Source organism: Amycolatopsis sp. N2S4-7 (assembly GCF_058119595.1).
Genome location: NZ_CP172299.1, coordinates 8408256 through 8465926, shown reverse-complemented (window position 1 = coordinate 8465926; position 57671 = coordinate 8408256). Strand labels below are relative to the sequence as shown.

6 protein-coding genes and 1 pseudogene (2 of these 7 cut by a window edge) are annotated in these 57671 nt (G+C 75.0%); all 7 read right to left on the bottom strand.

What is annotated here, in order from left to right; all coding sequences use genetic code 11:
• Positions 1-920: the 5' portion of a cytochrome P450 gene (locus ACH54P_RS39915; RefSeq protein ID WP_489908462.1), read on the bottom strand. It extends 301 nt beyond the left edge of the window; only the first 920 of its 1221 coding nucleotides appear in the window; it begins with the start codon at positions 918-920; the stop codon falls past the left edge of the window.
• Positions 921-940: 20 nt separating this feature from the next.
• Positions 941-11899, bottom strand: coding sequence for an SDR family NAD(P)-dependent oxidoreductase (locus ACH54P_RS39910; protein WP_489908461.1), 10959 nt, complete (start codon positions 11897-11899; stop codon positions 941-943).
• 46 nt (positions 11900-11945) lie between these two features.
• A complete protein-coding gene (locus tag ACH54P_RS39905; RefSeq protein ID WP_489908460.1) occupies positions 11946-20135 on the bottom strand; it encodes an SDR family NAD(P)-dependent oxidoreductase in 8190 nt (2729 codons plus the stop codon).
• A 46-nt stretch (positions 20136-20181) separates the two neighbouring features.
• Positions 20182-25428: a type I polyketide synthase gene (locus tag ACH54P_RS39900; protein ID WP_489908459.1), complete on the bottom strand. Its 5247-nt coding sequence runs from the start codon at positions 25426-25428 to the stop codon at positions 20182-20184.
• Between the two features lie 25 nt (positions 25429-25453).
• Positions 25454-39538: pseudogene (locus ACH54P_RS39895) on the bottom strand (type I polyketide synthase); the annotation flags it as partial.
• Between the two features lie 35 nt (positions 39539-39573).
• Entirely contained in the window at positions 39574-54345 is a 14772-nt protein-coding gene (locus tag ACH54P_RS39890; protein ID WP_489908458.1) for an SDR family NAD(P)-dependent oxidoreductase, read from the bottom strand.
• Between the two features lie 2 nt (positions 54346-54347).
• Positions 54348-57671 carry the end of an SDR family NAD(P)-dependent oxidoreductase gene (locus ACH54P_RS39885; RefSeq protein ID WP_489908457.1) on the bottom strand. 7017 nt of this gene lie beyond the right edge of the window, so 3324 of the gene's 10341 nt are visible here — the last part of the coding sequence; the start codon falls outside the window, past its right edge — the gene reads right to left on this strand; the stop codon is at positions 54348-54350.

Genomic DNA, 57671 nt, shown 5'->3' with positions numbered 1-57671 from the left:
ACGCCGCCGAGCTCGGTGTCGGTGGTGGTGAACCGCTGCAGGCGGGGCACCGGCGGGATGAACCGCAGGACCTCGTCGACGGCGGCCGGGATCAGCGCGGGGTCGTTGCGCAGCCGGGCCTCGATCTCCGGGTGCTCCGACAGCTTGAGCACGGAGTTCGCCAGCAGCGACGCCGAGGTGATGTGCCCGGCCTGCAGCAGCTGGATGGCGAGGTTGACGGCTTCGTGGTCGGCGAGCCGCTCACCGTCCACTTCGGCCTGGAGCAGGTCGCTGATGAAGCCGTCCCGCGGGTTCGCGCGCAGTTCGGCGCAGAGGCCGGCCATGTACTGCTGCATCTGGACGAGCGGGCCGAACATGGCCGCCTGCATGGCGGCGTCCATCTCGGCGGCGTCGTTGGGGTTGGGCACGGTGACCTGGAGGAGCTGCTCGGTCCAGGCGAGGAACTGCGGCAGGTCGGTCCGCGGGATGCCGAGCAGCTCGGACACCACGACCAGCGGCAGGTACTGCGAGAACGCCGTGACGAAGTCGAACTCGTCACCCGGTGCCGCGTCGAGGAGCTCCTCGGCGATCGATTCGATGCGGTCGTTGAGGTCCTTGACGCGCTTCGGCGTGAAGGCCGCGCTCGCGATCCGGCGGACCTTGGTGTGCGCCGGCGGGTCCATCACCGCGAGCATGCCGGCGGACAGCTCCGCGGCGGCCTGCGGCATCACGTGCGACGGGTCGCTGGAGAACGTGCCGGGGTCGGCCAGCGCCTGCTGGACCTCGGCGTGGGTGAACACGTGGTGCATGCCGAACGGGTCGCGCAGCACCGGGTTCGCAGCGCGCATCCGGCCGAGCCACGGCAGCGTGTCCGCCAGTCCGAACCGGACGGACGGCGGCAGCAGCGCCGGGTCGATCTGCGGCATGACGAAGTCGGTCATCTTGTTCCTTTTCGTTGGTTTCAGAGGTTTTCGAGCCAGGTGCGGACGGCGTCGGCGGTCGTGGCGGCGTGGTTTTCCATCATCGACCAGTGGTTGCCGGGGACGTCGGCGCCGACGTGGTCCGGGGCCCAGGTGGGGCGCCAGGCGTCGCCTTCGGTTCCTTCCCCGCCGACCGACTGGAGGGATTCGGTGGCGCGCACGAACAACGTCGGCACCGCCGTGTCCTCCGGCGTCCAGTCGGCGAACACGCGGAAGTAGCAGCCCATGCCGGTCAGCCGCAGGTTGTCGATGCCGCCGACGGCTTCTTCGCGGTCCTGGGCGCTGGTCACGAAGGTGCTCTTGAACCGGTCGATCTGCCCGCTCTGCGGCACGTAGGTGTCCATCAGCACGATGCCCTCCGGCGGCGAGCCGAGCCCCTCCAGGTAGGTGGCGGCCGCGTGGGCCAGCCAGCCGCCGGACGAGTGGCCGAGCAGCACGAACGGCGTGCCGCCGGCGGCCTTCCAGACCAGCTCCGCCTGCAGTTCGACGGTCGCTTCGACCGACGACGGCAGCCGCTCGCCGGGCCGGAACCCGGGTGCGGGGATCATGGTCAGCTCCCGTTCGCCGCGGAACCCGGCGGCGAACCGCGCGTACTGCTGGGCCCCGGTGATCGCGACCGGCGCGGCGAAGCAGAGCAGCCCCGGCGTCGCGTCACCCCGGGCGAGCCGGACCGGTTCGGGCAGTTTCTTCAGCTCGGTGACGCTGGCGAAGGACGGCCGCAGCCGGGACGCCGCCTTGATGAACTCGACGGCTTCGGCGATCTTGCCTTCGTCGCAGGCCTTCCGGTAGAGGAGCTGGATGGAGCCGGTTTCTTCTTCGGCGACAGTGTCCTCTGTGGACTCCTCGGCTTTCGTGGCCGGGACGAGTTCGCCGCTCAGGTACTCGACGAGCGCGTCCGGGGTGGGGTGGTCGAACACCAGCGTCGCGGGCAGCCGCAGGCCGGTGAGCCCGATCAGGCGGTTGCGCAGTTCGACGGCGGTGAGCGAGTCGAAGCCCATCTCCGGGAAGCCGACGCCGGCCGGGATCGCGTCCGGCCCGGTGAAGCCGAGCACCCCCGCCACCTGCGTCAGGACCACTTCCCGCAAGGTGTCCCCGGTGATCGCCACGGCTTCCCCGGCGGCCGCCCGCTTGGCGGCGGGCCGGACGAGCCCCCGCAGCAGCGGCGGCACCCCGCCGGTGCCGAACTGCCGCCGGAGCGCGGCGACGTCGAGGTGCATCGGGACCAGGACCGGCTCCGGCGTCGCCCGGGCGGTGTCGAAGAGCCGCAGGCCCTCTTCGGTGGAGAGCGGCCGCAGGCCGGCCCGGCTCACCTTCTCGCGGCCTTCGGCGCCGAGCTGGCGGGTCAGGTCGCTGGCTTCGTCCCACAGGCCCCAGGCGAGGGACTTCGCCGGGAGGCCCTGGACGTGCCGGTGGGTGGCGAGGGCGTCGAGGTAGGCGTTGGCCGCGGCGTAACCGGCCTGGCCCGCGTTGCCGAGGATGCCGGCGGCCGAGGAGAAGAGGACGAAGTCGGTCAGGTCGTGGTCGCGGGTGAGCTCGTGGAGGTTCGCCGCGGCGTCGGCCTTGGGCTTCAGGACCGTGGCGAGCCGGTCGGGGGTGAGGCCGGCGAGCATGCCGTCGTCGAGGACACCGGCGGCGTGGATCACTGCTTTTAAGGGGAAGTCGGCCGGGATGGCTTGGAGGACGGCGGCGAGGGCCTCGCGGTCGGCAGCGTCGCACTCGGCGATGGTGACGCGGGCGCCGGTCGCGGTCAGGTCGGCGACGAGGTTGTCGGCGCCTTCGGCCGCGCGGCCGCTGCGGCTGGTGAGGAGGATGTGGCCTGCTCCGGCGCGCGCCGCGTGGCGGGCGATGAGGCCGCCGAGGAGGCCGGTACCGCCGGTGACGAGGACGGTGGCGGCCGGGTCGAAGGCGGGTGCCGCCGCGCCCGAGCCAGCCGGATCCCAGGCGGGCGCCGCCGCGCCCGGACCGACCGGCGCGGCCTCAGCCGAGGCCACCGCTGCCGCGCCCGAGCCAGCCGGGCCGGTCTCCGCCGAGACTGCCGCCGGGGCGATCCCGGCCGCGGCCGCTTCGGGAGACTCCAGCACCAGGCGGGCCAGGCGCGGTGCGAGGACCTGCCCGTCCCGCACCGCGACCTGGGGCTCCTCACCCGCGGCGAGCCGCTCGAGCAGACCGCCCTCTGTCCCCGGCTGGGCGTCGATCAGCACGAACCGGCCCGGGTGCTCCGTCTGGGCGGAACGCACCAGGCCCCACACCGCGGCCGCCGCCAGGTCCGGGATGTCTTCGCCCCGGCGGGCCGCCACCGCTCCGTGCGTGATGATCGCCAGGCGGGGCGCGTCCCCCTGCAAGCGGGCGAGGACCGAAGCCGTCACCTCGTGGACCTCGCCCGCCGGGACCTCGAACAGCTCCGCGGTCCCCGACGAGGCCGGCGCCCCGACCGGGGTCCACTGGACGTGGAACAGCGGGTCGCGGGCGGGCGTCACCGCCGAGACCGGGCGCGTGGCCAGCGAACCGATCGTCGCCACCGGGGCTCCGGTCGCGTCGGCGATGTCGAGCCTCGGTCCGGCCAGCCGGACGCGGATCGCCGAGGCGCCCACCGCGTGCAGAACCACGTCCGTCCACGCGAACGGCATCTGCGCGCCACCCTCGGCGTCGCCCGTCACCATGCCCGCGTGCAGGGCCGCGTCGAGCAACGCCGGGTGCAGGCCGAAGCGGTCCGCGTCGGCCGCGTCGACGGCGACCTCCGCGAAGATCTCCTCGCGGCGGCGCCAGACCGCCCGCAGGCCCTGGAACGCCGGGCCGTAGCCGAATCCGCGTTCGGCCAGCGCCGCGTACGCGCCGTCCAGCTCGACGGCGGTCGCCCCCGCGGGTGGCCACTCGGTCAGCGACATCCCGGTCTCCCCGGACGTCCCGAGCGCGCCGGAAGCGTTGCGGATCCACGGCTCTTCGGAACCCGAGGGACGCGAGTGGATGGTGACCGCGCCCGCCGCGTCCACCACGACCTGGACCTGGACGCCGCCCTGCGCGGGCAGCGCGATCGGCGCTTCCAGCGTCAGCTCTTCGAGCACCGGCCGGTCCACGTGCGCCCCGGCCTGCAGGGCGAGCTCGACGAGCGCGGTGCCGGGCACCAGGACGGTGCCGAGCAGCGCGTGGTCGCCCAGCCAGGGGTGGGTGCGCAACGACAGCGCCCCCGTGCAGACCAGCCCACCGGACTCCGGCAGCGGGACGACCGCGCCGAGCAGCGGGTGGTCCGCCGCCGCCAGGCCGGCCGCGCCGACGTCCCCGGCGCCCGCGGGGGATTCGAGCCAGTAGCGGTCGCGCTGGAAGGCGTAGGTCGGCAGGTCGACGCGCCGGCCGCCGGGCAGGGCCTCGGTCCAGTCGACCCGCACCCCCCGGACGTACGCCTCGGCCAGCGAGGCCAGCAGCCGCGCGGGGCCGCCGTCGTCGCGCCGGAGCGTGCCGACGGCGACGACCGCCTGCTCGGCCGTCTCTTCGACGGCCATGGTGAGCACCGGGTGCGGGCTGCATTCGACGAAGACACCGTGCCCCGCGGCCAGCAGTTTCGCCGTGGCGCCCGCGAAGTCGACGGTCTGCCGCAGGTTCCGGGCCCAGTAGGCCGCGTCGAGCTCGCTGGTGTCGAGGAAGTCCCCGGTCACCGTCGAGCAGAACGGGATGTCCGCCGCCCGCGGGGTGACCGGCGCCAGCACCTCCAGGAGCCGGTCGTGGATGCGGTCGACGTGCGCGGAGTGCGAGGCGTAGTCGACCGGGACCAGCTTGGCGCGGACGCCGTCGGCCGCGCAGCCGGCGACGAACTCGGCCAGCAGGCCGGCGTCGCCGGACACGACGACCGACGACGGCCCGTTGACCGCGGCGAGCGACAGCTCCCCGCCCCAGTCCGCCAGCCGCTTGCCCGCGACCTCGGCCGACAGGGCCACGGAAGCCATTCCGCCGTCGCCGCCCAGCGACAGGATCTCCTTGCTGCGCAACGCAACCACCCGAGCACCGTCCTCAAGAGACAGTGCACCCGCGACGACCGCCGCGGCGATCTCGCCCTGGCTGTGCCCGACGACGGCCGCCGGCTCGACCCCGTGGGCGCGCCAGACGGCGGCCAGCGAGACGAGCACCGCGAACAGCACGGGCTGGACGACGTCGACGCGGTCGAGGTCACGGCCTTCGCGCAGCACCTCCACCACGGAGAAGTCCACAAAGGACGACAGAGCGGCGGCGCACTCGGCCAGCCGTCCGGCGAAGACCGGGGAGGAGTCCAGGAGGTCCACCGCCATCCCGGGCCACTGCGAACCCTGGCCGGGGAAGACGAAGACGACCTTGCCGGGCCGGGTCGCGGTGCCGCAGACCAGCTGCGCGTGCGGGACGTCCTTCGCGAGCGCATCGAGCCCGGCGGCGAAGTCAGGGCCGAGCACGACGGCCCGGTGGTCGAACGTCGCCCGCGTGGTGGCCAGCGACCAGCCGACGTCCACCGGATCGGCGGACACGGACGCGAGCGCCTCGGCCTGCCCCCGCAACGCGGCCGCACTCCGCGCCGAGAGCACCCACGGCACGACCGCGGCCGAGCGGCTTTCGGCGGTGCCGGTCTCGTCCGGCGCCTGTTCGAGCACCACGTGCGCGTTGGTGCCGCTGACCCCGAACGACGAGACCGCCGCGCGGCGCGGACGGCCGGTCTCCGGCCACGGCCGCGCCTCGGTGAGCAGCTCGACGGCACCCGCGGACCAGTCGACGTGCGGCGAAGGGGCATCGACGTGCAGGGTCGCCGGGAGCACGCCGTGGCGCATGGCCTGCACCATCTTGATCACGCCCGCGACCCCCGCCGCGGCCTGCGTGTGGCCGATGTTCGACTTCACCGAACCGAGCCACAGCGGCTCGGACCGCTCCTGGCCGTACGTCGCCAGCAGGGCCTGCGCCTCGATCGGGTCGCCCAGCGAAGTACCGGTGCCGTGCGCCTCGACGGCGTCCACTTCGGACGGCTGGAGCCGCGCACCGGCCAGCGCCGCGCGGATCACGCGCTGCTGGGCCGGGCCGTTGGGCGCGGTGAGGCCGTTGGACGCGCCGTCCTGGTTGACCGCCGTGCCGCGGACCACCGCCAGCACGCGGTGCCCGAGCCGTCGCGCGTCGGACAGCCGTTCCACCAGCAGCATCCCGGCGCCTTCGGCCCAGCCGGTGCCGTCGGCGGACGCGGCGAAGGACTTGCACCGCCCGTTGCCGGACAGCCCGCCCTGGCGGCTGAACTCGAGGAACGCGGTCGGCGTGAACATCACCGTCACGCCGCCGACCAGCGCCATCGTGCACTCGCCGGAGCGCAGCGACTGCGCGGCCAGGTGCAGGGCGACCAGCGAAGACGAGCACGCCGTGTCGATCGTGACCGCGGGCCCTTCCAGCCCGAACGTGTAGGCCACGCGCCCCGAGGCGACGCTGCCCGCACTGCCGTTGCCGAGGTAGCCCGCCAGGTCGTCCGGCACGGCGGTGAGCCGCGAGACGTAGTCGTGGTACATCAGGCCGGCGAACACCCCGGTCCGACTGCCCTTGAGCGAGCCGGGGTCGATGCCGGCGCGCTCGAACGACTCCCACGCCGTCTCCAGCAGCAGGCGGTGCTGCGGGTCGATGGCCATGGCCTCGCGCGGCGAGATGCCGAAGAACTCGGGGTCGAAGCGGTCGGCGTCGTAGAGGAACCCGCCTTCGGGCACGAAGTCGCCCGTGTCGGGGATGTCCCAGCCGCGGTCGGCGGGGAATCCCGAAATGCCGTCGCGGCCTTCCGTGAGCAGCTCCCAGAACTCCTCCGGCGAGCTGACGCCGCCGGGGTAGCGGCAGCTCATGCCGATGATGGCCAGGGGCTCGTCGGCCGGGACCGCGGCGGAAACCGGGGCCACCGGCGACGCCGCGCCGCCCAGTTCGGTGACGAGGTGGTCGATGAGCGCGGCCGGGCTCGGGTAGTCGAAGATCAGCGTCGCGGGCAGCCGCAGGCCGGTCGCGCCGCCGAGGCGGTTGCGCAGCTCCACCGCGGTCAGCGAGTCGAAGCCGAGGTCCTTGAACGCGCCTTCGAGGTCGACCGCGGCCGTCGAGCCGTGGCCGAGCACCGCCGCGACGTGCGTGTTGACGACGTCGGCGAGCACCTCACGGCGTTCCGGCTCGGCCAGCCCGGCCAGCCGCTGGGCGAGACCGGTGTCGATCGCGTCGCCGGCCCGCCGCATCGGCGTCCGGACCAGGCCGCGCAGCAGCCACGGCAGCATCCCGGCGGACGCCTGCTTGCCGAGCACGGCGAGATCGAGCCTGCTCAGCAGCTGCACCGGCGCCGCGGAGGCGAGCGCGGCGTCGAACAGCGCCAGTCCATCCACAGTGGACAGCGGAATCATGCCGCCGCGGCTCATCCGGCGCAGGTCGGCGTCGGCGAGGTCCGCGGCCATGCCCTGGGCCCACGCACCCCAGGCCATCGCGGTGCCGGGCAGGCCGGCGGCCCGGCGGCGGGTCATCAGCGCGTCGAGGAAGGCGTTGGCCGCGGCGTAGTTGCCCTGGCCCGCGCCACCCATCACGCCCGCGGCGGAGGAGAACACGACGAACGCCGACAGCGGGCGGTCCGCCGTCAGTTCGTGCAACGCCCAGGCGGCGTCGACCTTGGGCCGGAAGACCGCCTCGAACCGTTCCGGGGTCAGGGATTCCACGACGCCGTCGTCGAGCACCCCTGCCGCGTGCACTACCGCGCACAGGTCCGGGATGCCATCGAGAACGGCGGCCAACGCGTCCCGGTCGGCGACGTCGCACGCCACCACCGAGGCCTCAGCGCCCACCGAAGCGAGGTCCGAGACCAGGTCCGCGGCGCCGGGGGTGTCCGGTCCGCGACGGCCGGTCAGGACCAGACGCCGGACGCCCTGCCCGGCGAGGTGCCGCGCGGTCAGCGCGCCGATGCTCCCGAGGCCGCCGGTGATCAGCACCGTGCCGTCGAAGGCCGGAACGTCCACCTCGGACGCAGGGGGGCGGACCAGGCGCAGCATCCGCAGTTCGCCGTCGCGGAGGACGAGCTGGGGTTCGCCGGTGGCGGCGGCCGCGGCGAGGACCTCGTCGGCCAGTTCTTCGGTATCGAGGTCGAGCAGCACGAACCGGCCGGGGTTCTCCGACTGCGCGGCCCGCACGAGCCCCCACGCGGCGGCCGCGGCGAGGTCGGGCTTCTCGGCCACCGCGCCGCGCGTCACGAGCACGAGCCGGGCTTCCTGGGAGCCCGCGAGCCAGTCCTGCAGCAACGCCAGGGTGGCGGCGGTCGTCTCGCGCACCTGCTCGGGCACCGCAGCGGTACCGGAAGGCAGGTACGCGACCTCGACCGGTCCCTCGAAGTCCCCGGCCGGAGCCGGTGGCCAGTCCAAGGTGAAGAGGGCGTCACGCAGGCTGCGCCCGGCGTCGAGGCCGTCGGCCGACACGGGCCTCGAGACCAGCGAGCCGATGGTGGCGACCGGCTTCCCGGCCGGGTCGGCCAGCGTCAGCGACACGGCACCGGGACCCGCCGGGACCAGACGGACCCGGACCGCGGACGCGCCGGCGGCGAACAGCGAAACGTCGGTCCAGGCGAACGGCAGCCGTCCTTCGGGAGCCGCGTCCGGGGTGGCCAGGCCCGCCGCGTGCAGGGTCGCGTCCAGCAGGGCCGGGTGCACGCCGAACCGTTCGGCGTCTCCCGCGTGGTCGTCGTCGAGCGCGACCTCGGCGAACACCTCCTCGCCGCGGCGCCAGGCCGCGCGCAGCCCGCGGAACGCCGGTCCGTAGTGGAATCCGGCCGACTCGACGGCGTCGTAGATCCCGTCGACGGGTACGGGTTCGGCGCCCGGTGGCGGCCATTCGCGCAGGTCCGGCCCCGGCGACGCCGTCCCGGGGGCCAGAAATCCGGTGGCGTGCCGGACCCACGGCTCGTCGAAGGCGGCGCCGTCCGGCCGCGAGTGCAGGCCGACGCTCCGGCGGCCCGCGGCGTCCGGGGCCCCGACCGAAAGCTGCACCTGCACGCCGTCGTCGCCGAGGACGAGCGGCGCTTCGAGCGTCAGTTCCTCGACGCTTCCGCAGCCCGCCTGCTCCCCCGCGCGCAGCGCCAGCTCCAGCATCGCGGTCCCGGGCAGCAGCACCGTCCCGAGCACGGCGTGGTCGGCCAGCCACGGGTGCGCCCGCCGGGAAAGCACCCCGGTGAACAGGAACCCGTCACCGCCGGCGAGGGAGACCGCGGCGCCGAGCAGCGGGTGTTCGGTCGCCCCCAGGCCGACCGAAGCCGCGTCACCGCCGGTTTCCTTCGCCTCCAGCCAGTAGCGGCTGCGCTGGAACGCGTACGTCGGGAGCGGGACCTGCCGCGCGCCCGTGCCCTCGAACACCGCGGCCCAGTCCGGCTCCCGGCCCCGCGTGTGCAGGCGGGCGACGGCGGCCGCGAAGGTCAGCGGTTCCGGCCGCTCCGGCCGCAGCGTGGCGACCGCGACCGCCTCCTCGGGTACGAGCGCCGCCAGCCGGCCGCCGGGCCCGACCTCGACGAACGTCGTCACGCCGGAATCGAGCAGGGTGGCGACACCGTCGGCGAACCGGACCGTGGCGAGCACGTGCGTGACCCAGTAGTCCGGGTCGGCGAGCTCGATCGGCTTCCCGGTCACCGTGGACACGACCGGGATGGCCGGTGTCCCGAAGGAAAGCCCGGCGATCGCGGCCCGGAACTCCGCGGTCATCGGCGCCATCAGCGGCGAGTGGAAGGCGTGGCTGGTCGCGAGTTCGCGGGTCTTGCGGCCCTTCTCGGCCCAGGCGGCGGCGACGGTCGTGACGGCTTCGGCCGCACCGGAGAGCACGACCGCGCCGGGCCCGTTGACGGCGGCGATCGCGACGTCGTCGGGCAGCGTCGGGGCGATCTCCCCCTCGCCGGCCTCGACCGCGACCATCACGCCGCCCGCGGGCAGGGCCTGCATCAGCCGGCCGCGCGCGGTGACCAGCGTGGCCGCGTCGGCCAGCGAAAGGATCCCGGACACGTGCGCGGCCGCGATCTCGCCGATCGAGTGCCCCAGCAGGAAGTCCGGTCGCACCCCCCACGCCTCGAGCAGGCGGAACAGCGCGACCTCGACGGCGAACAGCGCGGGCTGGGTGAACTCGGTGTCGTCCAGGCGGTCGCCGTCGAACACCGCGACGCGCACCGCGGGGTCCAGCTCGGCCAGCGCCGCGTCGAGCGCGGCGGCGAACACCGGGTAAGCCGCGTATAGCTCGGTCGCCATGCCCGCGTACTGGGCGCCCTGCCCGGAGAACAGGAAGGCGGTCTTGCCCGGCGCCGTGGTGTCCGCGACGACCGTGGGCCTCCCGGCCGCGAGGTCGGCCAGTCCTTGCCGCAGTTCCGCCCGGTCGCGGCCGAGCACGACCGCCCGGTGCGGGTGCCGCGCCCGGGTCGTGGTCGTGTATGCGGCGTCCACAAGGGACGGCTCGTCTTCGAGGTGGTCCAAAAGCGACTGTGCCTGGGCAGCCAGCGCGTCGTGGCTCCGGGCCGAGATCAGCAGCGGCAGCACCGGCGGGGTGACCCGCTCGGCCGGCTCCGGGGTGTCTTCCGGCAGCTCCAGCACGACGTGGGTGTTGGTGCCGCTGACCCCGAACGACGACACGCCGGCGCGGCGCGGGTGCCCGGTCTCCGGCCACGGCCGGGCCTCGGTGAGCAGCTCGACGGCGCCCGCGGTCCAGTCGACCCGCGGGTTGGGCTCGTCGACGTGCAGGGTCTTCGGCAGCACGCCGTGCCGCATGGCCTGCACCATCTTGATCACGCCGCCGACGCCGGCGGCGGCCTGGCTGTGCCCGATGTTCGACTTCAGCGAGCCGAGGTAGAGCGGCTCCGTCCGGTCCTGGCCGTAGGTGGCCAGCACCGCCTGCGCCTCGATCGGGTCGCCGAGCACCGTGCCGGTGCCGTGCGCCTCGACGGCGTCCACTTCGGACGGCTCGAGCCCGGCCGCGGCGAGCGCGTCGAGGATCACCCGCTGCTGGGCCGGGCCGTTGGGCGCGGTGAGCCCGTTGGACGCGCCGTCCTGGTTCACCGCGGTCCCGCGGACCACGGCCAGCACGGGGTGGCCGAGGCGCCGCGCGTCGGACAGCCGTTCCACCAGGAGCATCCCGGCGCCCTCGCCCCAGCTGGTGCCGTCGGCGGACGCGGCGAAGGACTTGCAGCGGCCGTCCGGGGCGAGCCCGCGGGCCCGGCTGAACTCGATGAACGCGGTCGGCGTGGACATCACGGTCACGCCGCCGGCCAGCGCCATCGAGCACTCGCCGCGGCGCAGCGCGGTGGCGGCCAGGTGCAGCGCCACCAGCGACGACGAGCACGCCGTGTCGATGGTGAGGGCCGGCCCTTCCAGCCCGAAGGTGTAGGCGACGCGGCCGGACGCGATGCTGCCCGCGCTGCCGTTGCCGATGAACCCTTCGAAGCCGTCGGGCACGGGCTGCAGCCGCGCGGCGTAGTCGTTGTACATGACGCCGGCGAACACGCTGGTCCGGCTGCCGCGCAGCGACGCCGGGGCGAGGCCCGCCGACTCGATGGCCTCCCACGACAGTTCCAGCAGCAGCCGCTGCTGCGGGTCCATGGCCAGCGCGTCCCGCGGCGAGATGCCGAAGAACGCCGGGTCGAAGTCGGCGGCCTCACGCAGGAAGCCGCTTTCGGTCACGTAGTACGTACCGAGGTGGTCGGGATCCGGGTCGTAGAGCTTCCCGAGGTCCCAGCCGCGGTCCTCGGGGAACGCGCCGATGCCCTCCCGGGCCTGGTCGACCAGGTCCCACAGGCCGTCGGGGTCGCCGACGCCACCCGGGTACCGGCAGCTCATCCCGATGATGGCGATCGGCTCCCTGGCCTGGGCTTCGAGCTCGGCCAGCTGCGAGCGCGTCGCGCCGAGCCGCTGCCGCGCCTGCCGCAGGTCGGCCGTGGCCCGCTTCAGGTAGTCGCGGAGGGTGTCTTCGTTCGCCATTCCGGGCGTCTCCTCGGGTGGATCGGTGGGGGTCGGCGGGCGGCGGCTAGTGGACCTCGAAGTCCTGGTCGATCAGGGCGAACAGCTCCTCGTCCGTGGCGGAGTCGAGACGTTCGCCGGCGCCGCCCTGGTCACCGGTCTGCGGGTAGAGGGTCGCAAGCAGCACTTCCAAACGGGTTCTAAGCGCCATCCGCGTCGCTTCCGCCGGTTCGCCGGCCGCCAGACCGGCTTCGAGCTGCGCCAACGCCGTGAGCGCCGGATCGGCCGCTTCGGTCGTCGAGCGGCCCAGCTCGGTCAGGAGGAAGCCGGTGAGAACCAGCGGGTCCGGGTAGTCGAAGATCAACGTCGCCGGCAGCCGGAGCCCGGTCGCGGCGGCCAGGTTGTTGCGCAGCTCGACCGCGCTGAGCGAGTCGAACCCGAAGTCGCCGAACCCGCGGTCCGGGTCGACGGCGTCCGCGGACGCGTGCCCGAGCACGGCCGCGACCTGCGTCCGCACCAGGTCGAGCAGGACCGCTTCCTGCTCTTCGGCGGGTACCTCGGCCAGCCGCGCGGCCAGCTCGCCTTCCTCGGGCGCGGCCGACGGCCGCCGCGTGGCGCGGATCAGGCCGCGGAACAGCGGGGGCACCGGGCCGCCGCCGATCCGCGTCCGCATCGCCGCGACGTCCAGTTCCATCGGGAGCAGGACCGGCTCGGCCTGGCTCAGCGCGGTGTCGAACAACGCGAGGGCGTCCTTCGTGGCCAGCGCGCCGAAGCCGCCGCGGTTCATCCGGCGCTTGTCGACGTCGGTGAGCTCGCCGAGCAGGCCGCTCGACTGCTCCCAGAGGCCCCACGCCAGCGACGTCGCGGGCAGGCCGCGGGCGTGCCGGTGGCGGGCGAGCGCGTCCAAGACCGCGTTGGCGGCGGCGTAGTTGGCCTGCCCGGCGTTGCCGAGCGTGCTCGCCGCGGAGGAGAACAGCACGAACGCGGCCAGGTCCAGGTGCTCGGTCAGCTCGTGCAGGTGCCACGCCGCGTCCGCCTTGGGCCGCAGCACGGTGGCGAACCGCTCCGGGGTGAGTGAAGCCAGGACGCCGTCGTCGAGGACGCCGGCGGTGTGCACGACCGCGGTGAGCGGGTGCTCGGCGGGGATCCCGGCCAGGAGTGCTGTCAAGGCTTCCCGATCGGCCGCGTCGCAGGCCACGACTTCGGCGTGCGCTCCGAGGGTGTCCAATTCGGACACCAGCTCGGCGATACCCGGCGTGTCCGGGCCGCGACGGCCCGCGAGCACCAGGTGCCGGACGCCGCCCGCGGCGAGGTGCCGGGCGAGCAGGCCGCCGAGGGTGCCGGTGCCGCCGGTGATGAGCACGGTGCCGTCGGGGTTCCACTCCGGCGCCGTCTCCGCACCCGCCGCGACGCGGGCCAGGCGAGGGGCGAAGGTCTCTCCGCCGCGCAGCAGCACCTGCGGTTCACCGCCGGCGAGGGCCGCGAGGATCGCGCGGCCGTCGAGGTCGCCGTCGAGGTCCAGGAGCGTGAAGCGATCCGGGTTCTCGGCCTGGGCGGTGCGCACGAGACCCCACGCGGCCGCGAGGGCGACGTCCCGTTCGGCACCCCGGGTCACGAACACCAGCCGGCCGGCGGACCAGTTCTGGACCGTCTCGAGCACTTCGGTGGTGACGCGGTGGACGTCGTCGCCGGTGATCGGCAGGAACGTGAAGTCCGCCGGTTCGTCCGTGGTCTTGACGACGGCTCCGGCACTGCGCAGCGCCGCGGCGAGGGCGGGGTCGCCGACGACCGTGCAGGTGCCCGCCGGCACGGGACCGGTGGCGGCGGGCGCCCAGTCGATCCGGAAGAGCGACCGGTGGTATTCGGCCCGTGCCTCGATGCCCGCTGCGGAAATCGCGCGCAGCAGCAGGGATTCCGCCGATGCGACCGGACGGCCCGCGCCATCGGCGACGGTCAGGCTGATCGTGTCCGGCCCGACCGGCGCCAGCCGGACCCGCAGGCTCGCCGCGCCGGACGTCCGCAGCGCCACCCCGTTCCACGAGAACGGCAGGTGGCCCTGGCCCTTCGCGGTGACGAAGCCGCCGAGCCCGACGGCGTGCAGCGCGGCGTCGAGCAACGCCGGGTGCAGCCCGAACCGGCCGGCGGAGTCGCGTTGCTCGTCCGGCAGCGCGACTTCGGCGTAGACGGCGCCGTCGAGCGACCAGGCCGCGCGCAGCCCCTGGAACGCGGGGCCGTAGCCGAACCCGTTGTCCTGCAGGCCGTCGTACAGCCCGGTGACGTCGATCTCCGTGGCACCGTCCGGGGGCCAGACCGCGAGGCCGTCGGCCCGGGTCGGCGCCTCCGGCGCGAGGGTGCCGGTGGCGTGCAGGCTCCACGCCTGGTCGTCGTCGCCGGTGGCGGAGTGCAAGGTGATCGGGCGCTTGCCCGCGTCGTCCGCCGCGCCGACGGCGACCTGGATCCGGACCGCGCCCTTCGGCGGGAGGACCAGCGGCGCGGCGAGGGTCAGTTCCTCGATCGCCGCGCAGCCCACCTCGTCGGCGGCGCGCAACGCCAGTTCGACGAACGCCGTGCCGGGCAGCAGCACGGTGTCCTGCACGGCGTGGTCGGCCAGCCACGGGTGCGTCTTGACCGAGAGCGAGCCGGTCAGGAGGCAGCCGCCGGTGCCGGGCAGCTCGACGGCCGCGCCGAGCAGCGGGTGTTCCGCGGCGGACAGCCCGGCGGCGGTGACGTCGCCCGCCGCCCACGACGGCTCCACCCAGAACCGGTCGCGCCGGAACGCCTGGGTCGGAAGGTCGGCTTTGCGGCCGCCGGGGAGCACCGCGGTCCAGTCCGGGGTGAAACCGCGGACGTGCAACCGCGCGACCGCGGCCAGCGCCGTCCGGACCTCGTCGTGCCCGCCGCGCAGCACCGGGACGGCGTCGTCGACCATGGCGCTCAGCACCGCGTCCGGACCGATCTCGACGAACGTCCGCGCGTTCGTCGCGGCGACCGCGTCGGCGAACCGGACGCACTCGCGGACCTGTCGCACCCAGTAGGCCGCGGAGCCGTCCCCGCCACCCTCCACAGTAGACACCCACGGGATGACGGGTTCGGCGGCGGTGAGCCCGTCGATCGCGGCGGCGAACTCGGCGAGCATCGGCTCCATCAACGCCGAATGGAACGCGTGGCTGGTGTTGAGCCGTTTGGTCTTCGCGAACTCCGCCGCGTACTCGACGACCGCGGCCTCCTCACCGGACAGCACGACCGAGTCCGGGCCGTTCACCGCCGCCAGCGACACACCGGCCGGCAGCCGGATGTCCTTTTCGGACGCCTGGACGGCGATCATCACGCCGCCCTCGGGCAGGGCCTGCATCAACCGGCCCCGCGCGGCGACCAGCGCACCCGCGTCTTCGAGGCTCAGCACCCCGGCGACGTGGGCGGCGGCGATCTCGCCGACCGAGTGCCCCACGACGTGGTCCGGCCGGACGCCCCACGACTCCAGGAGCCGGAACAACGCGACTTCCACCGCGAAGATGCCCTGCTGGGCGAGTTCCGTGTCCGGCGCGCCCGAGAGTTCCTTCACCCGCGGGTCCAGGTGCGCGCAAGCGGCGTCGAACGCCGCCGCGTAGACCGGGAACGTCTCGTACAGCTCCCGGCCCATCCCTTCCCGCTGCGAACCCTGCCCGGTGAACAGGAACGCGACGCCGCCGCTCACCGGCGTGCCCCGCACGACGGACCGGTGGGCCCGGCCCTCGGCGAGGGCCCCGAGCCCCTCCAGGAGTTCCTCACGATCGGCGGCCACCACGGCCGCCCGGTGCTCCAGCGCGGCGCGGCCGGTGGCCAAGGTCCAAGCGGCGTCCGGGAGCGGGAAGTCGGCGGTCCGCAGCTTCGCCGCCTGGGCCCGCAGGCCTTCGGCGTCCCGCCCGGACAGCACGAACGGCAGCACCGGCAGGGCTTCCGCCTCCCGCGGCTCGACGGCCGGGGGTTCTTCGAGGACGACGTGCGCGTTGGTCCCGCTCACGCCGAACGACGACACCCCCGCCCGTCGCGGCCGTTCCCCCGACGGCCACGGCCGGGCCTCGGTGAGCAGCTCGACGGACCCCGCCGCCCAGTCGACGTGCGGGGTCGGCTCGTCGACGTGCAGCGTCTTGGGCAGCACGCCGTGGCGCATGGCCTGCACCATCTTGATCACGCCCGCGACGCCCGCCGCGGCCTGCGTGTGGCCGATGTTCGACTTGAGCGAGCCGAGCAGCAGCGGCCGGTCGCGGTCCTGCCCGTAGGTCGCCACCACCGCCTGCGCCTCGATCGGGTCGCCGAGGGTGGTGCCGGTGCCGTGCGCCTCGAGAACGTCCACATCGGACGGCTGCAGCCGCGCCGAAGCCAGCGCGGCGCGGATCACCCGCTGCTGCGCGGGTCCGTTCGGCGCGGTGAGGCCGTTCGAAGCGCCGTCCTGGTTGACCGCGGAACCGCGGACCACGGCGAGGACCTCGTGGCCGTGGCGCAGCGCGTCGGACAGCCGTTCCACCAGCAGCACGCCGGCGCCCTCCGACCAGCCGACGCCGTCGGCGGCCGCGGCGAACGACTTGCAGCGGCCGTCCGGCGCGAGCCCGCGCTGACGGCTGAACTCGATGAACCCGGCCGGGGTCGACATCACCGTCACGCCGCCGGCCAGCGCCATCGAGCACTCGCCGGAGCGCAGCGCCTGCGCGGCGAGGTGCAACGCCACCAGCGACGACGAGCACGCCGTGTCGACGGTGAGCGCCGGACCCTCGAAGCCGAAGGTGTAGGCGATCCGGCCGGAGACGACGCTCGACGCGGTCCCGGTGCCGACGTACCCCTCGGCCTCGGCGGGGATGGTGGCCAGCAGCGAGCTGTAGTCCTGCGCCGAGGTGCCGGCGAACACGCCGACCTTCGCCCCGCGCAGCGCCGATGCGTCGACACCGGCGTGCTCGAACGCCTCCCACGACGCTTCCAGCAGCAGCCGTTGCTGCGGGTCCATCGCGAGGGCCTCGCGCGGCGAGATGCCGAAGAACCCGGCGTCGAACTCGGCGGCGCCGGTGACGAACCCGCCTTCGATCGAGTAGGTGGTGCCGGGCCGCGACAGATCCGGGTCGAACAGCGCGTCGACGTCCCAGCCACGATCCTCGGGGAACGGCGAGATGGCGTCGGCGCCGGTGGCGACCAGCCGCCAGAGGTTGTCGGGCGAGGTGACCCCGCCCGGGTAGCGGCAGCTCATGCCGATGATGGCGATCGGCTCGTCGTGCGCCACCACGGTTTCCGCGGCGGTTTCGAGGTCCACGCCGTCGAGGTGGGCGGCCAGCGCCGACGGCGTCGGGTGGTCGAAAACGAGCGTCGCGGGCAGCTCGCGGCCGAGCGCCGTGGCCAGGAGGGTCCGCAGCTCGACGGCGGTGAGCGAGTCGAAGCCCAGTTCCTTGAACGGCCGGTCCGCGCGGACCTCGTCGGCGGTCCCGTGGCCGAGGACGACCGCGGCCTGGCCGCGGACCAGGTCGGTCAGCACCCGGAGCCGCTCGTTCGCCGGGGCCCCGGCCAGCCGGGCGGCCAGCGCGCCCTTCGGCGGTTCCGGCTTGGCGGCGAGCTCGACGAACCCGCCGGAACCGGTGGCTTCCAGCCAGTAGCGCGTGCGCTGGAACGCGTAAGTCGGCAAGTCGACACGGCGGGCGCCGCTCCCGGCGAAGTAGGCGGCCCAATCGGGCGTCACGCCCCGCGTGTGGAGCCGGGCCAGCGCGGCGACGGCCGAGCGCGCTTCCGGCCGCCCGGCCCGCAGGACGGCGACGGCGGCCGCGTCCCCGGGCAGGCAGTCCTGGGCCAGCGCGCTGAGCACGCCCTCCGGCCCCAGCTCGAGGAACGTCCGGACGCCCTCGGCGTGCAAAGCCGTGACGCCGTCGGCGAACCGGACCGTCTCGCGGACGTGCCGCACCCAGTAGTCCGGGTCGGTGACCAGGCCGGGCGTGGCGAGCGCGCCGGTCACGTCGGACACCAGCGGGATCCGCGGCTCGGCGAACTCCAGGTCGGCGATGGCCGCCCGGAAGCCGGCCAGCATCGGGTCCATCAGGGCGGAGTGGAAGGCGTGGCTCGTGGTGAGGGCCTTGGCCTTCCCGAACCCGGCCGCCACGGCGGCGACCGCGTCGGCCTCGCCGGAGAGGACCACCGACTCCGGGCCGTTGACGGCGGCGATCGAGACGCCGTCCCGCAGCGCCGCGCGGACGTCCCCCTCGCTCGCACGCACGGCGACCATGAGGCCGCCGGCGGGCAGCGCCTGCATCAGCCGTCCGCGGGCCGTCACGAGGGTTCGCGCGTCGTCCAGGGAGAACACCCCGGCGACGTGCGCGGCGGCGATCTCGCCGATCGAGTGCCCGAGCAGGCAGGCCGGGCGGACGCCCCACGACTCGACGAGCCGGTACAACGCCACCTCGACCGCGAACAGGGCGGCCTGGGCGTACTCGGTGCGGTCCAGGTCCGCGCCGCCGTCGAGCACCAGCTCCCGCACGCGGGGGGCGAAGCCGGCGCAGATCTCGTCGAACGCCCGCGCGTACACCGGGAAGGTCTCGTGCAGCTCGCGGCCCATCCCGGCCCGCTGGGAACCCTGTCCGGAGAACAGGAAGGCGAGCTCGCCCGCGGCGACCGTGTCCCGCACGACCGACGGCGCGGGTTCCCCGGCGGCGATCGCCCGCAGGCCCGCGTCGAGGTCCCCGAGCACGACCGCGCGTTCGCCGAAGTGCGCCCGCGTCGTCGCCAGCGCCACGGCCAGGTCGACCGGATCCGCGTCGACCTCCAGCAGACGCTCGGCCTGGGCGCGCAGGGCGCCCTCGGTCTTCCCCGACAGCACCCACGGCAGCACCGCGGGCGGCTCGCCCGGCTCGGTGACCTCCCCGGCCGGCGCCTGTTCCAGGATGACGTGCGTGTTCGTCCCGCTCACCCCGAACGACGACACCCCCGCGCGGCGCGGGCGGCCGGTGTCCGGCCAGTCCGTGGCCTCGGTCAGGAGCTCGACCGCACCGGCCGCCCAGTCCACGTGCGGCGTCGGCTCGTCGACGTGCAGGGTCTTCGGCAGCACGCCGTGGCGCATCGCCTCGACCATCTTGATCACGCCGCCGACGCCGGCCGCGGCCTGCGTGTGCCCGACGTTCGACTTGAGCGACCCCAGCAGCAGCGGCCGCTCGGCCGGGCGCTCGGCGCCGTAGGTGGCCAGCACCGCCTGGGCCTCGATCGGGTCGCCGAGCACCGTGCCGGTGCCGTGCGCTTCGACGGCGTCGACGAGGTCGGACGTCAGGGCGGCGTCGGCCAGCGCGGCGCGGATGACGCGCTGCTGCGCGGGTCCGTTCGGCGCGGACAGCCCGCTGCTGGCGCCGTCCTGGTTGACGGCGGTGCCGCGGACCACCGCGAGGACCGGGTGCCCGAGCCGCTGTGCGTCGGAAAGCCGTTCCACCAGCAGCATTCCGGCGCCTTCGGCCCACGCCGTGCCGTCCGCCGCGCCGGCGAACGACTTGCAGCGGGCGTCCGGCGCGAGGCCGCGCTGGCGGCTGAACTCGATGAACCCGGTCGGCGTCACGATCATCGTGACCCCGCCGGCCAGCGCCATCGTGGTCTCGCCGCGGCGCAGCGACTGGACGGCGAGGTGCAGCGCGACCAGCGAAGACGAGCACGCGGTGTCGACGGTGATCGCCGGGCCCTCGAGGCCGAAGGTGTAGGCGACGCGGCCGGAAGCGACGCTGCCCGCGTTGCCGCTGCCGAGGTAGCCCTCGACGATCTCCGGCACGGACGTCAGCCGCGCGGCGTAGTCCTGGTACATCACGCCGGCGAAGACGCCGATCTTGTGCCCGCGCACGGTGGCCGGGTCGATCCCGGCGCGCTCGAAGGCCTCCCACGACGTCTCCAGCAGCAGCCGGTGCTGCGGGTCCATGGCCAGGGCCTCGCGCGGGCTGATGTCGAAGAAGCCGGGGTCGAAGTCGGCGGCGCCGGACATGAAGCCGCCCTCGCGCACGTACGACTTGCCGGGCGCCTCCGGGTCGGGGTCGTAGACGTCGTCGACGGTCCAGCCGCGGTCGTCCGGGAACTCCGAGATGGCGTCGAAGCCCTCGGCGACCAGCCGCCACAGGTCCTCGGGCGAGGTGACCCCGCCGGGGTAGCGGCAGCTCATCCCGACGATCGCGATCGGCTCGCGGTCGCGTTCCTCCAGCTCGTGCACCCGGCCGCGGGCCTCGCGCAGGTCCTTGGCGGCCTGCTTGAGGTAATCGCGCAGCTTCTGTTCGTGGGACATCCGATGGCTCCTGTGTGTGGGGTTTCCGGCGCGCGCTCGCCCGAGGTCAGGGGGTGCGCAGCTCGTCGAGGACGCCGAACAGCTCGTCGTCCGTGGCCGCGTCGATGTCGTCGGCGGTGCCCGGCTCGTCGCTCCACCGGGAGAGAAGTTCCTTCAGCCGCAGGGTGATCGCCGTGCGAGCCTCGCCGGTGAACGGCGCCAGCACCGCTTCGAGACGGCCGAGTTCGGCCAGCGCGGGGGCGAGCGCCGGGGCGCCGGCCGAGCCGAACCGGTCGGCGAGGAACGCCGCCAGCGCGGTCGCCGTCGGGTGGTCGAACACCAGCGTCGCGGGCAGCCGCAGGCCGGTCGCCGCCTGCAGCCGGTTGCGCAGCTCGACGGCGGTGAGCGAGTCGAACCCGAGGTCCAGGAACCCGCGTCCCGGCTCGACCGCGCCCGGGCCCGCGTGCCCGAGCACCGCCGCCGCCTGGGCGCGCACGAGCGTGAGCAGCACCCGGTCCCGCTCGTCCGGAGCCAGCCCGGCCAGCCGGCTGCGCAGGGAGGTGTCGCCGGTCGCGGTCCGCCGCAGCGGCGTGCGGACCAGGCCGCGCAGCAGCGGCGGCACCCCCTGGTCACCGCGCACGCGGAGGTCGAGCTGCACCGGCACCAGCACCGGCTCGCCGGTCGCGAGGGCCAGGTCGAACGCCGCCAGGCCGTCCTCGGCGGTGAACGCCCGGGATCCCGTGCGGCGCAGGCGGTCCTGGCCGGTCCGGCCGAGCGTGCCGGTCAGTTCGCTGGTGTCCGCCCACAGCCCCCAGGCCAGCGACTGCGCGGGCAGGCCGTGCGCCCGCCGGTGCCGGGCCAGGGCGTCGAGGCAGGCGTTGGCGGCGGCGTAGTTGCCCTGCCCCGGCGTGCCGAACGTGCCCGCGGCCGAGGAGAACAGCACAAAGGCCGCCAGCTCGCGGTCCCGCGTCAGCTCGTGCAGGTGCCGCGCAGCGTCCACTTTGGCCCGCAGCACCGTGTCGATCCGGTCCGGGGTCAGGGCTTCGACGACGCCGTCGTCCAGTGCGCCCGCCGTGTGCACCACGGCGGCGAGGTCCGGGACGCCGTCGAGGACCTCGGCGAGCCGGGCCCGGTCGCCGACGTCGCACGCGACCACGGTGACCTCCGCACCCAGCGCGGTCAGGCCGGAGACGACGTCCGCCGCGCCGGGAGCGGCGTACCCGCGGCGGCTCACCAGCACGAGCCGCCGGGCGCCGTGGCGCGCGAGGTGGCCGGCGACCAGGCGGCCGAGCGTCCCGGTGCCGCCGGTGATCAGCACGCTGCCGTCGACGGTCCACGGCTCGTCCGGCCCGGCGGGCACCGGAACCAGCCGGGGCACCCGTAGTTGTCCATTTCGGACGGACAGCTGGTTCTCGTCCGGGTCGGCGAGCACCGGGACGTCGTCCGGGTGCTCGAGGTCGAGCAGGACGAACCGCTCCGGGTGCTCGGCCTGCGCCGACCGCACCAGGCCCCAGGCCGCCGCGGCGGCGAGGTCGGGGTCGTCGGCGGTCGCGCCCGACGTCACGAACACGAGCCGCCGCTCCTCGCCGAGCCCGGACTGCAGCCGGTCCAGGACCGCGCCCAGCACTTCGCGGACGTCGCCGCGGGGGACCCGGAAGAACTCGGCGTCCGGCTGCTCGGCGGCCCCGGAAGCGGGGAGCGGCACCCAGTCGACGCGGAACAGCGGACCGGACCGCCGGGCCGCCCGCACCTGGCCGGGCACGACGGGCCGCGAGGTGAGGGCGTCGATCACCGCGACCGGCGCGCCGGATTCGTCGGCGACCTCGACGGTCAGCGTCTCCGGGCCGGACGGCGCGAGCCGCACGCGCAGCGCGGTCGCCCCGGCCGCGTACAGCCGGACCCCGGCCCACGAGAACGGCAGCCGCCCGGTGCCTTCGGCGTTGAGCGAGCCCAGCGCGACGGCGTGCAGGGCCGCGTCGAGCAGGGCCGGGTGCACACCGAACCGCGCGGCCTCGGCGTGGTGCTCACGCGGCAGGGCCACTTCGGCGAACACCTCGTCACCGCGCCGCCAGACGGCCTTGAGTCCCTGGAACACCGGCCCGTACACGAATCCGCGGTCGGCCGCTCGCCCGTAGACGTCGTCGAGCGCGACGGGCTCGGCGTCGGACGGCGGCCACAGCGCGAGCCCGGATGCCGGGGCGGCATCGCCCGGCGCGGCGAACCCGGCCGCGTGCCGCGTCCAGTCGCCGAGCAGGTCGTCCTCCGGGCGCGAGTGCAGCGCGACGGCCCGGCGGCCGTCGTCACCGGCCGCCCCGACGGTGAGCCGGATCCGCACGGCGCCGTCGGACGCCAGCGCGAGCGGCGCCTCCAGGGCCAGCTCTTCCACTTCGGCGCAGCCGGCTTCGGCCGCGGCGTGCAGCGCGAGTTCGACGAACGCGGTGCCGGCGAGCAGGACCGTGCCGTGCACGGCGTGCTCGGCCAGCCACGGGTGCGACCGCAGCGAAAGCCGTCCGGTGAACAGGAAGCCGCCGTCGTCGGGCAGTTCGACCGCCGCCCCGAGCAGCGGGTGCCCGGCCTCGCTGAGGCCCGCGGAGCCGAGGTCGGCGGCGGCCGCCGCGGCCGGGAGCCAGAAGTGGTCGCCTTCGAACGGGTAGGTCGGCAGCGGGACGACGTTCGCGCCGTCGAACGCCTTCGCCCAGCCGGCCGGGACGCCGCGCACGAAGGCCTCGGCGACCGACCGCAGGAAGCGCGCCTTCCCGCCGTCGTCGCGGCGCAGTGAACCGACCGCGACAACCTCGCGGCCCGCGTCCTCCGCCGTCTCCTGCACGGCCGTCGCCAGCACCGGGTGCGGGCTGCACTCGACGAACACGCCGTGGCCGTCGGCGAGCAGCGCGCGCGTCGCCTGCTCGAACTCGACGGTCTGGCGGAGGTTGCAGTACCAGTAACCGGCGTCGAGCTGGGTGGTGTCGGCCGGGCGGCCGGTGACGGTCGAGTAGAACGGCAGCTCCCCCGCCCGCGGCCGCACCGGGGCGAGCACCTCGAGGAGCCGTTCCTCGATGGCTTCGACCTGCTCGGAGTGCGACGCGTAGTCGACCGGGATGCGGCGGGCGCGGACGCCGTCGGCCGCGCAGCCGGCGATGAGGTCGTCGAGGGCTTCGGGTGTGCCGGAGACGACGACCGAGCCGGCCCCGTTGGCGGCGGCGATCGACAGGCCGGTGCCGTCGATCCGCTCGGTCACCGCGGCGACCGGCTGGGCCACCGACACCATGCCGCCCGCACCGGCCAGGCTCGCCAGCTCCCGGCTGCGCATGGCGACGACCCGGGCGGCGTCCTCGAGGGACAGTGCCCCGGCGACGCACGCCGCCGCGATCTCGCCCTGGCTGTGCCCGAGGACCGCCGCGGGCTCGACGCCGTGGGCGCGCCACACCGCGGCCAGCGACACCATCACCGCCCACAGCACGGGTTGCACGACGTCGACCCGCTGGAGCGCGGCTTCGTCGGACAGCACGTCGAGCAGCTTCCAGTCCGCAAAGGACGTCAGCGCGTCGGCGCACTCGCGCATCCGCGCGGCGAAGACCGGCTCGGTTTCGAGGAGCTCCTGCCCCATCCCGGCCCACTGCGCACCCTGGCCGGGGAAGACGAAGACGACCCCGCCGGTGGCCGACGGCGTGCCTTCGACGACCGCCGGGTCCGGCTCGCCCGCGGCCAACGCGGAAAGCCCACGCCGCAGTTCGTCGCCGCGGCCGAGGACGACCGCGCGGTGGTCGAGCACGGTCCGGGTGGTGGCGAGCGAAAACCCGAGGTCGGCCGGGTCGGCGTCGACCTCGCTCAGCTGCGCGGCCCGGGCCCGCAGCGCACCCGGGGTCTTGGCGGACAGCACCCACGGCACCACGCCCGGCGCGGCGGCCGGGGTGCGGGCCGGAGCTTCGGGTGCTTCCTCGAGGATGACGTGCGCGTTCGTGCCGCTCACGCCGAACGACGACACCGCCGCCCGCCGCGGCCGCTCCGCCGAACCGGGCCACGGGCGCGCCTCGGTCAGCAGCTCGACCTCGCCGGCCGCCCAGTCGATGTGCGGCGAGGGCTCGTCGACGTGCAGGGTCTTCGGCAGCTCGCCGTGCCGCAGCGCCTCGACCATCTTGAGCACGCCGGCCACCCCGGAAGCCGCCTGCGCGTGCCCGATGTTCGACTTGACGCTGCCCAGCCACAGCGGCGCCCCCGCCCGGGCCTGGCCGTAGGTGGCCAGGAGCGCCTGCGCCTCGATCGGGTCGCCCAGTTCGGTGCCGGTGCCGTGCGCCTCGACGACGTCGACTTCGGCGGGGGTGAGCCGCGCGTCGGCCAGTGCCCGGCGGATCACGCGCCGCTGGGCGGGACCGCTCGGCGCGGACAGCCCGTTGGACGCGCCGTCCTGGTTGATCGCCGAACCGCGGATCACCGCGAGCACGGTCCGGCCCTTCGCGACCGCGTCCGAAAGGCGTTCCAGCAGCACCACGCCGGCACCCTCGGCCAAGCCCATGCCGTCGGCCGCGGCGGCGAAGGCCTTGCAGCGCCCGTCCGGGGCGACGCCGCGCTGGCGGCTGAACTCGATCAGCACGGCCGGGGTCGACATCACCGTCACGCCACCGGCGAGCGCCATCGTGCACTCGCCGCGCCGCAGGGCCTGCACGGCGAGGTGCAGGGCCACCAGCGACGACGAACACGCCGTGTCGACCGTGACGGCCGGGCCCTCCAGGCCGAGGGTGTAGGCGATCCGTCCGGAAAGGACGCTGCCGGCCTTGCCCGTCACCAGGTGGCCCTCGACGCCTTCGGGCGCGGACTGCATCGCGCCGCCGTAGTCGGAGAACCCGCCGCCGACGAACACGCCCGCCGGCTCGCCGCGCATCGACACCGGGTCGATGCCCGCGCTTTCGAAGGCCTCCCAGCCGATCTCCAGCAGCAGCCGCTGCTGGGGGTCCATGGCCAGCGCCTCGCGCGGGCTGATCGAGAAGAAGCCCGCGTCGAACTTCGCCGCGTCGCGGTAGAACCCGCCGCCGCGGGCGTAGGTCGTGCCCTGGCTGTCCGGGTCGGGGTCGTAGAGCGCCTCGACGTCCCAGCCGCGCTCGGCGGGGAACCCGCCGACGGCGTCCCCGCCCTCGCGGACCAGCCGCCAGAGGTCCGCGGCCGAGCGGACGCCGCCCGGGTAGCGGCAGCCGGTGCCGACGACCGCGATCGCCTCGTGGGCCCGGTCCTCGACGTCGGCGAGCCGCTTGCGGGTGTCGCGCAGGTCGGTGGTGGCCCAGCGGAGGTACTCCCGCAGTTTGCCTTCGGGGGTGTCCATGGTGGTGCTCCTAGGTGCGAAGAGGTCAGGAGGTGCGCAGGCCGTCGAGGACGTCGAACAGCTCGTCGTCGGTCGCTTCGCCGAGGTCGCGCTCCTCGGGCGCGGGTTCGGTGGCGCTCAGCCGGCTCAGCAGGGTCTCCAGCCGCAGGGTCAGTTCGGTGCGCGCCGGGCCGTCGGCGACGCCGTCCCCCAGCGCCGCCTCGAGCCGGTCGAGCTCGGCCAGGCCCGGGGCCTCGTCGCCGGGCAGGAGTTCGGCGAGCACGTGCGCGGCCAGCGCGTGCGCGCTCGGGTGGTCGAAGACGAGCGTGGCCGGCAGCCGCAACCCGGTGGCCGTGGCGAGCCGGTTGCGCAGGTCGACCGCGGTGAGCGAGTCGAACCCGAGCTCCTGGAACGCCTGGGCCGGGTCGAGCGCCGACGGCGAGTCGTGCCCGAGCACGGTCGCCGCGATGCCCCGGACCAGGTCGAGCACGGTCCGTTGCCGCTCGACAACCGACATTGCCAGCAGCCGCTCCCGAAACGCTTCCATCGCGGGAGTAGCGGCCGCGTCGGCCTCGGATTCCGCGGCGAGGATCCGCCGGACGTCGTCGATCCCGCCGAGCAGCGGGCTCGGCCGCGCCGAGGTGAACGCGGCGGTGAACCGCGCCCAGTCGACGTCGGCGACCGCGACGAAGGTGTCGTCGAGGTCGAGCGCCCGCTGCATGCCGCGCATGCCGGCGGCCGGGGCCATCGGCGACAGGCCGTGCCACTCCGGGTTGAGGTTCATCAGGTCCTCGACCACGACACCGTCGTCGAGCACGTGCTGCGCGTCCCACACGCCCCAGGCGATCGAGGTCGCCGTGCGGCCCGCGGCCCGGCGGCGCTCGGCGAGCGCGTCCAGGTAGGCCGAGCCGGCCGCGTAGGCACCGTGGTCACCGCTGCCCCAGACCCCGGCGATCGAGGAGAAGAGCACGAAGGCGTCGAGGTCCCGCTCGGCGAACAGCTCGTCCAGGTGAGCGGCCCCGGCGACCTTGGCCGCGAGGACGTCGGCGAACTCGTCCACAGTGGACTCGGCGAGCGCGGTGAGCCGGATCAGCGCGGCGGCGTGCACGACCGACCGGATCGGCCCGTGGTCGGCTTCGGTCTTCTCGACCAGCGTGGCCAGGGCGTCCCGGTCGGCGACGTCGCAGGCCACGACGGTGACGCCGACGCCCGCCTCGGTGAGTTCCGCGGCCAGCTCGGTCATCCCGGCCGCCGCACTCCCCCGGCGGCTGGTCAGCACCAGGTGCTCCGCCCCGCCTTCGGCGAGCTTCCGGGCGATCACCGGGCCGAGGGCCCCGGTGGCGCCGGTGACCAGCACGGTGCCGCGCGGACGCCACGGAGCCGGGACGGCGGTCGGCCGCGCGTCCCTCACCAGACGACGGCCGAAGACGCCATCGCCACGCAGGGCGACCTGGTCTTCGGCGCCCCGGCCGGTGATCGTGGCGAGGCAGCGGTGCAGGGCTTCTTCGTTTGGCGTCGGCGGGAGGTCGACCAGTCCGCCCCAGCGCTGGGGCTGTTCGAGGCCGAGGACGCGGCCGAAGCCCCAGGTTTGGGCCTGGACGGGGTCGGGCGGGAGGTCGGTTGCGCTTGTGCGTACCGCGCCGCGGGTGACGCACCACAGGGGTGCGGTGATTCCGGCTTCGGTCAGGGTCTGGGAGAGGACGAGGGTCGCGACGAGCCCCGCGGTGACTCCCGGCCGGAGCTCACTCCGGTCGGAGGCGAGGAGGGAGACGACGCCGGTGAACCCACCGTTCAGTGCACCGCCCGGCGCTGCGAACTCACCAGATAGTCCACTGGCCCCCGTGACCACAACCTCGTGACCCTGCCGGACGAACTCCGCGATGACCGGGTCGTCACCACCGTCCGGCGTCACGAACAGCCAGCGGCCCGGCTCGCCCGCGACCGGCTCGGCGACCCGCTCCCACTCGACCGTGTAGCGCATCGAGTCCACAGCGGACTGCTCCGCCCGATCGGCCCGCCAGCGCGCGAGCGCGGGCAGCACCGTGGCCACGGCGTCACGATCGACGTCCAGGACCGCGGCCAGCCCGGCCGGGTCACCCGACTCGACCGCGGACCAGAACCCGGCGTCTTCCGCGGCCACCGCGGCGGGCAGCTGGAAGTCGAGCCAGAACCGCTGGTGACGGAACGGGTAGACCGGCAGGTCGACCCGGCGGCCACCAGGGAACACGCCCGCCCAGTCGACCGGCACGCCGACGACGGACAGCTCCGCCGCCGACAGCAGGACCCGGTCGGCGCCGCCGGCACCGCGCCGGAGCGTGCCGCCCGTGATGGCCGCGCGTTCGGCGCGGTCCGCCGTCTCGCCGATCGCCATGGTCAGCACCGGGTGCGGGCTGCACTCGACGAACACGCCGTGCCCGGACTCCAGCAACGCCCGCGTGGCCCGTTCGAACTCCACCGTCTGCCGCAGGTTCCGGTACCAGTACCCGGCGTCGAGCGCGGTCGTGTCGATCAGCTCGCCGGTCACCGTCGAGTAGAACGGCACGCTGCCCGCCACCGGCGTCACCGGTGCCAGCAGGACCCGCAGCCTGTCCTCTATGCGAGACACGTGTCCGGAGTGCGAGGCATAGTCCACCGGAATCCGGCGGACGCGCACCCCGTCGGCGACGCAGTTGTCCTGGAACCGGGTCAGCTCGTCCGCTCCACCGGACACGACGACCGACTCCGGGCCGTTGACCGCGGCGACCGACAGGTCGGCGTAGTCCGCCAGCCGGGCGCGGACGGCGTCGGCGCCGAGCGCGACCGAGACCATCCCGCCCTGCCCGGCCAGTTCCCGGATCGCCTGGCTGCGCAGCGCCACCACGCGCGCGGCGTCGTCCAGCGTCAACGCCCCGGCGACGCAGGCCGCGGCGATCTCGCCCTGGCTGTGCCCGAGCACCGCGTCCGGCCGGACGCCGAGCGACTCCCAGACCGCGGCGAGCGACACGAGAATCGCCCACAGCACCGGCTGGACGACGTCGACCCGCTCGATCGGCTCGCGCTCGCGCACGACGTCGAGCACCGAGAAGTCCACATAGGACGCCAGCGCGGCCGCGCACTCGGCCATCCGGCCGGCGAACACCGGCGACGAGCCGAGCAGGTCGGCGGCCATGCCGGTCCACTGGGAACCCTGGCCGGGGAAGACGAACACGACCTTCCCGGGGGTACCGGCGACGCCTTCCGCGACACCGGGCCCGGCCGTTCCCTCGGCCATAGCCTGCAGCCGGTCCCGCAGCTCGGCGGCGTCCCGGCCGACGACGACGGCCCGGTGCGAGAACCCGGACCGCGTCGTCGCCAGGGAGAACCCGACGTCGGCGGGGTCGCAACCGTCCACCCGGGACAGCAGGTTCGCGGCCTGGTCCCGCAGCGCGTCGGCGGTGCGGGCCGAGAGCACCCACGGCACCGCGGGCAGCGCAACCGGCTCGGCGGCGGAAAGTGCCGGGTCCGGGGCCTGTTCGAGGATCAGGTGGGCGTTGGTGCCGCTGACGCCGAACGACGACACCCCGGCGCGGCGCTTCTCACGCACCGGCCACGGGCGCGGCTCGGTGAGCAGCTCGACCGAACCCGCCGTCCAGTCGATGTGCGTCGAGCGCTCCTCGGCGTGCAGGGTGCGCGGCAGGACACCGTGACGCAGGGCCATGACCATCTTGATCACCCCCGCCACCCCCGAGGCGGCCTGCGTGTGGCCGATGTTCGACTTGACCGACCCCAGCCACAACGGCGTCTCGCGGTCCTGCCCGTAGGTCGCGAGCAGCGCCTGCGCCTCGATCGGGTCGCCCAGGGACGTCCCGGTGCCGTGCGCCTCGACGGCGTCCACATCGGACGGACGCAGCCCGGCCGCGCCCAGGGCCTGACGGATCACCCGCTGCTGGGACGGCCCGTTCGGCGCGGTCAGACCGTTGGACGCGCCGTCGGAGTTGACCGCCGAGCCGCGGATCACCGCGAGCACCGGGTGGCCGTTGCGCTGGGCGTCGGACAGTCGTTCCAGGACGACCATGCCGATGCCCTCGGCCATGCCCATCCCGTCGGCGGCGGCGGAGAACGCCTTGCAGCGGCCGTCGCGGGCGAGCCCGCGCTGGCGGCTGAACAGCACGAACGGCGCCGGCGACGCCATCACGGTCACCCCGCCCGCCAGCGCGAGTTCGGACTCCCCCGCCCGCAGCGACTGCCCGGCCATGTGCAGCGCCACCAGCGACGACGAGCACGCCGTGTCGAGGGTGACGGCCGGGCCTTCGGTGCCGTAGGTGTAAGCCAGCCGCCCGGCCGTGACGCTCATCGAGGTGCCGGTGAGCAGGTGGCCTTCGGTGCCTTCCGGCGGCTCGGCGAGACCGGCGCCGTAGGACGACGAGCTCGCGCCGACGAACACGCCGGTGCGGCTGCCGCGCAGCGCGGCCGGGGTGATGCCGGCGGCTTCGAACGCTTCCCACGACGTCTCGAGCAGCAGCCGCTGCTGCGGGTCCATCGCGAGCGCTTCGCGCGGGCTGATCCCGAAGAACGCGGGGTCGAAGTCCGCGACGCCGTCGAGGAAACCGCCTTCGCGGACGTACGTCTTGCCCGGGGCGTCCGGGTCGGGGTCGAAGAGGCCGTCGAGGTCCCACCCGCGGTCGGCCGGGAACCCGGAGATGCCTTCGCCGCCCGCGTCGAGCATGCGCCAGAGGTCCTCGGGCGAGCCGACCCCGCCGGGGAACCGGCAGCTCATCGCGACGATCGCGATGGGCTCGTCGGACGCGGTGACGACGACCGGTGCGTCGGTGGCCTGCTCGCCGCCGAGTTCGGTGGTGAGGTGGCGGGCCAGCCCCTCGGGGCTCGGGTAGTCGAACACGAGGGTCGCGGGCAGCCGCAGCCCGGTGGCCGCCTGGAGGCGGTTGCGCAGCTCGATGGCGGTGACCGAGTCGAAGCCGAGGTCCCGGAACGCGCGGCCGGCGTCGACCTCGGCGCCGGAGTCGTAGCCGAGCACGGCCGCGACCTGCGTGCGGACGACGTCGAGGAGGTCGGTCACGACTTCCGGCGTGGCCTCGGCGACGAGCCGCCGGACCTCGGGGATCTCGCGGAACAGCGGGCTCGGCGTGCCGGACACGGCGACGACGCGGGCCCAGTCGATGTCGACGACGACGGCGCTGGTCTCGTCGTGGTCGAGCACCCGCTGCAGGGCCGCGATCGCCAGGTCCGGGTCCATCGCCGGGACGCCGCGGGAGAGCATGCGTTCTTCGACGGCGCCGGTCGCCATGCCCCCGGCGGCCCAGTGGCCCCAGACGACGGCGGTCGCGGGCAGGCCCTCCGCCCGACGGCGGCGCGCGAGGGCGTCGACGAAGGCGTTGCCGGGCGCGTAGTTGCCCTGGCCGGCGGCGCCGAACATGCCGCCGAAGGACGAGAACAGCACGAAGGCGTCGAGGTCGCCGGTCAGCTCGTGCAGGTTCAGCGCGGCTTCGGCCTTGACCCGCAGCACGTGGTCGACCTGCTCGAGGCTGAGCTGGTCGAGGAGGGCGTCGTCGAGGGCGGCGGCCGTGTGCACGACGGCGGTCAGCGGCCGCTCGGCCGGGATGCCCGCCAGCAGCTCGGCGAGCTTCGCGCGGTCGGCCAGGTCCACCGTGGACACGCTGACGCCGGTGTGTTCCGCCAGCTCGGCGACCAGCTCCGGCGCGCCGGGCGCGTCGAGCCCGCGGCGTCCGGTGAGGATGATGTGTTCGGCCCCGCCCCGGGCGAGCCAGCGCGCGACGTGCGCGCCGAGCGCGCCGGTACCGCCGGTGACCAGCACGGTTCCCGAGGGCCGCCAGGTGTGGGTGCTCTCGCTGTCGGTCGCGTGGGCGAGCCGCCGGGCCAAGGTGCCGGAGGCCCGGACGGCCAGCTGGTCCTCCCCGCCGGGCTTGGCGAGCACGGCACTGACCCGATCGGCGGCCGTGGCGTCCGGTGTTTGCGGGAGGTCGATCAGGCCACCCCAGCGGCCGGGGTGTTCCTGCCCGACGACCGGGCCGAGGCCCCAGACGAGCGCCTGCTCGGGATCCTCGACGGGATCGGCGGGCCCGGTGCTCAGGGCCCCGCGGGTCGTCACCCACAGGGGTGCCTCGACCCCGGCATCGCCGAGGGCTTGGACGAGCGTGACCGTGGCGGCATGGGCGAGCGGGACGGCGGGGTACCGCGGGTGCCGCCCGGGTGCGGAGGCGAGCAGGGAGAGGACGCCGGAGGTCTCGCCGTGGCCGGTGAGCAGGGCGGCGAGGGTGGTGCGGTCGGTGGCCGGGTCGACGGGGATGCGCACGACCTCGGCGCCGTGGCTGGTCAGGGCGGTTTCGAGGGCCTCGGCCCAACCAGCGCCTTCCTGCGGAACCAGCAACAGCCAACGGCCCCCCAGCCTCTCCGACGCCGTCTTCACCGGTTGCCACGTCACGCGGTAGCGCCAGCCATCCACAGTGGACTTTTCCCGCCCGCGCCGCCGCCAGGACGACAGCACCGGCAGCACCGACCCCAGAGCCTCCCGCTGCTGCTCGTCCGCCTCCAAGCCGAGGGCACTCAAGTCCGCGCGTTCCACCGCGGCCCAGAACCGATCGTCGACCGGGTCCGTCGAGCGTGGCTCCGGGTCGCTCGGCCAGAACCGGCGGTGGCGGAACGGGTAAGTCGGCAACCCGACCCGCGCCGCACCGGTCCCCCGGAACACCACCGGCCAGTCGACCGGGACCCCCGCCACGAAGGCCTCCGCCAGGGACCGCGTCAGGCGGTCGGCGCCGCCGTCGTCGCGGCGGAGCGTGCCTGTGGCCACGATCGCCCGGTCCGCCGCGTCGGCGGTCTCCTCGATCCCCGCCGTCAGCACCGGGTGGGCACTGCACTCGACGAACGCCGTGTGCCCGCCCGCCAGCAACCCGTTCACCGCCTGGTCGAACCGCACCGGCTCCCGCAGGTTGCGGTACCAGTACGCCGCATCCAGCGACGCCGTGTCCAGCACCTCGCCGGTCACCGCGGAAACGAACGGGATCCGCCCGGCCCGGGGCCGCACCGGCGCCAACACCGCGGCCAGCTCGTCGGCCAGCAGCGAAACCTGAGCGGAGTGCGACGCATAGTCGACGGCGATCCGCCGCGCCCGCACGTCCACCGCGGCCAGCAGCTCATCGAGCGCCTCGGCCTCGCCGGACACCACGACCGACGACGGCCCGTTGACCGCGGCGATCGAGATCCGCTCACCCCACGGCGCGATCAGCTCTTCCGCCCGCGCAGGCGAAACACCCAGCGAAACCATCCCCCCGAGGCCGGAAAGCCGGAGGATCGCCCTGCTCCGCAGCGCAACCACCCGAGCACCGTCCTCAAGAGACAGCCCACCCGAGACGACGGCGGCCGCGATCTCCCCCTGGGAGTGACCCACCACAGCGGCGGGCTCGACACCGTAGGACTGCCACACCGAAGCCAGCGACACCATCACCGCCCACAGCGCAGGCTGCACGACGTCGACCCGCTCCAACGCCGAAGCGTCGGAGAGCACGTCCAGCAGATCCCAGTCCACCGAGGAGGACAGAGCCGACGCACACTCGGCCATCCGGGCCGCGAACACCGGCGACGACTCGAGCAGCGAAAGCCCCATGCCGACCCACTGGGAGCCCTGGCCGGGGAACACGAACACCACCCGGCGGCCCGGCCGGGCAACGCCGGTGACGACGTCCGCGGGCGCGCCGCCGTCGGCGAACGCCCGGGCCGCGTCCGCGTGCCCGTCGAGGACGACCGCGCGGTGCTCGAACACCGCCCGGGTCGTGGCCAGCGAAAACCCGACGTCCAAGGCGTCACCGAGAGGCACACGTGCTGCCTGCGCCCGCAGCGCGTCCTCCGTCCGGGCCGACAGCACCCAAGGCACCACCGGAGGCACTGTCCGCTCAGCGGACGGAGAGAAAGCGGGAGCGGCTTCCAGGATCACGTGCGCGTTGGTCCCGCTGATCCCGAACGACGAAACCGCCGCACGACGCGGCCGCCCCGTCTCCGGCCACGGCGAAGGCGACGACAGCAGCCGGATCGCGCCGGACGACCAGTCCACGTGCGGAGTGGGCGTCGACGCGTGCAGCGTGCGCGGCACCGTGTCGTGGCCGAGCGCGAGCACCATCTTGACCACGCCGGCGACCCCGGCGGCGGCCTGCGCGTGCCCGATGTTGGACTTCACCGAGCCGAGCAGCAACGGGTGCGCGCGGTCCTGGCCGTAGGTGGCCAGGAGCGCGTCCGCCTCGATCGGGTCACCCAGCGACGTCCCGGTGCCGTGCGCCTCGACGACGTCCACATCGGACGGTGCAAGCCCGGCGTTCGCCAGCGCCGCCCGGATGACACGCTGCTGCGACGGCCCGTTCGGCGCGGTCAGGCCGTTGGACGCGCCGTCCTGGTTGACCGCGGTACCGCGGACGACCGCGAGCACCGGGTGGCCGAGCCGCTGCGCGTCGGAGAGGCGCTCGACCAGCAGCATGCCGACGCCCTCGGCCCAGCCGGCGCCGTCCGCGTCGGCGGAGAACGCCTTGCACCGGCCGTCCCGCGAGAGGCCGCGCTGGTGCGAGAACTCGACGAACGTGCCGGGCGTGGCCATCACCGTCGCGCCGCCGGCCAGCGCCATCGTGCACTCCCCCGAGCGCAGCGACTGGACGGCCAGGTGCAGCCCGACCAGCGACGACGAGCACGCCGTGTCGACCGTGACGGCCGGCCCCTCGAGCCCGAAGGTGTAGGCGATCCGGCCCGAGGCGACGCTGCCGGAGTTGCCGACGCCGAGGAAGCCTTCGACGTCGTCGGGGCCCTCGGACAGCCGGGCGCCGTAGTCGTGGTACATCAGCCCGGCGAACACGCCGGTGCGGCTGCCGCGCACGGCCGCCGGGTCGATCCCGGCCCGCTCGAACGCCTCCCACGCCGCTTCGAGCAGCAGGCGGTGCTGCGGGTCCATGGCCAGCGCTTCGCGCGGCGAGATGCCGAAGAAGCCGGGGTCGAAGTCGGCCGCGCCGTCGAGGAACCCGCCCGCGCGGACGTAGGTCTTCCCGGCCTGGGGCTCGGGGGCGTAGAGCGCGTCGACGTCCCAGCCGCGGTCGGCGGGGAACTCGGTGATGGCGTCGCCGCCGTCTTCCAGGAGCCGCCAGAGGTCCTCCGGCGAGGTGACGCCACCGGGGAAGCGGCAGCTCATCCCGACGATGGCGATCGGCTCGTTCGACGCGGCGGTCGTCGTCACCGCGACCGAGGCCGCCGCCCCGCCGAGCTCCGAACGGAGGAACGCGGCGAGCGCGGCCGGGGTCGGGTGGTCGAAGACGAGCGCGGCGGGCAACCGCAGCCCGGTCGCCGCCGACAGCCGGTTGCGCAGGTCGACAGCGGTCAGGGAGTCGAACCCCAGATCGCGGAACGCCATCGATGTGTCCACTGTGGACACCTCGGCGTGGCCGAGCACGACCGCGACGTGGGTCCGGACGATCTCGGTGAGCACGCGCTCGCCTTCGGTGTCGTCGAGCCCGGCCAGCCGCGTCCGCAGCCCCGGATCGACCGCGGCCGCCCGCGCCGGCACCAGCTTGCGCAGGATCGGCGGCACCGGCTGGTCACGCAGGGCGGAAACGTTCAGCTTCACCGGCACGAGCACCGCGTCGGCCAGCGTGCGGGCGGTGTCGAACAGCGCCATGCCCTGCTCGTCCGGCAGCGGCGGGAACCCGGCGCGGGCCATCCGCCGCCGGTCGGCGTCGGTCATCGCGCCGGTGATGCCGCCGCTGCGCGCCCACAGGCCCCAGGCCAGCGACTGCGCACCCGGCCGACGTAGAGCGAGGGCGTCGAGGACCGCGTTCGCGGCGGCGTACGCACCCTGCCCGGCGCTGCCGAGCGTCCCGGTCGCCGAGGAGAACAGCACGAACGTCGGCGCGTCGGTGAGTTCGTCCAAGGTGAGGGCGGCGTCTACTTTGGACCCCAAGACGCGTTCGAAGTGCTCCGCGGTCAGCGACTCCACGACGCCGTCGGCGAGCGCGCCCGCCGCGTGCACGACGGCGGTGACGTGCTCACCGGCGAGAACGGCGGCGAGCTGCTCGCGGTCGGCGACGTCGCACCGGACGATCCGGACGTCGGCGTCGAGGTTGTCGAGTCCGGGGTTCGCGGCGCCGGTGCGGCTGGTGAGCAGCAGGTGGCGGGCACCGTGGGTGGTCACCAGGTGCCGGGCCAGCAGCGAGCCGAGCGCGCCGGTGCCGCCGGTGATCAGGACGGTGCCGCTGACGTCGAACGCGGGCGCCGCCTCGGCGTCCGGCTGGTCGGCGCGGACCAGCCGCGGCGCGAGGACCACGCCGTCGCGCAGCGCGACCTCGGGCTCTTCCCCGGCGGCGAGGACCGCGACCAGCGGGGTGACGTCGTCGGTGTCGGTGTCGGTGTCGGCGAGCAGGAACCGGTCCGGGTGCTCGGCGCGGACCGAGCGGACCAGGCCCCAGACGGCCGCGGCCGCGGGGTCGTCGCCGGTGGTCGCGCCGCGGGTGACGAACACCAGGCGACCGTCGGCCTCGGCCAGGTGCGCCTGGATCGTCTCGAGAGCGTGAGCCAGGACGCGCCGGACGCTGCCGCCGACGTCGGCGGGGTCGCCCGTGACGTGGACCAGCTTCAGGTCCGTGTCACCGTGGGCGGGCACCGCGACCGGTGTCCATTCGGGGCGGAACAGCGAGTCGGCGACGAGCTGTTGCGCCGCGAGGGGACGCAGGACCAGCGACGCGACGCTCGCCACGGCCACCCCGGCCGAGTCGGCGACGTCGAGGGCCACGGCGTCGTCCCCGGCCGGCCGGATCCGCACGCGCAGCGCGGCCGGGCCGCCCGCCCGCAGGACCGCGCCGGACCACGCGAACGGCATCAGGGCGCGGTCCCCGCCGCCGAGGGCCGCGGCCTGCAGGGCCGCGTCGAGCAGTGCCGGGTGCAGCCCGAACCGGGCCGCCTCGGTCGCGCTCCCGGCCGGGAGCGCGACCTCGGCGTAGATCTCCTCGCCGAGGCGCCACGCCGCGCGCAGCCCGCGGAACGCCGGGCCGTACGCGAAGCCCTGGGCGGCGAACCGGTCGTGCAGGCCCTCGATGTCGATGGGCTCGGCCCCGGTGGGCGGCCAGGTCAGCAGGTCCGTGCCCGCCGGCTCGGGGCCGCCCAGCACGCCGCTCGCGTGCCGGGTCCAGCCGTCGTCGGCGGCGCGGCTGAACACGCCGACCGTGCGCCGGCCGGTGCCGTCGGGCGCGCCGACCGAGACCTGGACCTCGAGGGCGCCCTGCTCGGGCAGCACCAGCGGCGCTTCCAGGACGAGGTCCTCGACGACCCGGCCGCCGGTCTCCTGCGCGGCCCGCGCGGCGAGTTCGAGCATCGCCGTGCCGGGCAGGATGACCGTGCCCCGCACGACGTGGTCGGCCAGCCACGGGTGCGACCGCGCCGAAAGCCGTCCGGTGAACAGGTAGCCGTCGCCGTCGGCGAGGGCGACGACCGCGCCGAGCAGCGGGTGCCCGGCCGAACCGAGCCCGGCGACGTCGCCGGTCACGGCCGGGGCGTCGAGCCAGAACGGCGTGCGCTGGAACGGGTAGGTCGGCAGCTCGACGCCGGTCGCGTCGACGCCGTCGAACTCCCGTGCCCAGTCGACGTCGACACCGTGGCTGAAGGCGGCGCCGATCGAAGTGAGCAGCCGGGCCCGGCCGCCTTCGCCGCGGCGGAGGGTGCCGACGGCGGTTTCGTCGAGACCGGGGACGAGCACCGGGTGCGGGCTGCACTCGACGAAGACCGGCTTGCCGCCGAACGGCCGGATCGTCCGGTCGAAGTGGACGGTCCGGCGCAGGTTGCGGTACCAGTAGGCGGCGTCGAGCGCGGCGGTGTCGAGCAGCTCGCCGGTGACAGTCGAGTGGAACGGGACGTCGCCGGTGCGCGGGCGGATCGGCGCCAGTGCCTCGAGCAGCTCGGCCTCGATGGCCTCGACGTGCGCGGAGTGCGACGCGTAGTCGACGGCGATCCGCTTGGCCGGGACGTCCTGGGTCATCAGCTCGTCGAGGGCGCCGGCGTCGCCGGAGACGACGACCGAGGACGGGCCGTTGACCGCGGCGATCGAGAGGCGCTCGCCCCACGGCGCGATGAGCTGTTCCGCGCGTTCCACGGGAACGGTCAGCGAGACCATGCCGCCCTTGCCGGACAACGCGAGCAACGCCTGGCTCCGCAGCGCGACGACGCGCGCGCCGTCCTCAAGGGACAGTCCACCCGCGACCACGGCGGCGGCGATCTCCCCCTGGGAGTGGCCGACGACGGCGGCGGGTTCGACGCCGGAGGAGCGCCAGACCTCGGCGAGCGACACCATCACGGCCCACAGCGCGGGCTGCACGACGTCGACCCGCTGCAGGTCACCGTCGAGGACCTCCAGGAGGTTCCAGTCCACGAACTTCTCCAGCGCCGTGGCGCACTCCGCCATCCGCGCCGCGAAGACCGGCGACGTTTCGAGGAGTTCCCGGCCCATCCCGGTCCACTGCGACCCCTGGCCGGGGAAGACGAACACGGCGCGGCGCGAGCCGCGGGCGACCTGGGCGCCGACGCCCTGTTCGGCCAGGGCGGTCAGCCCGGCCCGCAGCTCCCCGGCCACGACGGCCCGGTGCTCGAACAGCTGCCGCGACCGGACGAGCGCGGCCCCGACGGCCGCGGTGTCGCCGTCCACCAGGGACAGGAGGTTCCGCGCCTGAGCGCGTAGAGCCGGTTCACTGCGCGCCGAGAGCACCCACGGCACGACCGACGGCGACCCGGCGGGCTCGGGTTCGGAGCGCGGCCGGGCTTCCAGGATGACGTGCGCGTTCGTGCCGCTGACCCCGAACGACGACACGCCCGCCCGCCGGACGTCCCCGGTCTCCGGCCACGCCACGGTGTCGGTGAGCAGCTCGACGGACCCGGCCGACCAGTCGACGTGCGGTGAAGGCGCGTCGACGTGCAGCGTCTTCGGCAGCACGCCGTGGCGCATCGCCTGGACCATCTTGATCATCCCGCCGACGCCGGCGGCGGCCTGCGTGTGCCCGATGTTGGACTTCAGCGACCCCAGCCACAGCGGCCGCTCGCGGTCCTGGCCGTACGTCGCGAGCAGCGCCTCGGCCTCGATCGGGTCGCCCAGCGACGTCCCGGTGCCGTGCGCCTCGACGACGTCCACATCGGACGGCGCGAGGCCCGCATTGGCCAGTGCCACCCGGATCACGCGCTGCTGCGCGGGGCCGTTGGGCGCGGTCATGCCGTTGGACGCGCCGTCCTGGTTGACGGCGGTGCCGCGGACCACGGCCAGGATCGGATGACCGAGCCGTTCGGCGTCGGAAAGCCGTTCCAGCAGCAGGATCCCGGCGCCCTCGGCCCAGCTGGTGCCGTCGGCGGCGGCCGCGAACGCCTTGCAGCGGCCGTCCGGCGCCAGGGCCCGCTGGCGGCTGAACTCGATCAGCGCGGACGGCGTCGCCATCACCGACACGCCCCCGGCCAGAGCCAGGGTGCAGTCGCCTTGGCGCAGCGCCTGCGCGGCCAGGTGGACGGCGACCAGCGACGACGAACACGCCGTGTCGACGGTGACCGCGGGCCCTTCGAGCCCGAAGGTGTAGGCGACGCGGCCGGAGGCGACGCTGCCCGCGCTGCCGTTGCCCAACAGGCCTTCGAAGCCCTCGGGCACCTCGTACATGCGGCCCGCGTAGTCGTTGTACATCACGCCGGCGAACACGCCGGTGCGGCTGCCGCGCACCGCGTCCATGGTCAGCCCGGCGCGTTCGAACGCCTCGTACGACACCTCGAGGAGCAGCCGCTGCTGCGGGTCGATGGCCAGCGCGTCCCGCGGGCTGATGCCGAAGAACGCCGGGTCGAACTGGTCGGCGTCGTGCAGGAAACCGCCTTCGCGGGTGTAGACCTTGCCCGGCCGGTCGGGGTCCGGGTCGTACAGGCCGGCCAGGTCCCAGCCGCGGCGGGCGGGGAAGCCGGTGACGGCGTCGTCGCCGCGGGCGACGAGGTCCCACAGCTCGTCGGGCGAGCCGGCGCCGCCGGGGTAGCGGCAGCTCATCCCGATGACGGCGATCGGCTCGCCGGCCGCCGCTTCGAGCCGCCGGTTGAGCTCCCGCAGCCGGTCGCTCTCCTTGAGCGACGCGCGCAGGGCTTCGACGATCTTGTCCGGTGATGTGGCCATGGTGTGGGCTCCGCAGGTCGGTCTGGTCAGGGGAGGTCGAGCGCCAGGGAGACGAGGTCGTCCACGTCCATGGCGTCGATCGAGGCTTCGGCAGCGGGTTCGGGCTCGGCTTCGGGCTCGGCCAGGCGCAGCAGCGCGTCGAGCAGCCCGGCGGCGCGCAGCCGCTCCACCGGGATGGCCGCGAGCACCGCGGCCAGGTCCGGTTCGGCCGGCTCGACGTGCAGCTCGGCCTCCAGGTGCGTGGCGAGCGTGGCCGCGTCCGGGTAGCTGAACACCAGCGTCGCCGGGAGCCGCAGCCCGGTTTCGGCGCCGATCCGGTTGCGCAGCTCGACCGCGGTGAGCGAGTCGAAGCCGAGGTCGCGGAACGCCTGCCGGGCCGGGACGGCGTCCGGGTCGGCGTGCCCGAGCACGGCCGCCACCTGGGCGCGGACGAACCCGACGAGCAGCGCGTGCCGCTCGGCTTCGGGCACCGCGGCCAGGCGCTGCGCCAGCTGGGCGGGCGCCGCCGCCCGCGGCGGGGTCCGGACGAGACCCCGCAGCAGCGCGGGCACCTCGCCCGGCACCGTGAGGTCGAGCCGGATCGGGACGAGCGCCGTCGCGCCGTCCGCGCGGGCGACGTCGAACAACGCCAATCCGTCCTCGGTGGACAGTGCCGTGACGCCGCCGCGGCGGTCGGCGTCGCCCAAGCCGTCGGCCCACAGGCCCCAGGCGAGGGACTGCGCCGGGAGCCCCGCCGCGCGGCGGTGGGCGGCGAGCGCGTCGAGGAACGCGTTGGCCGCCGCGTAGTTGGCCTGGCCCGGCGTGCCGAGCGTGCCGGCGGCCGAGGAGAACAGGACGAACTCCGTGAGGTCGCCGGCCAGCTCGTGCAGGTGCCAAGCGGCATCGGCCTTCGCCCGCAGCACCGTCTCGATCTGCTGCGGGGTCAGGGTCTCGACGACGCCGTCGGCGAGCACCCCCGCGGAGTGCACGACCGCGGTGACGGGGTGCGCGGCGAGCAGCTCGGCCACCGCGCCGCGGTCGGCGAGATCGCCCGCGGCGAGCGTCACCTCGGCGCCGAGTTCCCGCAGCTCAGCGGCCAGTTCCGGCGCACCCGGCGCCGTCTCGCCGCGGCGGCTGACCAGCAGCAGGTGCTGGGCGCCCTGGGTGGCCAGGTGCCGGGCGACGGCCGCGCCCAGCGCACCGGTGCCGCCGGTGACCAGCACTGTCCCGGACGTCGCCGGGGCTTCGCCGTTCCCGGCGCGGACGCGGGCCAGCCGCGGCACCAGGAGACCACCGGCGCGGATCGCCGCCTGCGGTTCCCCGGTCGGCACCGGCGCGGCGGCCGGGTTGTCGAGGTCGAGCAGCGCGAACCGGCCCGGGTGCTCGGCCTGGGCGGAGCGCAGCAGGCCCCACACCGCCGCCGCGGCCAGGTCCGGCACGTCCTCGCCGGGCCGCGTCGCGACCGCGCCGCGGGTCACGACGACCAGCTTCGGCCCGTCGCTGGCCAGGCTCTCGCGGACGGTGGCCAGCACCGCCGTGACGGTCTCGCGCACCGCGGCCGGAACCGCCCCGGCGGCCCGTGGCACCGGCAGGAACACGACGTCCGGAGCATCGCCGGTCACCACGGCACCGGCCTGCTCGAGGGCGGCCACGAGATCCGTGTCCTCACCCAGCACCGCGCACCGCGTGAGGGGCGGCGCGGTGACCGGCGACGGCACCCAGTCGACGCGGAACAGCGCCTCCCGGACACCCAGGCCCTCGGCCGAGAACGGCCGCAGCGCCAGCGAATCCACGACACCGACGGGCGCGCCCGTCCCGTCGGCCAGCGCGAGCGAGAAGCCGTCGGGCACCGGCGTGAGCCGGACACGCAGGCTCGTCGCCCCCGTCGCCGCGAGGTGGACGCCGGTCCACGCGAACGGCAGCTTCGCGGTGTCACGCTGCCCACGGTCGCGCAGGGCGGCCGTGTGCAGGGCCGCGTCGAACAGGGCCGGGTGCAGCAGGAACCCACCGGGGACCTCGGCCAGGCCGACCTCGGCGAACAGCTCCTCGCCGCGGGACCAGGCCGCCCGCAGGCCCTGGAACGCCGGGCCGTAGCCGAACCCGGCTCCGGCGAACCGCGGGTAGACGTCGTCCACCGGCACGGCGTCGGCGCCGGCGGGCGGCCACTCGGTCAGGGCCACCACGGGCTTCCCGCCCTCGGTGACCGTGCCCGTGGCGTGCCGGGTCCACGGTTCGGTGTCGTCGCGGCGGGCGTGGACCCGCACCGGCCGTCCCCCGGCCTCGGGGGCGCCGACCGTGACCTGGATCTGAACGCCCTGGTCAGGGACCACGAGCGGCGCTTCCAGGGTCAGCTCGGTGACGACGTCGCAACCGGCTTCGGCCGCCGTCCGCAGCACCAGTTCCAGCAGCGCGGTGCCCGGCAGGAGGGTGGTCCCGCCGACGGTGTGGTCGGCCAGCCACGGGTGCGTCCGCGGCGACAGCCGGGCCGTCCCGAGGACGCCGTCCTCCCCGGCCAAGGGCACGACGGCGGCGAGCAGCGGGTGACCCGTCGCCGCCAGGCCCGCCGCGGTGACGTCGTTGGCCGGCGCGGCGGCCAGCCAGAACCGCTCCCGCTGGAAGGCGTAGGACGGCAGGTCGACGTGCCCGCCGCCGGGGCCGAGGCCCGCGGCCCAGTCGACCGCGCGGCCCCGGACGTAGAGCCGGGCCAACGCGGTGAGCAGGGTTTCCGCCTCCGGGCGGTCCGCCCGCAGCGTCGCGACGGCCTCGCCGTCCTCGACCATCGCGGTCAGCACGCCGTCCGGGCCCAGCTCCAGGAAGTCCGTGACGCCGTGCGTGCGCAGGGCCTCGAGGCCGTCGTGGAACCGGACCGGCTCGCGGACCTGGCGGACCCAGTGGTCCGCGGTGGCCGGATCGCCGTCATCCACTGTGGACACGATGGGAATCCACGGCTCGTCGAAGGTCAGCTTTTCGGTGACGGCGCGGAACTCGTCGAGCATGGGCTCCATCAGCGCGGAGTGGAAGGCGTGGCTGGTGTTGAGCCGTTTCGTCTTCGCCCAGCCCGCGGCGAACGCCGTGACGGCGCCGGCGTCACCGGAGAGCACCACCGCCTCGGGCCCGTTGACCGCGGCCAGTGAGACGCCATCGGGCAGCGGCTGAACGTCCTTTTCGGACGCCTGGACGGCGACCATCGCGCCACCTTCGGGCAGGGCCTGCATGAGCCGGCCACGGGCGGCGACCAGCGTCGCGGCGTCTTTGAGGCTCAGCACCCCGGCGACGTGCGCGGCCGCGATCTCGCCGACCGAATGCCCCAGCACGACGTCGGGCCGGACGCCCCACGCCTCCAGCAGCCGGAACAACGCGACTTCGAGCGCGAAGATCGCTTGCTGCGCGAACTCCGTCCCGTCCAGTTCGGACCGTCCTGCGAAGACGACGTCACGCAGCCTCGGGTCCAGGTGCGCGCAGACGGCGTCGAACGCTTCGGCGTAGACCGGGAACGTCTCGTACAGCTCGCGGCCCATCCCCGGCCGCTGGGCACCCTGGCCGGTGAACAGGAACGCGGTCAGGCCGTCCGGCACGACGACGCCGGTGACAGCACCGGGTTCGCCGCGGCCGAGAGCGGCCAGCCCGGCCGGGACGTCGCCGACGACGACGGCGCGGTGGGCGTGCTGCGGCCGGGTGGTGACCAGCGCCCGGGCGACCGCCGGGAGCGGCCGGCCGGGGTGGGCGGCCAGGTGCGCCCGCAGCCGCGTCGCCTGGGCGCGCAGGGCGGCCGGCGACTTGGCGGTGAGCACGACGGGCGGGCACGGGTGCGCGGGCACGGCGGCTTCCGCGGGCGCCGGGCCGGCTTCCAGGATGACGTGCGCGTTGGTGCCGCTGATCCCGAACGACGACACCGCGGCGCGGCGGACCCGGTTTTCGGCGGGCCACGGGACGGGCTCCGTGAGCAGCCGGACGTCCCCGGCGGTCCAGTCGACGTGCGGGGTCGGCTCGTCGACGTGCAGCGTCTTCGGCAGCACGCCGTGCCGCAGCGCCTGCACCATCTTGATCACGCCGGCGACCCCGGCCGCGGCCTGGGTGTGGCCCAGGTTGGACTTGATCGAGCCCAGCCACAGCGGGGTGTCCCGGTCCTGGCCGTAGGTGGCCAGCACCGCCTGCGCCTCGATCGGGTCGCCGAGCTTGGTGCCGGTGCCGTGCGCCTCGACGGCGTCCACATCGGACGGACCGAGCCCGGCGGTGGCGAGCGCCTGCCGGATCACGCGTTGCTGCGAAGGGCCGTTCGGGGCGGTCAGGCCGTTGGACGCGCCGTCGGAGTTGACGGCCGAACCGCGGACCACGGCGAGCACGCGGTGGCCGTGCTTTTCGGCGTCGGACAGGCGTTCCAGGACGAGGACGCCGACGCCCTCGGACCAGCCGGTGCCGTCGGCGGCCGCGGCGAAGGGCTTGCACCGGCCGTCGGGGGCGAGGCCGCGCTGCCTCGAGAACTCGACGAACGTCGCCGGGGTCGCCATCACCGTGACGCCGCCGGCGAGGGCGAGCGAGCATTCGCCCTGCCGCAGCGCCTGGGCGGCGAGGTGCAGGGTGACCAGCGACGACGAGCACGCCGTGTCGACGGTGACCGCCGGGCCTTCGAGGCCGAACGAGTAGGCGACGCGTCCGGAAAGGACACTGCCGGAGTTGCCGATGCCGACGAACCCCTCGACGCCTTCGGGCACGGTGGTGAGCCGGGCACCGTAGTCGTGGTACATCTGGCCGGCGAAGACGCCGGTGCGGCTGCCGCGCAGCGTGCCCGGGTCGATCCCGGCGCTTTCGAAGGCTTCCCAGGACGTCTCCAGGAGGAGGCGTTGCTGGGGGTCCATCGCGAGGGCCTCGCGGGGGCTGATCCCGAAGAACGCCGCGTCGAACTCCGCCGCGTCGTACAGGAACCCGCCCTCGCGGGTGTAGGTCGTGCCCGCGTGCGCAGGGTCGGGGTCGTACTCGACGTCCCAGCCGCGGTCGGCGGGGAACTCGCCGATGCCGTCGCGGCCCTCCATGACCAGGCGCCAGAGGTCGTCCGGCGAGGTGACGCCGCCGGGGTACCGGCAGCTCATCCCGACGATCGCGACGGGCTCGTCCACGGCGGCCGTCAGCTGGACGGCCGTCGCGGTTCGTTCGCCGCTCAGCTCGGCTTCGAGGTGTTTCGCGAGCGCTTCCGGGGTGGCGTAGTCGAACACGACGGTCGCGGCGAGGCGCAGCCCGGTGACCGCGTCGAGCCGGTTGCGCAGCTCGACCGCGGTGAGCGAGTCGAAGCCCAGCTCGGAGAACGCCTGGCCGGGTTCGACCGCGGCGGCCGACGCGTGCCCCAGCACGGCCGCGGACTCCGCGCGGACGACGTCGAGCAGGCTGTCCGTGCGGCGTGCGGCCCGCTTGACCGGGGTCCGGACCAGCCCGCGCAGGATCGGCGGGAGGTGCTCGCCCTGGGCGCGCAGGCCGGCGTGGTCGAGCAGGACCGGCCACAGGACCGGTTCGGCGCAGGCGAGCGCGGCGTCGAACAGGGCCAGCCCGGTCTCGGTGTCGATCGGGCGCAGGCCGCTGCGCCCGATCCGGCGCCGGTCGAGCCCGGCCGCCATGCCGCCGTCCGACCACGGTCCCCACGCGAGGGACTGCGCAGGCAGCCCGTTGGCGACGCGGTGGGCGGCGAGGGCGTCGAGGTAGGCGTTGGCGGCCGCGTACCCGGCCTGTCCCGCGCTGCCGAACGCCCCGGCGACCGAGGAGAAGAGCACGAGGTGGGCGTCGGGGACGAGCTCGTGCAGGTGCCGGGCGGCCTCGGCCTTGGGACCGAGCACGGCGGCGAGCCGGGCCGGGTCCTGGGCGGTGAGGAGGCCGTCGTCGAGGACCCCGGCCGCGTGGACGACCGCGGTGAGCGGCGGGAGGCTGCCGAGCAGGGCGGCGAGGTCTTCGCGGTCGGCGACGTCGCAGGCCGCCATGGTGACCTGGGCGCCGGTTTCCGCCAGCTCGGCGACGAGGTCCTCCGCGCCGGGGGCCTCCAGACCGCGGCGGGAGGTGAGCACCAGGTGCTCGGCGCCGTGCCGGGCGAGGTGCCGCGCGACGGCGGCGCCCAGCGCGCCGGTGGCCCCGGTGACGAGGACGGTGCCGCCGTCGATCGTCGTGGGCACGCCGGGCTCGGTGACCCGGGCCAGCCGCGGGACGAGAACCCGGCCGTTGCGGACGGCTGCTTCGGGCTCGTCGGGGAGTTCGCGGAGCTGGTCGTCGGGACCGAGGTCGGCGAGCACGAAGCGGCCGGGGTGTTCCTGCTGGGCGGTGCGCAGCAGGCCCCGGGCCGCGGCGGCGGGGAGGTCGGTGACGTCCTCGCCCGGCTCGGTCGCGACGGCGCCCCGCGTGACGACGACCAGGCGGGAGTGGGCGAACCGGTCGTCGGAGACCCAGGTCCGGACGAGATCGAGGGCCCGGGTGACGGCTTCGGTCAGGTCGCAAGGGACCCATTCGAGCGCCATGACGGCGGGGACCGAGCGCTCGGCGCCCGTCCCCGGCGTCCCCGTCAAGGACTCCAGGTCCTGGAGGCTGGGCTTCAGCGGCGTTTCCGCGGCCGGGACCCAGTCCAGGCGGTAGAGCGCGTCCGGCGTCGCCGAGGCCACCGCCGCGATCGGGCGCAGGGCCAGCGAGCGCACGGCCGCCACGCCGCGGCCCGTCGTGTCGGCGAGGGTCAGGCTGATCGCCTCCGGGCCCGCCGGGCTGATCCGGACCCGCAGCTCGGCGGCACCCGCCGCGGCCAGCGTCACGCCCGTCCAGGCGAACGGCAGGTGCGGGCCGTCCACGAAGCCGCCCAGGCCGACGCCGTGCAGGGCCGCGTCGAGCAGGGCCGGGTGCACGCCGTAGTCGGCGGCCTCCGCTGCCCGGTCCGGGGGCAGCGCGACCTCGGCGAACACCGTCTCGCCGGCGCGCCACGCCGCCTGCAGGCCCTGGAACGCCGGCCCGTAGCCGAACCCCTGCGAGGCGGCACGGTCGTACAGGTCGTCCACCGGCACCTCGGCCGCTCCCGCGGGAGGCCACTCCGTCAGGTCCTCCACCGGCGCGTCGCCGTCGCTCACCGTGCCGGTCGCGTGGAGCGTCCACGTGTCCGATTGTCGTGAGTGGACGGTCAGCGTCCGCCGTCCGGAGTCGAGCGGGCCGACCACGACCCGCAGGGCGACGTCGCCGTGCAGGACCAGCGGTGCGCCGAGCGTCAGCTCGTCGACGACCGGGCAGCCGAGCTCGGCCCCCGCCCGCAGCGCCAGCTCCGCAAAGGCCGCGCCGGGCAGCAGCAGCGTGCCCAGCACCTCGTGCTCGGCCAGCCACGGCGCCGTCCGGGCCGACAGCGCGGCGGTGAACACCGTCCCCGCGTCGGGCAGTTCGACCGCGGCGCCCAGCAGCGGGTGCCCGGGCGCGGATTGCCCGAGCGCGGTCACGTCCCCCGCCGCCGGACCGGCGTCGAGCCAGTAGCGGCTGTGCTCGAACGCGTAGCCGGGCAGGTCCACCGGGGTCGCGGCCCCGAACACCGACGGCCACCGCGGCGAAACCCCGCGGACGTGCAGCCGCGCCACCGCCGACAGCACCGCCGGCACCTCGGCACGCCCCGCGCGCAGCAGCGGCACACAGCCGTCCACCATCGCGGCCAGGACGGCATCCGGCCCGATCTCGACGAACTCGGTGACCCCCTCGGCGCGCAGTCGCGTGACCGCGTCGGCGAACCGCACCGGCTCCCGCACCTGCCGCACCCAGTACGCCGCCGACAACTCGACCGAGGAATCCACGGTGGACACGAATGGAATCACCGGCGCGGCACCCACGAGACCATCGATGGCCGCGGCGAACTCCGCCAGCATCGGCTCCATCAACGCCGAATGGAACGCATGACTCGTGTTGAGCCGCCTGGTCTTCGCGAACTTCGCGGCAACCGCAGTCACCGCGGCCTCAGAGCCCGACAGCACCACCGAGTCCGGACCGTTCACCGCCGCCAGCGACACACCCTCCGGCAACGGCAGAACGTCCACTTCGGACGCCTGCACCGCGATCATCACACCACCCCCAGGCAGCGCACCCATCAACCGACCACGAGCCGAAACCAGCGCACAAGCATCCTCAAGGGAAAGAACCCCGGCCACATGCGCCGCCGCGACCTCCCCCACCGAGTGACCGACCACGAAGTCCGGCCGCACACCCCACGACTCCAAAAGCCGGAACAACGCCACCTCAACAGCAAAAATCCCCTGCTGAGCGAACTCCGTCCCCGCCGAACCCCAAAACTCCGCCAACCGCGGATCCAAGTGAGCGCAAACCTCATCGAACACCGACGCATACACCGGGAACATCTCGTACAGCTCCCGACCCATCCCGGCCCGCTGCGAACCCTGGCCGGTGAAGAGGTACGCCACCCGGTGATCGGCCGCCTGTCCGATGTGGACGCCCGAGGCGGGGGTTCCCTCAGCCACGGCGGAAAGCCCGCGCAGCAGTTCGTCCCGGTCGGCGCCGACGACGGCCGCACGGTGGTCCAGGGCCGCACGTCCGACGGCCAGCGTCCGCGCCACGGCGGCGACGGGCTGGTCCGGCGCCGCGTCGAGCAACCGCCGCGCCTGCGCACGCAGCGCAGCGGGCGACTTGGCCGAGAGCACCCACGGCACGGCAGGCCAAGCGGCCGGGACGACCGGAGCGTCCGGCGCCTCTTCGAGCAGGACGTGAGCGTTGGTCCCGCTGATCCCGAACGACGACACCCCGGCGCGGCGGACCCGCTCCCCGGCGGGCCACGGAACGGGCTCGGTCAGCAGCCGGACGTCACCCTCGGTCCAGTCGACGTGCGGGGTCGGCTCGTCGACGTGCAGCGTCCGGGGCAGCACCCCGTGCCGCAGCGCCTGCACCATCTTGATCACGCCGGCGACCCCGGCCGCGGCTTGCGTGTGCCCCAGGTTGGACTTGACCGAACCCAGCCACAGCGGCTCGGCGCGGTTCCGGCCGTAGGTCGCCAGCACGGCCTGCGCCTCGATCGGATCGCCGAGGCGGGTGCCGGTGCCGTGCGCCTCGACGACGTCCACCTCGGACGGCGTCAGTCCGGCGGTCGCCAGCGCGGCACGGATGACCCGCTGCTGCGACGGCCCGTTCGGCGCGGTCAAGCCGTTCGACGCGCCATCGGAGTTGACCGCCGAGCCCCGCACCACGGCGAGCACGCGGTGCCCGTTGCGGCGCGCGTCGGACAGGCGTTCCAGGACGAGGACGCCGACGCCCTCGCCCCAGCCGGTGCCGTCGGCCGCCGCGGCGAACGACTTGCAGCGCCCGTCGGGCGCCAAGCCGCGCTGCCGCGAAAACTCGACGAACGTCGCCGGGGTCGCCATCACGGTGACCCCGCCGGCCAGCGCCAGCGTGCACTCGCCGGACCGCAGCGCCTGCGCCGCGAGGTGCAACGCGACCAGCGAAGACGAGCACGCCGTGTCGACCGTGACCGCCGGGCCCTCCAGCCCGAACGTGTACGCGATCCGTCCGGACAGGACACTGCCGGAGTTGCCGATCCCGAGGAACCCTTCGACGTCCGCCGGCGCGGTGGTGAGCCGGGCGCCGTAGTCGTGGTACATCAGGCCCGCGAAGACGCCGGTCCGGCTGCCCCGCAGGGAGTCGGCGGCGATCCCGGCGCTCTCGAACGCTTCCCACGACGACTCCAGCAGCAACCGCTGCTGCGGGTCCATCGCGAGCGCCTCACGCGGCGAGATCCCGAAGAACGCCGCGTCGAACTCCGCCGCGTCGTACAGGAACCCGCCCTCGCGGGTGTAGGTCGTGCCCGCGTGCGAAGGGTCGGGGTCGTAGTCGACGTCCCAGCCACGGTCGAGCGGGAACTCCCCGACACCGTCCCGGCCTTCCGACACGAGCCGCCACAGGTCTTCGGGCGAGGTGACCCCGCCCGGGTACCGGCAGCTCATGCCCACGATCGCGATCGGCTCGTCGGCCCGCACGACGACTGAAGAGACTTCGGAAACGGAGGTGCCCAGCAGCTCGGCTCCGAGGAACGCGGCCAGCGCGTCCGCGCCGGGGTGGTCGAAGACCAGCGTCGAGGACAGCCTGAGCCCGGTCGCCTCGGCGAGCCGGTTGCGCAGCTCGACCGCGGTGAGCGAGTCGAACCCGAGGTCGTTGAACGCCCGGGTGGCGTCGATCCGGGCGCCGGGCTCGTGCCCGAGCACGGCCGCGGCTTCGGTCCGGACCAGGTCCAGCAGCAGCGTCTCCCGCTCGGCCGCGGGCACGGCGGCCAGCCGTTCGCCGAACGACGAAACCGGCCGGGCGCGCCGGGACGGCGTCCGCACGAGGCCACGCAGCAGCGCGGGCACGGGACCGGCACGGAACGCGGCGAGGTCGAGCCGCACGGGCAGGGTGACGGCCTGGTCCGCGGCCAGCGCGGCGTCGAACAGCGCCAGTCCGTCCTCAAGGGATAGTCCGGTGCGCCCGGCGGCCATGCCGGTTTCCCAGGCACCCCAGGCCAGCGACGTGCCCGGCAGGCCAAGAGCCCGCCGGTGGGCCGCGAGCGCGTCCAAATAGGAGTTGGCCGCGGCGTAGTTCGCCTGCCCGGCCGCGCCGAAGACGCCCGCGACCGAGGAGAACAGCACGAGGTGCGCGTCCGGGACGAGTTCGTGCAGCAGCCAGGCCGCGTCGACCTTCGGCCGCAGCACGGCGGCGAGCCGCTCCGGCGTCAGCGAGGCGAGCACGCCGTCGTCGAGGATTCCGGCCGCGTGCACCACCGCGGTGAGGCCGGGCAACGACGCGAGCAGCGCCGAAACGGCGTCCCGGTCGGTGAAGTCGCAGGCGACGACCTCGACGCCGAGATCAGCCAGCGCGGCCGCGCCGGGCGCGGCCGGGCCGCGGCGGCCGGCGACGACCACGCGTCCGGCGCCCTGGTCCAGCAGGTGGCGGGCGAGGGCCGAGCCGAGCGCGCCGGTGCCGCCGGTGATCAGGACCGTGTCCCAGGCCGGAGCCTCCGCGGCCGACGCGGCGGCGCGGGTCAAGCGCGGCACGTACACGCGGCCGTCGCGGATCGCGAACTGCGGTTCCCCGGCCGGGAACCGGGTCAGGCCGGCCGGATCGTCGGTGTCCACCAGGAGGAACCGGTCGGGGTGCTCGGCCTGCGCGGACCGGACCAGGCCTGCCACGGCCGCGCCCGCGAGGTCGGTGACGTCCCCGTCGACCGGAACGGCGCCGCGGGTCACCACGACCAAGCGTTCCCCGGGCTCGTGCGAAGAGGCCAGCCACTCCTGCAGCTCGGCGAGGACCCGCACGGTCGAAGCGTGGACCGTGCCGCCGTCCACGGGCAGGAACGTCGGCCGGATGTCCTCGGCCGTCCCGCCCGGCGGCAGCTGCGGCCAGTCGACGGCGAACAGGGACTGCCGCGGCACGGCGACCGGCCGCACGGTCAGCGCCTCGACCGCGACGACCGGCTGCCCGGCCTCGTCGGTGGCCGTCAGCGTGATCGTGTCGGCGCCGGTGGCCGAGAGCCGGACGCGCAGAGCCGACCGGCCGCGCGCGGAGACCGTCACGCCGGTCCAGGTGAACGGCACCCGGCCCGCGCCGGTGTCCGGCAGGACGCCGAGCGCCATCGCGTGCAGCGCGCTGTCGAGCAACGCGGGGTGCAGGGCGAACTTCCCGGCGTCGGCGCCGGGGAGCGCGACCTCGGCGAAGATCTCGTCGCCGCGGCGCCAGGCCGCGCGCAGGCCCTGGAACGCCGGGCCGTAGCCGAAACCACGGTCGTCGAACCGGGCGTAGAGGTTGTCGACGGCCAGGACTTCGGCGCCGGCGGGCGGCCACTCGGCCGGCCCTGCGGCGGGCCGGGTCCCGGTGGACAGAGTGCCGGTGGCGTGCCGCGTCCAGGGTTCGTCGAACGCCGAGCCCGCCGGGCGCGAGTGGATCCGCAGGGTGCGGGACGGCCCGGGAGCGCCGACGGCGATCTGGACCTCGACGCCGTCGTCCGGGAGGGTCAGCGGCGCTTCGAGGGTGAGTTCGTCGATCCGGTCGCCGCCGGCCTGCTCGGCCGCGCGCAGGGCCAGCTCGACGAACGCCGTGCCCGGGACCAGCGTCGAGCCGAGCACGACGTGGTCGGCGAGCCAGGGGTGCGACCGCGGGGAGAGGACGCCGGTGCAGAGGAACCCGTCGCCGTCGGCGAGGGCGAGCGCGGCTCCCAGGAGCGGGTGGTCGGGGTGGGTGAGCCCGGCGGCGGTGACGTCGCCGGTCGCGGCGGGCGCGGTCAGCCAGAACCGCTCGTGCTCGAAGGGGTAGTGCGGCAGCGGGAGCCGGCGGGTGCCGCCGAAGAACTCCGGCCAGTCGACGGCGGTGCCCCGGACGTGCAGGGTGCTCAGGCCGCGGATCAGCGTGGCCGGCTCGGGCCGGTCGGCGCGCAGCAGCGGGACGACGTCGTCGGTGAGCGGGGTGAGCACCGCGGCCGGGCCGACTTCGGCGAACACCGTGACGCCCTGGGCGCGCAGCCGCTCGACGCCGTCGTGGAACCGGACCGGCTCGCGCACCTGGCGGACCCAGTAGTCCGCGTCCCAGGACGCGTCCTCCTCCACCGTGGACACGAGCGGGATCGTCGGCGGGGCGTGCGAAAGCCCGTCCAGGATCGTCCGGAACTCGGCCAGCATCGGTTCCATCAGCGCCGAGTGGAAAGCGTGGCTCGTGTTGAGCCGCTTGCTCTTCGCGAACCGGGCGGCCACCTCGGCCACGGCGTCCGCCATCCCGGACAGGACGACCGACCCCGGCCCGTTCACCGCGGCCAGCGACACGCCCGCGGGCAGTGGCAGGACCTCCTCCTCGGACGCCCGCACGGCGATCATCGCGCCGCCTTCCGGCAGCGCCTGCATCAGACGACCCCGGGCGGTGACGAGCGTGCCGGCGTCCTCCAGCGTCAGCACCCCGGCGACGTGCGCGGCCGCGATCTCGCCCACCGAGTGGCCGAGGAGGAAGTCGGGCCGCACGCCCCAGGACTCCAGGAGCCGGAAGAGGGCGACTTCGAGCGCGAAGATCCCCTGCTGGGCGAACTCGGTGCGGTCCAGCTCGGCGGTGTCGAGGACGTCCTTCAGACGCGGATCGAGCCGCGCGCACACGGCGTCGAAGGCTGCCGCATAGGCCGGGAACGTCTCGTAGAGCGCGCGTCCCATCCCGGCCCGCTGCGCACCCTGTCCGGAGAACAGGAACGCGGTCTTCCCACCAGGACTGCCCTGGATGACGTCGAACTCCCGCAGGGCCGTGAGCAACGCGTCCCGGTCCTCGGCGACGACGACGGCGCGGTGCTCCAAGCCGCCCCGCGTGGCCAGTGCGGCGGCCAGCTCCGGCAGATCGGATTCCACAGTGGACAGTTGAAGAGCCTGCTCGCGCAGTGCGGTCGCAGTGCGGGCCGAGAGCAGCACCGGCGTGACCGGCAGCGCGGGCGACGCGGCGGGCTCGACGGGCGGGGCCTGCTCGAGGATCACGTGGGCGTTCGTGCCGCTCATCCCGAACGACGACACCCCGGCGCGGCGCGGCCGTCCGGTCTCCGGCCAGGGGGTGGCCTCGGTGAGCAGCCGGACGTTCCCGGCCGCCCAGTCGACGTGCGGCGTCGGCTCGTCCACGTGCAGGGTCTTCGGCAGCACGCCGTGGCGCAGGGCCTGGATCATCTTGATCACGCCGCCGACCCCGGCGGCGGACTGCGCGTGCCCGATGTTCGACTTCAGCGAGCCCAGCCACAGCGGGTGCGCGCGGTCGCCGCCGTACGTCGCGAGCACGGCCTGCGCCTCGATCGGGTCGCCGAGCCGGGTGCCGGTCCCGTGCGCCTCGACGGCGTCCACATCGGACGGTGCGAGCCGGGCACCGGCCAGCGCGTCGCGGATCACCCGCTGCTGCGACGGGCCGTTGGGCGCGGTCAGTCCGCTGCTCGCGCCGTCCTGGTTGACGGCGGAGCCGCGGACCACCGCGAGCACTTCGTGACCGTTGCGGCGGGCGTCGGAGAGCCGCTCCAGCATCAGCAGGCCGACGCCTTCGGCCCAGCCGGTGCCGTCCGCGGCCGCGGCGAAGGACTTGCAGCGCCCGTCCGCGGCCAGGCCGCGCTGGCGGCTGAACTCGACGAACAACGTCGGCGAGGCGAGCACCATGACACCGCCGGCCAGGGCGAGCGAGCACTCCCCCGCGCGCAGGGCCTGCGCGGCGAGGTGCAGCGCCACCAGCGAAGACGAGCAGGCCGTGTCGACCGTGACGGCCGGGCCCTCCAGCCCGAACTGGTAGGCGAGCCGCCCGGAAATGACGCTGCCCGCGTTGCCGGTCAGCAGGTGGCCTTCGAGCCCTTCGGGAGCGACGTTCCAGCCGCTGCCGTAGCCCGAGGAGGACGCGCCGACGAACACGCCGGTGCGGCCGCCGCGCAGGCTCGCGGGGTCGACGCCGGCGTCCTCGAACAGCGCCCACGCCGACTCCAGCAGGAGCCGCTGCTGCGGGTCCATCGCCAGCGCGGCGCGCGGGGAGATGCCGAAGAACCCGGCGTCGAACCCGGCGACGTCGTCGAGGAACCCGCCGGCGGTCGCGTAGCTCGTCCCGCGTTCGCTGTCCGGGCCGGCCAGCGCGGCCAGGTCCCAGCCGCGGTCGGCGGGGAACGGCGTGACGGCGTCGCGGCCGTCCCGGACCAGGTCCCACAGGTCGTCGGGCGAGGCCACGCCGCCGGGGTACCGGCAGCTCATGCCGACGACGGCGATCGGCTCGGGTTCGCCGGACTCGACCTCCTGCAGGCGCGTACGCGTCTGCTGCAGTTCGGCGGTCACCCGCCGGAGGTACTCGACCAGCCGGTCCTCGTTGGACACCGTCAGCTCCCCAATGCGTTGTCGATGAAGTCGAAGAGGTCGTCGGCCGACGCCGTGGCGAGGCTGTCGGGGACGACGGCCCGGGCGGTGCCGGACCACTTGGCCAGCAGCGTCTGCAGCCGGCCGTGGATCGCCGCGTGGGCGGCTTCGTCGAGGTCGGCGGCGAGCAGCCGGGTTTCCAGGCCGTCCACTTCGGACAGCAGCCGCTCGGCGCCTGCCCCGTCGCCGGTCAGCTCGCCGCGCAGGTGCGCCGCGAGCTCCGCGGGCGAGGCGTGGTCGAACACGAGCGTCGACGGCAGCCGCAGGCCGGTCGCGGTGGCGAGCCGGTTGCGCAGCTCGACGGCGGTCAGCGAGTCGAAGCCGACCTCCAGGAACCCGCGGCCCGGGTCGACGCCGGTGGCGTCGGCGTGGCCGAGCACCGCGGCCATCGCTTCACGGACCAGTTCCAGGACGATCCCGTCCTGCTCGGCCGGGGTGCGCCCGGTCAGCCGCCGGGTCAGGCCGGCCGCGTCGGACGGCGCCGCCGCACGCCGCTTGGGGCGGACCAACCCGCGCAGCAGCGGCGGGACGTCGTCGCCGCGCAGCGCCGCCGGGTCGAGCCGCATCGGGACGAGCAGGCCGGCCGCGTCTCGGACCGCCGTGTCGAACAGTGCCAGACCGTCCTCCGTGGACAGTGGCAGCAGTCCGGACCGGTCCATCCGGCGCCGGTCGGCCTCGTCGAGCCCGCCGGCCATGCCCGCGTCCCACGCGCCCCAGGCGAGCGAGACGGCGGGCAGCCCGGCCGCACGGCGGTGGCGGGCGAGGCCGTCGAGGTAGGCGTTGGCGGCGGCGTAGTTGCCCTGCCCGGCCGTGCCCGAGAGCCCGGACACCGACGAGAACAGCACGAAAGCGGCCAGGTCGGCGTCACGGGTCAGCTCGTGCAGGTGCCGGGCGCCGTCGGCCTTGGGACGCAGGACGGTCGCGAGGTTGTCGTCGGTGAGCCGGTCGACGGTGGCGTCCGAGAGTACCCCGGCGGCGTGCACGACGGCGGTGAGCGGCTTGCTCAGCGTCTTGAGGAGTTCCGCCACGGCGTCGCGATCGGCGACGTCGCAGGCGGCGATCGTCACCTCGGGCAGCTCTGCTTGCAGGGCGGCCGCGCCGGGCGCGTCCATCCCGCGGCGGCTGGTGAGCACGAGGTGCTTGGCGCCGTCGCGGACGAGGTGCCGGGCCAGTGCGGCGCCGAGCGCGCCGGTGCCGCCGGTGATCAGGACGGTGCCGTCGGGGTCGATCCGGTGCGGGACGGTGAGGGCGAGCTTGCCGACGTGCTTGGCCTGGCTCAGGTAGCGGAGGGCGTCCGGGGTGTGCCGGATGTCCCACGCGGTGACGGGCAGGGGGTGCAGGTGCCCCTTTTCGAAGAGGTCCAGGACCTCGGTGAGCATCCGGCCGAGCCGTTCGGCCCCGGCCTCGGCGAGGTCGAAGGCGCGGTAGTTCTCGCCGGTCCGGACGTCGGTCTTGCCCATCTCGAGGAACCGGCCGCCGTCGGCGAGCAGCTTCAGGGAGGCGTCGACGAACTCGCCGGTGAGGGAGTTGAGGACGACGTCCACCTGGGGGAAGCGGTCGGCGAAGTCGAGGGTGCGGCTCGAGGCGAGGTGAGTTGTCTCGACGCCGAGGTTCCTGACGGTCGGGTGTTTGCCCGGGCTCGCGGTGGCGTAGACCTCGGCCCCGAGGTGCTGCGCGAGCTGGACCGCGGCCATGCCGACGCCGCCCGCGGCCGCGTGGATGAGCACGGATTCGCCGGGCTTCAGCTCGGCCAGCTCGACGAGGCCGTAGTAGGCGGTGAGGAAGGCGACCGGGGTGGTCGCCGCCTGCGGGAAGGTCCAGCCGGCGGGGACGGGCGCGACGAGCCGGTGATCGGTGACGGCGTGTGCGGCGAAGGTGCCGGGAAACAGGCCGAAGACGCGGTCGCCGGGCTTCAGGGTGGTGACGTCGGCGCCGATCTCGGTCACGACGCCGGCGGCTTCCTGGCCCAGGGGGACGGGGCCGCCGGGGTATCGGCCGAGGACGTTGAGGACGTCGCGGAAGTTGACCCCCGCGGCTCGGACGGCGATGCGGACTTCGCCTTCGCCGAGCGGCTGCGCGCGGTCCGAACCCCCGGCCGCGCCAAGCCGTGGCGCCTCGCCGTTCGTGAGCGGTTCCGGCGAGCAGGCTTGCGCCGTGATGCCGTCCACCGTTCCCGGGGTGGTGATCACCAGGCGCCAGTCCTCTTGCGGCAGCTCCAAGCCCGCCGCTGGGCCTCGGGCGATGCGGGGGGCCAAGAGCCGACCGCCGCGGAGGGCCAGTTCCGGCTCGCCGTCGGGGAGGGCGGGCACCGAGTCGGTGTCCTCGGCCAGGTCGAGCAGGCGGAAGCGGCCCGGGTTCTCGGTGCCGGCCGAGCGGACCAGGCCCCAGGCCGCCGCCGCGGGGAGGTCGTCCACGTTGTCGCCGTCGGTTGCGGCGATGGCTCCTCGGGTCACGAACACCAGCTCGCCGGCGCGGGGGTCGGTGAGCCAGGACTGGATCGCGGCGAGCACGGTCGCCGTTGTCGTGGGGATGTCCGCGGCTTCCACCGGCAGCAGGACCGGGTCCGAAGTGGACGGACCGCTGACCTCCTGCCACTCCACGCGGAAGAGGGCGTCGCTCACCTGGCTGAGCTGGTCCGGAGAGACCACGCGCAGCACCAGGGACGCCACCGACAGAACCGGGCGGCCGTCGGAGTCGGCCACCGTCAGGGCAACCGTGTCCGGGGCGACGGGGGTCAGCCGGACACGCAGGGAGGCCGGGCCCGACGCGTGCCGGGTCACGCCGGACCACGTGAACGGGAGGCGGCCCTGGCCGTCGTCGGGGAGCAACTCTCCCAGCCCCAGACCGTGCAGGGCCGCGTCGAGCAGGGCCGGGTGCAGGCCGAAGCGGGCCGCCGGGTCGCGGTCGGCGGCGGGGAGCGCCACCTCGGCGAACACCTCGCCGTCCCGGACCCAGCCCGCGCGCAGGCCCTGGAACGTCGGCCCGTACGTGAACCCGCGGTCTTCGAAGCCCGGGTAGAGGTCGGTGACGTCCACTTCGGACGCTCCGGCGGGCGGCCACTCGCCGAGGTCGTCGGCGGCGACGGGCTCGGTGGACAGGACGCCGGTGGCGTGCCGCGTCCATGGCTCCGCGTCGGCACGGCGGGAGTGCACGGTCACCGGGCGGCGACCGGCGTCGTCGGCCGCGCCGACCGCCACCTGGACCCGGACGGTCTCCGTCAGCGCGAGCGGCACGGCGATCGTCAGCTCTTCGAGCGTCGGGCAGCCCGCTTCGGCACCGGCGCGCAG

Bases quoted from the DNA above. Each gene is read 5' to 3' on its own strand.
- ACH54P_RS39910 (WP_489908461.1), bottom strand. From the start codon at position 11,899: ATGGCGAACGAAGACACCCTCCGCGACTACCTGAAGCGGGCCACGGCC.
- ACH54P_RS39905 (WP_489908460.1), bottom strand. From the start codon at position 20,135: ATGTCCCACGAACAGAAGCTGCGCGATTACCTCAAGCAGGCCGCCAAG.
- ACH54P_RS39900 (WP_489908459.1), bottom strand. From the start codon at position 25,428: ATGGACACCCCCGAAGGCAAACTGCGGGAGTACCTCCGCTGGGCCACC.